This is a genomic window from Spongiactinospora sp. 9N601 (genome assembly GCF_044326295.1).
GTDB lineage: Bacteria > Actinomycetota > Actinomycetes > Streptosporangiales > Streptosporangiaceae > Spongiactinospora > Spongiactinospora gelatinilytica.
Map to the genome: position 1 here is coordinate 112950 of NZ_JBIRBB010000004.1, position 56962 is coordinate 169911.

A 56962-nucleotide genomic window follows, 5' to 3' on the forward strand; every position below is an offset into this window, starting at 1 on the left:
CAAGCTCTACTTCCCGACGACCGCCTCCAGCGACACCTTCCTGAAGACCGTCGGCCCCGAGCTCGCGAACAAGATCACCTACTCGACTCCGTTCCTCCCCGAATGGTCGGACGCGGCACGAGGCTTCAGCAAGAAATGGGAGGACCGCTTCGGCTACCCGCCGAACGCGGACTGCGCATCCTTCTACACCATGGCCGTCACCATGTTGAGCACCTTGCGCAGCAACCCGGGGGCAGGACAATCCGCGGAGGCGTTCAACGCCGCCTACCGGAAGGCCAAGATCCCCGACCTGCCGATGGGCGACTTCGCCTTCGACGAGAAGGGCGACCCGGTCAACCCGCTCGTCCTCACCGGGACCTGGGAGAACGGAAAGCGCAAGCTCGTCGACGTCCTGCTTCCCGAAGACGCCGAATGACCGTGGTCTCGTTGCGGCGGCATGACATCCGGGCAGGTCGATGATGGCGATCTTCGGACAGACGATCATCAGTGCGGTCGCGGCGGGTGCGATCTACGCCCTCATCGCGGTGGGCTTCTCACTGATCTACCAGACGACGAAACTGGTCAACTTCGCGCACGGCAGCATCGCGATCCTGGCCCCGTACGTGTCCTACAGCCTCCTGAAGCTCGGCCTGGCCATGCCCGTCGCGGTGCTCGGCGGCGTGCTCGCCGCGGCGGCGTTCGCCTTTGTGATGGACCGGGTGGTCCTCGCGCCGCTCCGTACCCGCCACATCAGTGTGCCGATCTTGGCCACGGTCGCCGTCGCGATCGTGATCGAGGCCGTGATCAGCCTCGTCTGGGGAAGTCAGCCGCTCTACCTCGAAAGCCTCGCCTCCGACGAGCCCTGGCGGATCTCCGGTCTGTCGATCACACCGAACCAGGTCGTCATCGTCGGGATCACCGGGGCGGTCGTGCTGCCGTTGCTGTGGATCATCGCCACGACCAAGGTGGGAAGGGCGATGCGCGGCTGCGCACAGGACCCCGAGGTGGTCACCCTGTTCGGGGTCAGCCCGGCTCGGATGTACCTGTTGTCGTTCGTGCTCGGCGGAGTCCTGGCCGGTCTGGCCGGCGTGCTGATCGCACCGGTCACCGGGCTCAAGCCCACAGGCGGTCTGGAACTCAGCACCATCGGGTTCAGCGCCGCCGTTCTCGGCGGCCTCGGCAGTCTGCCCGGCGCGCTCGTCGGCGGCTTCCTGATCGCGCTGCTCATCAACATGACCCAGGTCTATCTCAGCGCCGGGTACGGTCTCGGCGTCGCCTACCTCGTCATGGCCCTCGTGCTGCTGGTTCGAGTACGAGGACTGTTCGGCGATGACATCGAGGCGGTGCGGCAGGTATGAGCTCGATTACTCGATCGGCCGCCTACCGCGGCTGGCGGCGGCGGGCCCAGGGGCTACAGCCGGTGCGCGGCCCGCTGGGCTTCACGGTGACGGCGGCCGTCTTCATGGTCGCGTTGAGCGGCGCGCCCGACACCACCCTGATGACCATCTCGCTCGCCTGTGTGTACGCGATCGCGGCACTCGGCCTCACCGTGGTGTTCGGACTCGCCGGCATGCTGTCGCTGGCGCAGGCCGCGATCATGGCCGTGGGCGGTTACACCGTCGCGCTGATCGCCCTGGACACGATCGGTCTCCTGCCCGCGCTGCTGCTGGCCGTTGTGGCAGGCGCGGCCGTCTCAGGGCTCAGCGGTGTCGTAGGTGCGCGGACCAAGTCACACTACTTCGCGCTGGCGACACTCGCCCTGGCCGAGGGCGTGCGGCTGGTGCTCGTCAACGAGAGTTCGGTCACCGGTGGTTCCAACGGCCACCCCGTCGCCCTGGTCTCGCTGTTCGGCCTGCAGTTGGCCGACCCGCGATACTTCCTCCTGCTGGCGGTTCCGCTGGTCGCCGGGTGCGCGTACCTGGTGCACTGCCTGCGGAAATCCAGATTCGGCCTGTCACTCAAGGCGGCGGCGGCAGACGAGTACATGGCCAAGGCCGCGGGCGTCGCCATCGACAGGAGCCGGACTCTGGCCACGATCGTCTCCGGGGGCCTCGCCGGTCTCGCCGGTGCGCTGCTGGCCATTCTGAACGGGTATGTGGGCCCGCAGGATTTCGGTCTCGGCGCGGCGGTCCTGCTGCTGTTGATCGTGGTGTTCGGCGGGGCGTCGTCGAGCATGGGAACAGTGGTCGCGGCGGTGGTGCTCACCTATGCCTCGCGCGGCATGCTCGATCTCGCCGAGGCGAGCGGCCTGGTGTACGGACTGGCCACGTTGCTGTTGCTGTTGCTGCTGCCCGGTGGCGTGGCGGGTGTCGGGAAAGCCGTGGCCGGCAGGCTGGGCGGCCGAATTCGCCGCGCTCGTACCAGGCAGGAGGAGGCATAGTGCTGGAAATCACGCGACTCAATGTTCGTTTCGGCGGTGCCCACGTGCTCCGAGACGTCTCCGTCGCGGTCACCCGCGGCCAGATCCACGGGCTGATCGGGCCGAACGGATCCGGCAAGACCACACTGCTGAACGCGATCAGCGGATTCGTCGACTGCACGGGAACGATCACACTGGACGGCCGGCGGTTGAACGGGCTGGCGGCCCACCGGAGGGTGGGCAAAGGACTCGGACGCACCTTCCAAAATCCAAAGGCCCCCGACGACATGACCGTCGCCGATCTGCTCAGGCTGGGCGAGCACCAGATCAGGACCCTACAGTGGCACACGGTGGCGTTCCGGCCGTGGAAGGCCGCGCACCAGCGGCACATGTTCGCCCAGCGCTGTGAACAGGCACTGACCTCGCTCGGCCTCAGCCCCGATCTGCTGGAGCGAGAACTCGGTACGATCGCGAGCGGCGACCTGAAGATGATCGACATCGCCCGGGCGCTGATGGTGCGCCCTCGCCTGCTCGTCCTGGATGAGCCGACATCTGGTATGAACGACCACGAGATCGAGGTCCTGCGCACCCGGCTGGAGTGGCTGCGCGAATCCGGGCTGACGGTGCTGATCGTCGAGCACAACGTGCGGGTCGTAACGGACATCTGTGACCGCATAACCGTGCTCAGCGGCGGTGGAATCCTCGCAGAAGGGCCGCCGCGGGAAGTCTTCCAGCGGCCTGATGTCATCGACGCGTACCTCGGCGAGGACGAGGGGAAATCAGCGGAGTCACCTCCTGCGTCGCTTGAGAAGACCAGATAGGAAGATCACATCCTGCCCCTGAACCTTTTCGACCGGTCGTTCGGCCCAGGTCAGAGGGCGCTCCGGCGGCCTCGGACCGGATTCGGTGCCCCGGCGGCGCGCCTGGTCGATCGCATCAGGATCGGCCGGACTCCGCGAGCAGGTGGACGACACCGGCCGGGTTCTTGATCCAGTGGGTTCTGGAATCGAGGTTCTCCAGGGGCTCGACCTCGTCGCACGGGTGGATACCGATGTCGGCCAGCTTGCTCGCTGCCGCGTCCAGGTCGTCCGTGTGGAGCTGTAGCCACAGGTCGGGCCGGCTGTAGTTGTCGACACAGTCCAGCCACAGCGTGTTGGGTCCGAACCGGACCGAATGGGTTCTGGAGACGGTCGGAGCGTAGGAGACGTCGTCTTCTTTGACGTCGAAGCCCAGGGTGTCGCGGTAGAAGGCCACGGTGGCCTCGTACTGTGCCTTGGGGATCTTCATGGCGATGTTCAGGCCGGCCGTGAATTCAGGCTTGCTCATGGTGGGTGACTCCTCGGTTCGTGTCGGTGGCGTCCAGTACGTCTTCCAGCGCGGCCAGCCGGTCGTCCCACCTGTTGGCGAGTCTGGCCAGCCACACCTGGGCGGTGCGAATGGCGGCTGGTTCCAACCGGTAGGGATGGCGGCGGCCCGCCGGTTCGCCGGAACTGATCAGGCCCGCTTCGGCGAGCTGGCCCAGGTGCTTGGCGACCGCCTGGCGGCTGATCGGCAGCCGTCGCGCGAGATCGGTGACGGTCGCGGGTCCGGCGCGGGCGAGTTCCTCCAGCAGCGCCCGCCGCGTTGGATCGGTGAGCGCCGCGAACACCGCCACGGCCTGCTCGTCCACGTCAGGCGGTCGCATCGAGGTAGTTCTCCAGGTCAACGAGTTCCATGTCCCACCCCTGACTGTTGGCCTTGTGGGCAGACCGGGCCACGTCGCCGGCGGCCTGGTCGAACCCGCTCTCCACCAGGCGCAGCCGAGTGCCGTCCGGCACCGGTTCCAGGGTGAAGTCCACAAGCGTCCGGGGTGCGTCATCCTCCGGCAGGCCCTCGATCGCCCACCTGAACGCGAACCGGTGCGGTGGGTCGACCACCACGATGGTGGCGGCGGATTCCTGGTCGAGGTCGTCCCAACGGAAGAACGCGCGCCCACCCGGCCGCAGATCGATCTCCGCCACCGAGCCGAACCACCGCGAGAGCCCTTCGGCCGTGGTCAGCGCCGCCCACACCCGCTCGATGGGGTGCCGCAGCAGCACCACGCGTTCGATCGCGTCCGAAACCATGCTCGCACTCTCCTTCGCAACCTTCAGGTTGCCTTCAATGGGAACCTACAGGTTGCCATCGCCGCCCCGCAAGCCTGGAGGATGCCCTGCCGGCAGGTCTCGAACGCCTTTGCCGACTTGGTCGTCCCAGCGCGGACTGTTCAGCAGTGACGCGAATGTGTCAGACCGAGGTGCCGACGCCGTGTTGGAGGAGTCCATGCCAGGTGTTTCCGCGATATCGGGCTCTCAGCCGGCACCGCCATGTTGATCGTGATCGGTACCGGGGGCCTGGCCCGGTCGATCTGTTACTCCCTGGCCGGAAGCCGTGTCCCGACCCAGGTCTCGGTGGTGGGCCGGGACATCGGCAAGGCGGCGGAGATCTGCTATGTCGCCGGCGCGAGGGCCTTCGCCGCCATCACGGTCGATCTCGATCTCCTCCCCGCAGGCGCGGCGCTGATCTGGCTCGCCCTCGCCCTGGTCGCCCGCGAGCAGGGTCCAGCTCTTCCCGCGCACCCCGAGGCCGGGGCACGCGCGGCGTGATCAGCCGGGCCCCGCGGGAACAGCGCTGCCCGGGGCGGAGTACCGGCCTTCGTGCGGCGGCCGGTGATCGCTCACATGATGTCGCGTCGCAGTGGAGCCGCCACGGCGATGGCGACCGCGATCAGGGCGTAACAGACCAGTACGGCGGCGCCTGCCGGCGCGGGCAGCAGTACGGACGCGGAGGTCCCGGTCTGGTCGCCGATGGCGTCCGCCAGGTACGTGAAGCCGGTCAGCGCGGCGGTGGCCCCGCCCGGGAGGTAGGGGTAGAGCAGCTTGACCCCCGGGACGAGCATCAGCACGGTCTCGATCACGTAGAAGTAGGCACCGACGGCGACGAGGGCGGCGACCTGGTTGCGCAGGAGTGCGCCCACGGCGACGCCCAGCAGCAGGTAGACGGCCATGGCCAGGGCGATGCGGGCCAGCAGGGCCGCGATCGTGGCGGCCGGAAGGCCGAGCGTGCTGCCCTTGAGCATGGCCACGCCGGCCAGCGCGCCGCCGGCCACGGTCGCGGCCATCGCGCCGTAGCAGAGCCCCGCGCCGGTGTAGATCGCCAGCTTGGCCACCAGCCAGGTCCAGCGTCTGGGAGCGAACAGCGTCGTGGTGGTGATGGTCCGGTGCCGGTACTCGGCGGAGACGGCGATGGTGCCGAGCAGGGCGGGGGCGAAGACGGTGACGCCGAGCAGGCCCAGCAGCATGTGGACGCCCTGGGCGGTGTCCAGCCCGGGCAGCGGAGGGGTGAAGTTCTCCGGACCGGCGAGTGCGAGCAGGCCGGCGACGGCCCCGCTGCCCAGCGCGGCCGGCAGGCCCCACAGCCAGAGCCTGGTACTGGTCAGGCGCGTCCACTCCGCGGCCAGCAGCGCGCTCATCGGGAACCTCCGGTGAGGTGCAGGAATGCCTGTTCGAGGGTGGGACGTTCGGGGGTGATCTCGTGCAGCGCGATGCCGTGGGAGGCGGCTGCGGCGGCGACCTCGGCGGTGCTCAGACCGTGGATCCGCAGGAGGCCGGGCTGGGGATGTTCCACCCGGACCCCGCCCGCCGTCAGCCCGGCCGCGAACAGGCCGGCCTGCGGGGAGCGGACCAGCACGGTGGCCGGGCCGTACAGGCCGGTGATGGGCCCGGTGGTGACCAGCCGCCCGTCGCGGATCACCACCACGTGGTCGGCCATGTGCTCGATCTCGCCGAGCGCATGGCTGGAGATGAGGACGGTACGCCCGTCGGCGGCCAGTTCGCGGACGAAGTGCCGCAGCCAGGCGATGCCTTCGGGGTCCAGGCCGTTGCTCGGTTCGTCCAGCAGCAGCACCTGGGGGTCGCCGAGCAGCGCGGTGGCCAGGCTGAGGCGTTGCCGCATGCCGGTGGACAGGGTACGCGTGGGGCGGCCGGCGAAGGCCGACACCCCGGTCAGGTCGGCGACCTCCTCGGCGCGGGCCCTGCCGTACCGGCCCATCCGGGCGTAGACTCGCAGGTGGTCGAGGGCGGTGTGGGCGGGGTGGAAGCCCGCACCGTCCAGTACGGCGCCGACGGTGGCCGACGGGCGGGGCAGGTCCGCGTAGCGCCGCCCGCCGAACGTGGCGGTGCCGGAGGTCGGCGTGACCAGGCCCAGCGTCATTCGCATGGTGGTGGTCTTGCCTGCGCCGTTCGGCCCCAGGAATCCCGTCACACTGCCCGCTCCGGCCTCGAAGCTCAGGTCGGTGACGGCGCTGATCGGCCCGAACGCCTTGCTCAGACCGCGCACCTCGACGTTCATGCCGGCACCGCGAGCAGCCGCCCGGCGTCCGGAACGCTGAGAATCAGCTCGTCGTGGCCTGCCACCGGCCTCTTCAGGATGATCTGCACGCCGCCGACGTCCCGCCGGGCGGCGACCAGGCGCTTGACGCCGTTCAGGGAGGTCCAGGTGCCGACCTTGATGACGCCGGAGACGAGCAGGCCGTGGTACGTGCCGGTGGCGGCTCGCAGCGGCCGGTCGAGCGGGCGTACCTCGGCGATCTCCGTCAGCGGCACGCTCACCGCGCCGGTCCTGGTGAACAACCGCGCCCATGGGGCGAAGCGGACGGTCAGGGTGTTCTGGTGGATCTCTGCCTGCAACATGATCTGCCCTCCAAGCACTATCTGTTCTATTAGTTGTATATCAGATAGAGTGACGGTGTGCAGTTGACCCTTGACCTCGACAGCGAGGTCCCGATCTACCAGCAGATCCGGGACCGGATCGTGGAGGCGATCGCCAGGGGGCAGGCGCGCGAAGGCGACCCGCTACCCTCCACGCGGCAGCTCGCCGCGGATTTCGGCATCAACTTCCATACCGTGAGCAAGGCTTATGACCTGCTGCGACAGCAGGGCATCATCCGAATCAACCGCAAGAGCGGCGCGGTCGTACGGCGTGATGCCACCACAGGCCCGCCCGAGGCACCCTTCGTCGATGACTGGGAGGAACGCATGCGTGTGCTGCTGGCGGAAGCCACCGTCCATGGCATGGACCGGCAGGATGTGCTGCGCCGGTGCGAGGCGCTACTGAGCGGTTTCGAGGAGGGGGCGTGATCCTGCTCCTTTGCGCCGGACTGATACTGATCGCGCTGGTCACGTCCCTGATGCTGGCGCTTCCGGGGCTGGCCAGGCCCACCCTGCCGTTCGGGGTGCGCGTGAACGTCCAGCGGGCGGGCGATCCCGCCATCGTCGCGGCGCGCCGGTTCTACGCCCGTCTGACCGTTCTGGTGGCCGGGATCGCCGCGGTGGTCTCGATCCTGGCGTTGCTGGTCACAGGGTCCGCCGTGGTGATCGCCATCTCCGCGACGGCGGTGATGGTCGTGGACCTGCTGTTGTTCTGCCGCGCTCACCGCATGGTCCGCGCCGCCAAGCTCGCCGGCGGGTGGGCGGCCGAACGCCGCCAGGCCGTCACCGTGGACACCACCTTCCGCACCGACCCGGTTCGCGTGCCCTGGTCGTGGGGCCTTCCCGCGCTGGCCGTACTTCTGCTCACCGCCGGCATCGGCTGGGCGCGTTACGGGGGACTGCCGGCCACGCTGCCGCCGTTCCTCGGGTACGGCACGGCCTCCTCCCAGCGTGAGCCGACGACCGTGCTGGTCGCCTTCCAGCCGGTGATCTACCAGATCGCCATCGTCCTGATCGTCCTCGCCACGGTCGTGGCCACGCTGCGCGCCCGTCCCGACCTCGACGCCGCCAGGCCCCGGGGCTCGGCCCGCCGCTACCGCGTCTACCTGCGCGGCGTCGCGGTGATGTCGCTGCTGTCGGCGGCCTGCCTGAACCTCGGCCTGTTCTTCGCGGCACTGCGACTGTGGGAGATCGTCACCCCCGCGATCGTCTGGGACGTGGCCGTTTTCGCCCCGCTCGTCGTACTGCTGGGCGGCTGGCTGACGTGGACGATCAAGGTGGGCCAGGCCGGTCACCGGCTGCCCGCTCTGCCCGGCGAGGAACAGGAGGACTCCGGCGTCGCCCAGCGCGATGACGACCGCCACTGGTTCCTGGCCGGCGCCGTCTACATCAACCGCCGCGACCCGGCCCTCCTCGTCCACGCCCGCCTCGGCTCCTCCTCGTGGACCCTCAACCTCGGCCACCCGCTCGCCTGGCTCCTGCTCGGCGTCCTCGCCATGACCCTGATCGTGCTCGCGGGGCTGGCCTTGGCCGGGGTCGTCGATCTGCCGGAGAAGCACGGCCTCTTTTGACCATGTCCCGCGAGAAATAGCCGCAAATAGCCGCAAATAGCCGCCAAAGAGTGTCGGCGGTGCCCGCTAAGATCGCGTTCCGTGAATTCGGGTAATTTATGGCGGTTTGTTAGGGCTGGAGTAGTCGGCCTGGTTCTTGCCGCGGCGGTCGTGGGCCTGGTGCTCGGAGACGACTGGCTCTGGGTGGCCGTCGAATGGTCGCCGCCGGCCTATACGGACTTCTACGCGCCCGACGGGCTCGACACCATGACGACCGTGGCGCTGCTCGTGGCCGCTCTGGTGAAGGTCGCGTTCCTGTGGCTGATCCTGCGTGCCCCCGCGTCCGGACCGCTGGACCGCCGGGCGAAGGCGCTGCGCCGGCTGCTGTACGTGGCGGTGGCGTACTTGCTCGTGCTGTGGTTCCCGATCGCGCTGCTGCCGGGCGCGGTCCGCGCGGCATTCGAGCTCGTGTTGTGGGCCGCGATCTACGTCCTCTACCTGCCCGTCATCCGCTGGCGGTCCCGCATGCTGCGCACGACGGCCGCAGCGATCTTCACTGTCGACGTGGCCGTGATGGCCAACGAACTGCTCGACGAACTCGACCTCCTGGAGCTTGAGTGGGACGGCCTGGTCGAATTGGGCTTGGGGCTGAGCGGAGCCGCGGCGACGATCATCACGGTCGTCGGGCAGTGGCGCGACGGCCGGTGGAGCCGGGGCACGCTGATCGCCGGGTGGTCGTCGGTGGGCGTCCACATGCTGGTACTCCCGCTCAACATTTTCTTCGGCACGATCCCCAGCGGCAGCCTGGTGATATCGGTCGTGATGGACGCGGTGGGGCTCGTCAGCATCGTGTGGATGGCGGCGACCGCCCGTGAGATGTCCGGTGCGGACCGCCTGGCGGATCTTACGCCCGCGCGGCAGCGGGTGATCCGCGTCGGGGTGGCGGCCGTGATCGTACTGCCGATCATCGCGCTGATCCAGCCGGAGCAGACCCCGCGCCTCAGCTACACCGGCTGGGCGATGAACTGCTATGACCGGCCCAACTTCGGCGACCTGAAGCCTGCCGAACGCGAAGCCGCGTTCCTGTGCACGGCCCGGAGCATGGAGGGCGGAGGCTCGCCCATGTTCCCGGACAGCCTGTCGGACCAGGAGGTCCTCGCGTACGGGCGGGCGCTGTGCCGGGCGAAGGACCGCGAGGAGCAGGAGGCGATTCTGACGCGGGCCGGAAGCGCGCGGGCCGCCTGGGCCGTGGACTCGTCGGACCTCGTCTACGTGTGCCCGGAGATCATCGGCGCGACCCGGCCCGATCTGCTGTGGTCGACCGAAGAGGCGAAGGAGGCGACCGCCGCCTACTTCGCCGAGAAGAACGCGAAGTGCCGCGACCCGTGGCCCCGGACGAAGGGTGTCGTCCAGGCCACGGCCATGTACCACCTGTTCCCCGACGGCGATCCCGGCTATTCGGTCTACGACCCCGACGACGAGGCGCCGGAGCAGGAGCAGGAGTACGACGGAAGTACCCTCACCGGGGAATCCCGCAGCTCGGTGCTCGTCGGGCACATCGGGGACATCATTGATCTGTGCCTCACCGTGAAGGCTTTCCGTACCGCGCCGCCGCGGCGGACGGCCGGGTGGGATGAGGTCAACGAGGTGCCGATCGTCAGCCGCAGCGGCCGGCTCACCGTGCCGGAGCTGGGCGAGGGCGGCGACGTGGGCGCGGGTGCCCCGATGCCGGACCTGGCGATCGCGGGAAAGGGCCGCTACCGGCTCCGTGTCTATGTACGGGGCGGCGACGCGGAGGAGGAGCACCTGGTCGTCGTGTTCCCGGGTGCGTCGAAGAAGCGGCTCAAGCTGAAGCCGTGAGCGGTGCCGGGGCGGCGCAGGAAAAGGGCGTAGGTGTTCACCCGAATTCAGTGTGCCTTGACGGGGCGATGGTCGTGGTGTTCCCCTCTTAAGTAAGTAGTCCGGGGGGAGGTGACCGAAATGACCATCGAGTGTGTGCACGAGGAGGGCCTCGTTCAGGAGTGGCACGGTAACGTCATCTGATGGCGTGGCCAGGCGTTTGGTCCGTGGCGGGAGGAAGTGCGTGCTCCCGCCACGGAGCGATACGGGCGTCACGGAAAGGAGGAATCAGTGCAGCGGCCCAGAGTCAAGGAATTTCTCCGTATCTACCATATTGCGGGCGAGCCGCATCTCTATATCGGGATCGGTCCGGAAAAGTTCAGGATCGTGCATCCCACCGAGGAAATGGTGTCCTTCGTGATGGCCCTGGACGGGTCGGCCACCTTACCGGAGTTGCGCGAGCGGTTCCCCGAGACGGATTCCTGGCTGGAGGTCCTCGCATCGCAGGGTGTCCTGGACGACGCCGCCGACGTCCCCCCGCTGGATGCCGAAGATCTGCGGCGGTGGAGCCGGCAGATCAACCACCTGCGGCTGTACGACCGCGACGGCTGGGACGGCTACGAGGGCATGAAACGCCTGCGTGACGCCCGGATCGTGATCATCGGGACGGGGGCGGGCGGCACCACGCTGCTGCGGTTGCTGAACGCGGCGGGGATCGGCACGCTGGAGGCGGTGGACTTCGACACCTTCGCCGAGGAGAATCTGCCGACCCACCCGACCTTCGACGAGCAGGACATCGGGATGCCGAAGCTGGACGCGCTGAAACGGCATCTGGAGCTACAGAATTCGCGGTCGCGGTTCATCGCCCACCACACCCGGATCGAGTCCGCCGACGATATCGTCGAACTCGTGCAGGGCGCCGACTTCTTCTTCAACGCCTATGACCGGCCGCGCAACCACGCGATCCGCTGGTCGAACGAGGCGAGCCTGCGCACGGGCGTGCCGTTCGGGCAGATCGGCATCACCAACAAAGGGGCAAGGGTCGGGCCGACGATGATTCCCGGCCGGACTCCATGCATGGAATGCGTGGGAATTCGCGACTTGGACGTGTTGCGGCCGGAGAAGTCCGGCAGCCTCACCGGGACCTTGGTCGCGATGGTCGCGGGAATCGCCGTGAACGAGGTCATCGGCCTGGTCTCCGGTGCAAAAGAGACATCTCGCACGGCCGGGCAGAGCCTTTACGTCAATGCCGACACCCTCACCTTCGAATTCACCCCCTTTGAATTCCGGAAGGACTGCCCCTGCCGGACGTGAGCGCGACGCGAGAAGACGACCTGAGCGGGGGAGCGCGCGTCTGGGCCCTCGCCCGCTCCTGGGTGCCGACCGCCTTCGGCTCCTCGCTGCTGGCGTGGGAGATCCCGGTGGTGGCGGCGGTCGTGACGAGAATGTCGCAGGGACCTTCCGCGCTGGCCGCCCTGGGGGCCGGGTTGTCGGTGCTGTTCGTCGTCAACTCCCCGGCGCTGGCCTTGGCCCCGCTGGTCGTCGTCGCCCGGGCCGCGCACGGTACGTCCGCGCTGCTGCGGCACGCGCTGGTGACCGGGGTCGCGGGCGGCGCGGTGATGCTGGGGCTGGCGGCGCTGCCGGCCGTTCCCGCGTTGATCGGCCTTCCGGCGGGGCTGCACGGCATGTTCCAGGTGTGCCTGCTGTCCTTCGCCACGGCGCCACCGGCCGTGGCGCTCCGCCGCTACCTGCACGGACGCCTGATCGAGCGGGACCGCACCCAGCCGATCGCGGTCGCCACCGGGGTACGCATCGCCGTGACGATCGCCGCCGCCCTGGGACTGTGGCGGGCCGGGCTCACCGCGGCGGCGGTCGGCGGAGTCGCGTTGTCGGCGGGCGCGTGGGCGGAGGCGGCGTACCTGAGCACGGCGGTCCGGCGCCTGGCGGTCACCGAGGACGTCCAGAAGGGAGCAGGGCGGCTGCTGGGTCAGCATGCGCGGCTGACCTCCAACATCCTGCTCAACATGAGCCCCGCTCTGATCACGACGGTGGTGCTCGCCCGATCCGGCGCGGCCGAAGCCTCCCTGATCGTGTGGCCGGCCCTCTACGGGCTGCTGTCCCTGGGCACGATCCCGCTGTCGGATTTCGAGACGGTCGGCGCGGCCCTGCTGCGGCGCACCGGTGACGTCGCCGTGCTGCGCCGCTTCACCGTCCTGCTGGCCGGGACCCTGCTCGCGGCCGGCCTGCTGGTCGCCTGCACACCGCTGGCGCACATGTACCTCACCGGCTTCAGCAACGTGCCCCCCGGTCCCGCGTACCTGGGGGAGTCGTGGGTGGCGGTCCTCGTGGCGGTGCCGGCCCTGTGGGCGGTACGCGGACAGGCCCGCGCCTTGATCATCGCCGCCGACCGCACCTCGGTGCTGCTCCGCGCGGCGGTCGCGCACGTGGGCGGGATGCTGGCTCTCGGCCTGCTGCTGCCGCTGACCCGGCTCCCCGGGGTCGCCTGCGCGTCGATCGCGCTGCTCGGCGCGCTCGCCGCCGAGATCCTCGTACTGCGGACGTCCCGGCGCAGGCCACCGCCGTGACGGTCAGCCCGCGAGGGGCGGCCGGAAGGTGCGGCGGTAGGTCGCGGGCGAGACGCCGATCGCCGCGTTCAAGTGCTGCCGCAGCGAGGCGGCGGTCCCGAATCCCACCTCGGACGCGATCCGGTCCACCGGCAGGTCGGTGGATTCGAGCAGCCGCCGGGCGCGTTCGACCCGCTGCTGGATGAGCCACCGCCCCGGGCTCAGCCCGGTTTCGGCGCGGAAACGGCGGGCGAAGGTACGGCCGCTCATCTGCGCCTCCGCCGCGAGTTCGGCGAGCGTGACGGGGAGGTGCAGCCGCATGAGCGCCCATTCGCGGGCCCTGGCCGGGCCGCCGGAGGAAGGGGCCGGGACCGGCCGGTCGATGTACTGGGCCTGGCCGCCGTCGCGCCACGGCGGGACCACGCACTTGCGGGCCACCTGGTTGGCGACCTCGCTGCCGTGGTCCTTCCGCACCAGGTGCAGGCATAGGTCGACCCCGGACGCGGCCCCCGCCGAGGTCAGGATGTCGCCGTCGTCCACGAAGAGCACGTCCGGATCGACCTTGACCCGGGGGAAGAGCCGCCGCAGCCGATCGGTCTGACGCCAGTGCGTGGTCACCGGCCGCCCGTCCAGCCATCCGGCGGCGGCGAGGACGAAGGCGCCGGTGCAGATCGACACGATGCGGGTCCCCGGGGCGATCCGTGCGAGCGCCTGCGCCGTCGCGGGGGCGAGCCCGCCGTCCGGCGTGATCGGCGTGACCGGCGTGGCCGGTCCCGAGATCGCGAACGGCGGGATGATCACCGTGTCGGCGCCGGCCAGCGCCTCAGGCCCGTGCCGCACGTGGACGGCGAAGTCGGCGGTGGTCGCCACGGGGCCGCCGTCGGCGCTGCACGTGATGACCTCGTACCGATCATCGGCGGCCCCGAATATGCGGGTCGGGATGCCCAGTTCGAACGGATAGACCCTGCCGAGCGCGAGGACGACGACGCGATGCACGGCACGATCCTAGCGGAGGGCCACGATCGTGCCACCAGAGCGGGAGCACGTCGCCGAGCATCCGCCGGTACCCGGCCAAGAGTCAGTCCAGACCGCGCATTCGCCGCCCGACCAGTTCGGCGAACTCGACGGCGGGCGGATCGAGGTCGGCCCACGAGCGCGCGGCCCAGCCCGCGGTCGGGGCGGGCAGGTCCGGGATCGGCACCAGCCGGAGCGCCGGATGGATCGAGGGCGCGAAGTGCGGGACCGTCGCCACGACGGCCCGGTTCACCCCCAGCTCGGCCAGCAGCAGCGCGGTGTCCCAGTCCGAGACCGCCTGGGACGGCAGCGCGCCCTCGCCGAGCACCGCGGTGAGCCGCCCCCGGGAACTCGACGACGTCGGCAGCACGATGTCCGGGACGTCGGCGAGTTCGGCCGCGCACAGGCTCGCCCGCGAGGCCAGCGGATCGTGCTGGTTGACCGCCAGCGCCCAGCGCAGCTCGATCAGCGGGCGCAGCTCGACGTCGGGGATCGGGCCGCTGATCGAGATCAGCGCGATGTCGGCGCGGTTCGCGGCCAGGTCGGTCAGGCAGGCCCGGCTGGTCGGCTGGGTGCGCAGGGCGAGCTGCACGCCCGGGTGCCGGCGGCGCAGCTCCACGATCGCCTCGGGCATGAAGTGCCGGACGGTCGCGGCCCCCGAGCTGACCCGTACCTCTCCCGCGCCGCCCGCCGCCAGCGCGCGCAACTGCTGCGCCGCCGCGTCGATCCGCCCCACTCCCGCGAGCGCCGCGTCACGCAGCAACCGCCCGGCCGAGGTGGGCAGCACGCCGCGCGGACGCCGTTCGAGCAGGCTCAGCCCGAACTCCCGCTCCAGCCGCCGCACGTGCTGGCTCACCGCCGACTGGCTGCACGACATGGCCCGTGCCACCGCGGTGAAGCTGCCCCGCTCGCACACCTCGATGAACACCCGCAGGTCATCCAACGTCATAGCCAGAAGCTAACACTTATGGGTCTGCGATAAAACCCGAGAATTGACTTATCCCAAACAACAGATGACGATTCTGTACCACGCCGCGAACCTCTCCTCCGCGGCCGGTTCTCCCCCCGCCGCTCAGGACGCGGCCGGAGCGACCGCCCCTGGGCTATGGCGACGGAAGGAGACCGCCATGTCCGAAAACCCCACCCGCACCGACGAACCTCCACAACACTTCCATCGCGTGATGACCTGGCGAGACGCGTTCTCGCTGGCGATCACGCTGCCCGCCAGCGCATTCGCCGTGGTCGGCTACTGGACCGGCGCGCTCGGCGCGTGGGCGGCCGTCGCGCTGCTCGCCGTGTCCGGACTTCTGGCGATCTGTCAGAACTTCGTGTACGCCGAGATGGCCGCGATGTTCCCCGACAAACCCGGAGGCATCGCGCTGTACGCCTCGGCCGCGTGGCGTGGACGCGCCCGCCCGCTCGGCGCGCTCGCCTCGGCGGGCTACTGGATCGGCTGGTCGTTCGGCCTGGCCGGAAACGCCCTGGTGATCGGTGGGCTGGCCGCCGCGCAGTGGTTCCCCGGAGCCGGGGCGCTGCGGGTCGGCCCGCTGCACCTGGGCGGCGCGCACGCCGTCGCGGTGGCCGCGCTGGTGCTGGTGTGGCTGCTCAACACGGTCGGCATCCGGCCCGCGGTCCGGCTCAGCACGCTGGTCAACACGCTGGTGCTGGTACTCCTCGTGGTGGCCGCCGCGACCGCGCTGTTCACCGGAAACCTGCGCCTGGACCGGCTGACGTGGGGCCTCGGCGGCGACGGCCGGTCCGCGTTCGTGGTCGCGTGCGTGTGGCTGTTCCTCATGGGCTGGACCGTGTACGGCACCGAGATCGCCGCCACCTTCACCCCGGAGTACCGCAACCCGCGCACGGACGCTCCCCGGGCGCTCGTCTCCTCGGGCATCGCCGCGCTGGCCGTGTTCGTGCTGATGCCGGTGCTCGCCGCGGGCACGACCGGCGAGGAGGCGATCACCGCCGAACCGCTCGGCTTCACCGTCCTGATGTTCCAGAACCTGTTCGGCGGCGCGGGCTGGCTCGCCGTGGTCGTGCTGTGCCTGGCGATGCTCAACCTCATGTCGGTGGCCACCGCCGACAGCGGGCGCGCCCTGCACGGCATGGCCGTCGAGGGGCTGACCGTGCGCGGCCTCGGGGTGCTCAACTCCGCGGGCATGCCCGCCCGCGCCATGACCGCCGGGCTGCTGGTCAACATCGGCCTGGTCGTGTTCATCGGCAACCTGCTCGGCGTCGTGTTCGCCTCGAACATCGGATACATGATCGCCGTCGTGATCGCGCTCAGCGGCTACGTACTGCTGCGGCGCGCGGACACGACCCCCGACCGGGCGTTCCGGCTGCCACGGCACTGGCTGCCGATCGCCGCCGTCCTCGCCGCGATCAACCTGTTGCTGCTGGTGGTCGCCGTGCTCAACCCGGAACTGACCGGCTACGGCGGCTGGCGGGACGAACTGATCGGGTTCGGCGTGCTGGCCCTGGCCATGACCCTCTACGCCGCTCGCCGCCTCGGCGATCGGACCCCGACCCACCACAACCCGAGGTGATCAGCATGTGGCAACCGTCCGTCGCACCCGGCGCGGTCGATCGGATCGCCTGCGTGGGCGCCGGTGTCATCGGCGGCGGCTGGGTGGCCCACTTCCTGGCCCGCGGCCACCGGGTTACCGCGTGGGACCCCGCGCCCGACGCCGGAGAACGGCTGCGCCGGATCGTCGGCGCCGCGTGGCCCGCGCTGGAGTCGCTGGGCCTCGCCGACGGCGCCACACCGGACCGGCTCACCGTCGCGGCCACGCTCGAAGAGGCCGTCGCGGACGCCGAGTTCGTGCAGGAGAGCGCGCCGGAGAACCTGGCGCTGAAGTCCGATCTGCTCGCCCGCATCGACGCCGCCGCGCCCATCGGCGTGGTGGTCGGCTCCTCGACGTCCGGCTACCGGATGACCGACATGCAGGCCGCCGCCGCGCATCCGGAACGGCTCGTCGTCGGCCACCCGTTCAACCCGCCCTACCTGGTGCCGCTGGTCGAGGTCGTCGGCGGGGAGCGCACTGAGCGAGCGGCGGTCGAGTGGGCCGCGGAGTTCTACACGCTGACCGGCAAGACGGTGGTCGTGATGGACCGCGAGGTGACCGGGTTCATCGCCAACCGCCTCCAGGAGGCGCTGTGGCGGGAGGCGCTGCACATGATCGCGGACGGGGCGGCCACCGTCGCCCAGATCGAGACCGCCGTGACCGCCGGGCCCGGACTGCGCTGGCCGTTTCACGGCCCGTCCACCACCTTCCACCTGGCGGGCGGCGAGGGCGGCATCGCGCACGCGCTCGACCACTTCGGCGTGGACGGCCCGTGGACCCGGCTGGACAGCCCGCCGCTCACCGACGAGCTGCGCGAGGCGCTGGTCACGGGCGCGGCCGAGGTCACCGGCGGCCGGTCCGCCGCCGAACTGATCGCCGAGCGGGACCGCCGCCTGATCGCGGTCCTGCGGGCCCTGCGGGAGGCCGGGGCATGACGGCCGTACCTACTCTGCACCGGTCCGTGCGGGACGAGTGGATCGACGCCAACGGCCACCTCAGCGAGGCGTACTACGTGCTGGTGTTCGGCGAGGCCACCGAGCACGCGCTGGCGCACCTCGGGATGACGCCGGCCTACCGCACCGAGACCGGCTGCATGGTGTTCACTGTCGAGGCCCACCTGCGCTATCTCGACCAGGTGCTCCCGGGCGAGCGGCTTGAGGTGCGCACGCAGGTGATCGGGGTGGACGCCAAACGGCTGCTGCTGTGGCACGAGATGGCCGCCGGGGGCGGGCTGCGGGCCACGGCGGAGGTGCTGGGCGTCCACGTCCACATCCCGGGCGGAAGATCGCGGCCCTTCCCCGGCGACGTGCGCGCCGCCGCCGAGACGCTGCTCCGGCCACCGCCGCCGGACGCGGGCCGGACGGGCCGCCGATGAGACTGCTCACCGCGACCGACGTGTACGCCCTGCTCGACCCGGACGCGGCCATCGCGACCCAGCGGGCCGCGTTCACGGCGCTGGCCACGGGCGACGCCTGGCAACCCGACAAGATCGGCGGCGGTCCTGACGGCGTGGACTCCACCGTGTTCTGCTACGCCGCCCGCCTGGACGCGGCGACCGGGCCGGTGTCGAAGTTCGGCAGCGTCAACCCCGGCAACGCCGCGCGGGGCCTGCCCTCGATCCACGCCGTGCTGGTGGCGCTGCACCCCGAGACCGGCGCGCCCGTCGCGGTACTGGACGGCGGAGCCGTCACCACCGTGCGGACGTCGGCGGCGAGCGCGGTGGCGGTCGCCGCGCTGGCCCGGCCGGGCGCGGCCCGGCTCGCGGTGCTGGGCGCGGGCACCCAGGGGCGGGCCCACGTCCGCGCGATCTCCCGGGTGCTCCCCCTCAAGGACGTGACCATCTGGTCCCCGATCCCCGGGGAACGCGAGTCGGCCGCCCGCGAGCTGGCCGTCCGCGCCGTCGCCAGCGTGCCCGATGCGGTGGCCGACGCCGACGTCGTGGTCTGCGCGACGCTCGCCACCGAGCCGATCCTCGCGCCGGACCTGCTGCGCCCGGGGACCACGGTGGTGAGCATCGGCTCGTTCGAGGAGCACCGCCGCGAGATCGGCACTGACCTGCTGGCGGCGAGCGCCGCGGTCGTCGTCGATCACGTACCGACCGCCCGTGCCCACGCCGGGCCCGTGGTCGCCGCCCGGCTGCCGATGGAACTGCTGGCGCTCGGCGACGTACTGACCGGGCGCGCGACCGCCCGCCGCGACCCGGACGACCTGGTGACCTACCTGAGCGTCGGCCTCGGCGTGCAGGACGCCGCCGCCGCGTGGCACGTCGTCGAACGCGCCGAGGCGCTGGACGCCGGCCAGGAGATCGCCTGGTGATCGGGGCGCGCCGACCACCACGAAACCGGAGAAGAACACGATGGACGAACTGCACCACCTTTCGGCGACGGAAGCCCTGCGCGCCTTCCGCGCCCGCCGGTTGTCGCCGGTCGAGCTGACCGAGGCGGTGATCGCCCGAGCCGAACGCACCGAACCGGTCGTCAACGCGCTGTGCCACCGCTTCTTCGACGAGGCGCTGCGGCAGGCCAAGGCGGCCGAACGCCGCTACGCGGGCCGGGGCGAACCGCCGCGCCCGCTGGAGGGGCTGCCCACCGTCGTCAAGGAGGACGAACCGGTCACGGGACAGCCCTGGACCCAGGGGTCGCTGCGTTACCGCGACGCCGTCGCCGGGCACACGTCGGTGTTCGTGCGGCGTGTCCTGGACGCGGGCGCGATCGTGCACGCCCGCAGCACGGCGTCGGAGTTCGCCTCCGCCGCGTTCACGCACTCGGCGCTGTGGGGCGTCACCCGCAACTCGTGGAACCCGGAGTTCTCCCCGGGCGGTTCGTCGGGCGGCTCGGCCGCGGCGCTCGCCGCCGGTTCGACGGTACTGGCGACCGGGTCGGACACCGCGGGTTCGATCCGCGTGCCCGCCTCGTTCAGCGGCGTGGCCGGGTTCAAGCCGCCGCACGGCCGGGTGCCGGTGGACCCGCCCTACCACCTGGACACCTACGTCCACTCCGGGGTGCTGGCCCGGACCGTCGCCGACGTGGCGCTCATGCAGAACGTCGTGGCCGGGCCGCACCCGGCGGACATCGGCTCGCTGCGGCCCCGGCACGTCCTGCCCGACCCCGCCGGCCTGGGTCGCGACCTGCGCGGGATGCGGATCGCCCTGTCGGAGGACCTGGGTGACTGGGCGGTCGATCCGGAGGTCCGCCGCAACACGCGGGAGTACGGCGAGCGGCTGCGGGCGGCCGGGGCCCACGTCGAGGAGGCCGGGATCAGCGTGCCGCGGGCGCGGGTGATGCGCGCGGCGGCGATCCACTTCCACCACGGGTTCGGCGCGGTCATCGCGGCCGAGGGCCGCACCCCGTACGCCCAGGCGTTCGCGCGGTGGGCGGCCGAGGAGGCCGCCGGGGCGGGCGTGCTCGACGGATTCGCCATCGAGACCGAGCTGTACCGGCCGGTCGGCGAGCTGTTCGAGCGGTTCGACGCGCTGGTCTGCCCGACGGCGGCCACCCGGGGGCTGGTCGCGGGCGAGGACTACGTCGGTCACGGCCCCGAGGTGGACGGCGAACGGCTCGGGCACTACCTGGAGTCGCTGCTCGCGCTGCCGTTCAACATCATGAGCCGCTGCCCGGTGCTGGCCGTGCCGTCCGGCGTCGCCCGCAACGGGGTGCCCACGGGGGTGCAGATCGTCGGGCGTCCGTTCGACGACGACACGCCGTTCCGGATCGGGGCGGCGGCCGAGGTGCGGCAGCACTGGCCGGAGGCCGGAGCGTGAGCGCGATGGATGCCGACGTGGCGGTGGTCGGCGCGTACTACCCGTACTACCTGGCCTGGGTGGTCGAGCGGCTGGGGTGCCGGGCGGGGGTTGTGGCGTGAGCGGGCGGGATGCCGATGTGGCGATCATCGGCGCGGGCGTGGTCGGCGCCTTCGCCGCGTACTACCTGGCCAGGGCGGGCGAGCGGGTCATCGTGCTCGATCCGGAACCGGGCGGGGGGGCGTCCGCGGGGAACGCCGGTCTGCTGGTCCCCAGTTACAGCCGTCCGATGGCGCATCCGCGGATGCTGGCCGAGGGGGTGCGGGCGCTGCTGGGCGGCAGCCACGACATCACCCTGCGCCGGCCGCTGCGGCCCGCCACGCTGGCCTGGCTCGCCCGGTTCGCGCTCGCGGCGCGGCCCGGCCGCGCCTGGCGCGCGGCCCCGCGGCTGGCCGCGATGTCCGCCCGCAGCCTGCGGCTTTACACCGAGTTCGCGGACGCAGAACGCCTGGACATCGGCGTGAGCGATGCGGTGGGCTGCGACCGGCGTGCCGCCGAGCGGCTGGACATCGGGCTGAGCGATGCGGTGGGCCGCGACCGGCGTGCCGCCGAGCGGCTGGACATCGGCGTGAGCGATGCGGTGGGCCGCGACCGGCGTGCCGCCGAGCGACTGGACCTCGGCCTGCGTGACGCGGTGGGCTGCGACCGACGTACCGCCGAGCGGCTGGACATCGGCCTGCGTGATGCCGGGTTGCTCACGGTGAGCCGCGACCGCCGCATGCTCGACGCCCAGCGGCGTACCGCCGAACGGCTGGGCCGCCTCGGTGTCGCCTCGGAGGTCCTGGACCCGGCCGCCGTCGCGGACGCCGAACCGGGCCTCGGCCCGGTGGCCGGCGCGGTCCGGTTCCCCGGCGACGCGCTCGTGGACCCGCTGGACACCACCCTGGCCGCGCTGACCGCCGCCGAGCGGCACGGCGCGGTCCTGGTACGGACGGCCGCGCTGCGGCTGCGGCAGGTGAAAGGCCGGGTCACCGGCGTGGACACCGAAGCCGGTCCGGTCACCGCCGCCACGGTGGTCCTCGCCGCGGGTACGGCGAGCGTCCGCCTGGCCCGGTCGGCGGGCGTCCGGCTGCCGGTGGAACCCGGCCACGGCTGGAGCCTCACCCTGCCGGTCGCCGGGCCGCTGCTGAGCCACGCCGTACTGGACCTGGACGCGCACGTCGTACTCGCCCAGCGCGCGGACCGGCTGCGGCTGACCGGGGGCATGGAACTCGGCGGGCCGCCCGCGCCGCCCACGCCTGAGCGGTTCGCGGCGCTGCGCCGTACCGCGGCGGTGCTGCTGCCCGGGGCCGACCTCGACGAACCGGGGGACCGGTGGCACGGGGCCCGCCCGATGACCCCGGACGGCCTGCCCATCATCCGCAGGGCCCGCCCCGGCCTCGTCATCGCCACCGGGCACGGACAACTCGGCATGACCCTCGCCCCCGCGACGGGCGAGCTGATCGCCGTCGATCTCACCGTAGGGAGCCGAGTATGAGTCCGCCACTGCACGGCGTTCGCGTCCTGGACTTCGGCCAGTACGTCGCCGGCCCCGCCGTCGGGCTGCTGCTCGCCGACCTGGGTGCCGAAGTGATCCGCATCGACCCGCCAGGCGGCCCGCGGTGGGGCTCGCCCGCTGCCGCCGCGCTCAACTCAGGCAAGAAGAGCATCGTGCTGGACCTGACCGACCCCGCCGATGCGGCGACCGCCCGCCGGCTGGTGGCCACCGCCGACGTGGTGGTGGAGAACTTCCGGCCCGGCGTGATGGCCCGGTTCGGGCTCGGGCCCAAGGGCACGCTCGCGCTCAACCCGCGCGTGATCCACCTGTCCATGCCCGGCTTCTCCGCCACCGACCCCCGCGCCGACCTGCCCGCCTGGGAGGGCATCGTGCTGGCCGCCACCGGCGGCTTCACCGACATGGGGCTGAACCGGATCTTGATGGGCGTCGATCCGTCCTACACGCCGCTGCCGCTGGCCTCGGCGTACGCGGCGGCGCTGGGCGCGCTCTCGGTCGGAGTCGGGCTGGTCGCCCGGCGGCGTACCGGCCGCGGCGACGCGTTCGAGGTGCCGCTGGCGGAGGCCGTGCTGGAAGGACTGGCGTTCAACTCGCTGGCCGTCTCCGACCTCCCGCCGCGCTATCTGTCGCTGCGCGAGCACGAGATCGCCCGGCGGCGGGCCGCCGATGAGCCGATGGACCTCACCTACGACGAACTTCAGGAACTCCTCGACCCGTTCTACCGCAGCTACCCCTGCCAGGACGGCCGGCTGTTCTACCACTGCTGCCCCGCCCACCGCACCCACGCGATCCGGTCGCTGAAGGTGCTCGGCCTCTGGGACGCCGTCCGCGCGGAGGGCATCCCGACGTTCGATCCCTATCTGTCCACCGACCACTGGCCCGAGGGCGCGGACTGCACGCTGCTGGCGTACCCGCTGTCGGCGTACTGGACGCAACGGCTGTCGAAGCTGATCGCGGCGGCCTTCCTGCGGCATCCGGCGGAGGAGTGGGAACGGCGCTTCGACGCGGCGGGCATCCCCGGGGCCGCGCACCGCAGCACCCTGGAGTGGCTGCGTTCCGAGCACCCGCGCGCGGCCGGGCTGGTCGCCACCGTCGACGATCCGGTCCACGGCGAACTGACCGTCCCCGGGCCCGTGGTGTGGACCGATGAAACCCCGCCCGGCCGCAGACCCGCCCCCGCGCTGGACGCCGACCGGGCCGCGATCCTCGCGGACCTGCCCGCGGAGCCGTCGCCGGTCGCGCCTCCGGCGACGCCCGGCGGGCTCCCGCTGGACGGCGTCCGCATCCTGGACCTCACCAACGTCATCGCCGGGCCGATGATCGGCGCGACCCTCGCGCGGTTCGGGGCCGAGGTCATCAAGATCGATCCGCCGACGCCGGGCTTCGACCCGTACCACGCCGTGGTCATCGGCACGCACGCCCAGCGCGGCAAGCGCAGCGTGCTGGCCGACCTGCGCACCTCCGCCGGCCGGGACGTCCTCGACCGGCTGCTGCCCACCGTGGACGTCGTCACCTTCAACGGCAGCGAACGCCAGCTCGGCGCGCTCGGCCTGGACCCTGCGCGGCTGCGGTCCATCCGGCCGGAGATCGTGCTGGCGCGGGTGGACGCCTACGGCGGGCCGGGGGAGGGGCCGCGCAGCCACGCGGCGGGTTACGACGACAACGTGCAGGCGTGTACCGGGATCATGACCAGGTTCGGCGGCGGCCCGGACACCCCGGAGGAGCACGCGCACCTCGGGACGATCGACGCCCTGGCCGGGTTCTGCGGGGCCTTCGCCGTCGTCGCCGCGCTGGCCGGGCGCGGCGCACCAGCCCCGGTGATGCGGACCTCCCTCGCCGCCGCCGGGCAGTTGCTCCAGATCCCGTTCCTCTTCGACGGCGCGGGCCGCGATGACCTGCCGGAACCGTCCGGCAGGGAGGTGCTGGGCGAGCATCCGGGGTACCGCTGCTACCAGGCCGCGGACGGCTGGTTCTTCCTCGCGGGCCCTGCCGGCACGCTGGAGACGCGGTTCCAGGAGCGTTCGATCGAGGAGTGGGCCGACCTGCTCGGCCCGCGCGGAGTCGCGGTACACCGGATCGAGCACATCGCCGACCTGCGCGCCCGCGGGCTGGTACGGGAGAGCGCCGGGCCCGTCCCACTGCGCGACTCGGCGGTGTTCGTCCGCCACGACCGGCACCCCAGCGGCCGGGAGGTGGACCTCATCGCCCTGCAGGCCGTCCGGCCCCGGTACGCGGCGGTGCGGATGCCGTCCGACGCCCCGCGCTACGGCGCGCACACCCGCGAGGTGCTGGCCGAACTCGGCTTCACGCCCGCCGAGATCGAGGCGATGGCCGCCGATGGCTCGATCGCCGACGGCTGGACCCCCGACCACGGCTACCTGCCCACCTGAACCACCCTTTACCAGGAAAGGAGCGCCCGATGCGCGCGCCGTACGACCCCATCGCCATCACCGCCGCCGTCACCGGAGGCGACGTACTCCCCAGCCAGAGCCCCGCCGTCCCGTGCGGGCCGGAAGCGATCACCGAGGCGGCCGTGGCCGCCGCGCGGGCCGGAGCCACCGCCGTCCACCTGCACGCCCGGGAGCCGGACGGCCGCCCGACGGGCTCGGCCGCGATGTTCAAGGAGATCGTCACCGGCGTGCGCGAGCAGTGCGACGTCGTGATCAACGTCACCACGGGCGGGTCCGTGGACATGACGCCCGACCAGCGCCTTGAGGGCGTCGTGGCGGTCGTGCCGGACATCGCGACGCTCAACCTCGGCACGATGAACTTCGAGGGCTTCCCGACGCGTTCCCGCTGGCCAGAGGTGCGTCACGACTGGGAACGCAGGGTCTTGGAGCACTCGGGTACGGTGGTCTTCACCAACACGCTCGCCATGATGCGCCGGTTCGTCACGACGTTCCGCGAGCTGGGGGTGACCCCGGAGTTGGAGGTGTACGACCTGAGTCACCTGTCGATGGCCCGCTTCCTGATCGATGAAGGCACGCTCGCCGCGCCGGTGCGCGTGCAGTTCGTCCTCGGCGTGCTCGGCGGTGCCGGGAGCAGCCCGCACGACCTGTTCGCGCTGCGCGAGGCGGCCGGCCGCATCCTCGGGCCCGACCTGGCCGCGGTCAGCGTCGCCGGTGTCGGCTATCCCGCCGAACTCCGGCTCGCCGCGATCGCCGCCGCCTCGGGCATGGACGTCCGGGTGGGCATCGAGGACAACCTACGCATCCGGCGTCGCCGCCAGGCCGCCGACTCGGCCGAGCTGGTCGCGGCGGCGGTGACGATCGCCGACCGGTTGGAGCGCCCGATCGCCACCCCGGCGCGGCTTCGCGCCGAACTCGCGGCGGCAAGCCGGTCATGAGCACCCTGCGGATCGCCTGCCTGCAAAGCGCGGACCACGGCCGGGACGTCGAGGCCAACCTGGCCGAACTCGGCTCGGCCGCGGCCACCGCGGCGGAGGCGGGCGCGGAGCTGCTGATCACCCCGGAGATGTTCGTGACCGGGTACGACGTCGGCGACGTCAGTGACCTCGCCGCCCTGCCGCTGACCGAGCGGGTCGCCGCCATCGCGGCGGCCCACGGGATCGCCGTGGTCGCGGGCCTGCCCGCCGTCCTGCCGGGCGGCGGCGTCGGCAACCTGGCGGTCGTCGTCGACGAGGCGGGCGAACTGCTGGCGGGCCATGTCAAGGCGCATCTGTACGGCGAGATCGACCGCCGGTTCCGCGCCGGAGACGCGCCCATGACCGTGTTCGAGCACCGCGGCGTGCGGTGCGCCGTCATGATCTGCTTCGACGCGGAGTTCCCCGAGTCCGTACGGCTCGCGGCGCTCGCGGGCGCGCACGCCGTGCTCGTGCCGACCGGCAACATGCACCCCTACGGGGCCATCAACGAGCACATGATGTGGACCCGGGCCTGGGAGAACCAGGTCCACCTCGCGTACGTCAACCGCTGCGGCACGGAGGGCACCACCGCGTACGTCGGCCGCACCCGCGTCATCGCCCCCGACGGCACCGAACTCGCCGCCGCAGGCACCGGCCCCGCCCTCGTGTACGCCACCCTCGACCCCGCCGCCGTCACTCACGCCCGCGCCGATTTCGCCTACCTCCCCACCCGCCGCCCGGAGCTGTACGGCCCGCTGGGAGATTCCTGACCACAGGGCTACAGGGTCGCGACCGTCTCGCGGGCCCGGTGGGGATCGACGCCCACGCCGATCAGCACCGCGACGGCCGCGCCCGGCCCGGCGTCCTGCCACAGGCCGGAGTTGACGCATTGCAGCAGCTCAAGCAGTAGTCCGCGGACTCCGGCGGCGAGGACTTCGGCCGGCAGGTGGTCGCCGAAGGCGCGTTCGGCCTGGGCGCGGCGCAGGATATTGACGGCGTTGCGCAGGGCGGGCTCGGTCAGGTCCTCGAACCAGCCGTCGCCCAAGCTCTTGTGGCCCAGCGCCAGCAGCGTCCGGTAACGATCGCCGACCCGCCACAGCTCCATGGTGTGCCGGGCCAGCGCCTGCGCCGGGGAGTCGCCCGGCACGGTGGCCGCCGCGATGGCCGCGCGCATGGCGCCGGCGGCCTCGTCCGCGATGGCCGCGAGCAGCGCGGGGCGGCCGGGGAAGTGCGCGTACAGCGTGCGGCGGACCACTCCCGCGGCGCGGGCGATCTCGTCGATCGTCGCGTCGGGGTTGGCGCTCAGCTCGCGCCGCGCCACGGCCAGGATCCGGGCCCGGTTCGCGCGGGCATGGCTGCGCATCGGCGGCACGGCGGTACCCGGTCCGGAAGGTCCGGCCGGGCCGCCCTCCGGCTCTCCGGCGGCGTCCCTGGTCACGGGTGCACCCTATCCGTTCTCACAAAGTTGCACATTGCTGTGCAACTAACTAATCTCCCTGTCCGTGTCGTCCTTTTTGTACCGGCTCGGTGGTAAGGCCGCCCGCGCCCGCTCGTTGGTGCTGGGCGCATGGGTGCTCGCGCTCGCCCTGGCCGGTGGCGCGATGGGCCTGCTGCAACAGGGCACCGACGACGCCTTCACGATCCCCGGCTCGGAGTCCCAGGACGCCCTGGACCACCTGAGCCATGTCTTCCCCGAGGTCAGCGGCACGTCCGCGCGCCTGGTGATCGTGCTGCCGGAGGGCTCCCGCGCCGACACCCCCACCGTCAGGCGTGCCGTGGACGAGGCCGTTCGCGACCTCGAACGGGTGGCTCAGGTCGCCGTCGTGACCAGCCCGTTCGGCAAGGACGTCAAGAACGCCGTCTCCCCGGACGGCCGGGCGGCCATGATCGCGCTGCCCCTGGACGTCCCCCAGGCCGAGACCACCCCCGAGACCAGGCAGCGCCTTCAGGAGATCGGTGCCGAGCTGGCCAAGGACGCCGACGCGAAGGTGTACGTCGGCGGCGACGCGTTCTCCAACCCCGTCCCCGGCCTCACCCCCACCGAGGGCATCGGCCTGGTCATCGCCTTCCTGACGCTCTTCCTCGTGTTCCGCTCGCTGATGGCGGCGGTGATGCCGCTGGCCACGGCGGTGTTCGGGGTCGGGGTCGCGGTGGCGTTGATCTTCATGGCCACGGTGTTCACGCCGATCTCCTCCACCGCGCCGATGCTCGCGGTGATGCTCGGGCTGGCCGTGGGCATCGACTACGCGCTGTTCATCCTGTCCCGCCACCGCGACCAGCTCCGCGAGGGCCTTGCTGTGGAGGAGTCGATCGCCCGCGCCACCGCCACCGCCGGATCGGCGGTCGTCTTCGCCGGGCTCACCGTGGTGATCGCGCTGCTCGGGCTGGCCGTGGCGGGCATCCCGTTCCTCACCACGATGGGGGTGGCGGCGGCGTTCGCGGTGTGCGTCGGGGTGGCCGTGGCCGTCACCGCCACGCCCGCGCTGCTGGCCCTCACCGGCGAGCGGCTGCGCCCCAAGCCGGGCCGCCGCCGTCCGGGCCGCAAGGCGCGGGTGCCGCTGAGCCGCCGCTGGGTACGGCTGGCGACCAGGCGTCCGCTGCTCACCGTCGCCGTGGTCGTGGCCGCGCTCGGCCTCTGCGCGATCCCCGCCGCCGACCTGCGCCTCGCGCTGCCCAACAGCGGCACCGAGGAGCACGGCACCCCGGCCCGCGACACCTTCGACATCATCGCAGAGCACTTCGGCCCCGGCTACAACGCGCCGCTGATCGTCTCGGTGGACGTGCTGAACAGCACCGACCCCGTCGGCGTCACCAAGGACATCGCCGCCGAGATCGAGCGGCTGGACGGCGTGGCCGCGGTCCCTGTCGCCACCCCCAACCGCAAGGGCGACACCGCCATCATCCAGGTCGTACCGGACTCCGCGGGCGACTCGCCCGGGACCGAGGCGCTGGTGCAGCGGCTACGCGACCAGGCCCCGCGCTTCCAGCGGGACCACGGCGTGACCACCGCCGTGACCGGCTTCACCGCCGTCGGCATCGACGTGTCGGACCGGCTCGCCGGGGCGCTGGTGCCGTTCGGGCTGGTGGTCGTGGGGCTGTCGCTGGTACTGCTGGCCATGGTGTTCCGCTCGATCGCGGTGCCGATCAAGGCGGCGCTGGGCTACCTGCTGTCGGTGGGGGCGGCGTTCGGGGCCACGTCGTTCGTGTTCCAGCAGGGGCACCTGGCGCAGGCGTTCGGCGTGCAGCACACCGGGAGCGTGATCAGCTTCCTGCCGATCATCCTGATGGGCGTGCTGTTCGGGCTGGCCATGGACTACGAGGTGTTCCTGCTGTCGCGGATGCGGGAGGACTACGTCCACCACGGCGACCCGCACCGGGCGATCGAGTCGGGGTTCGTGTCGGCGGCGGCGGTGGTGGTGGCCGCGGCGGTCATCATGTTCGCGGTGTTCGCGGCGTTCGTGCCCGAGGGTAGCGCCACCATCAAGCCGATCGCGTTCAGCCTGGCCGTGGGCGTGTTCGTGGACGCCTTCGTGGTGCGCATGACGCTGGTGCCCGCCGTGCTGGCGCTGCTCGGGCACCGCGCGTGGTGGCTGCCGGGACGGCTGGCGCGCAGGCTGCCCGTCTTCGACGCCGAAGGTGAGGGGCTGACGCACGAACTGCGGCTGGCCGGCTGGCCGGGCGCTCCGGAGGTGGTCAGCGCCGAGGGGCTGACCGTACGCGACGACCGTGGCAGGCCCGTCTTCTCCGGTGTCACGGTTCATCTGCCCGCAGGGCACGCGTTGCTGGTCCACGGGCCGGGGGCCTCCGCCCTGCTGCACACGCTCGCCGGGCGGGTGGCCAAGGTCGAGGGCGACCTCAAGGTCGGCGGGCACCTCGTTCCGCAGCACGCCAGGGCCGCCCGCCGGGTGGCCGCGCTGATCCCGTGCCGCACCTCCCACGATCCCGCCGCCGAGGCGACGGCCGCGCTGGCGGACGGCGCGCGGCTGCTCGTGCTGGAAGACCTCGACGCCGTCGTACACCCGCGGCGGCGCGCCGCGCTCGCACGCCTGCTCGCCGGGCTCGGCCCGGCCGCCGCCGTCGCCTCCTGCCACGACCCGGCCCTCCTCCGGGACCTGCTCCCCCCGGGCACCACCGACCTGTCCCTCGACCGCACCTCCGCCGGAGTCCGCTGATGCCCGCCTCGCTCCTCCGCGCCCTCCAGGGCGCGTTCCCCGGTACGTCCCGGCCGCGGACGTGGCTGGGTCTGGTACTCGTGCCCGTCCTCGTCGCCGGGCTGCTCACCTGGGCGTTCTGGTCCCCGCTGACCAGTCACGGGGTCGCCGCCGCGGCCGTGGTCAACCTGGACGAACCGGTCAAGGTCGGCGACCAGCTCGTCCCGCTGGGCCGCCAGCTCGCCGACAACCTCGTCAACGGCGACGACAAGCGGTACCAGTGGACCCTCACCGACGAGGAGGACGCCCGCGAGGGACTGCGGGACGGAACGTACGCGGCGGTCGTCACCGTGCCGCGCGCCTTCTCCGCCCGCGCCACCTCCTACGCGACCGCCGAACCGCTGGACGCCACGCAGGCCACGCTCCAGGTCGAGACCTCGCCCAGCGCGGGCCTGGCCGACCCCCGCGCCGGCCGGGACGTGGCCGACGCCGCCGTCAAGGCGCTCAACACGCAGGTCGTCGAGACCTACCTGGACAACGTGTACGTCGGCTTCGCCACCCTGCACGAGCAGATGGGCGAGGCCGCCGACGGCGCGGACCGGCTCGCGGACGGTACCGGCGACCTGGCCACCGGCACCCGCGAGCTGGCCACCGGGGCGCGCGGCCTGGCCACCGGCCTCGGCGACCTGCGCACCGGCAGCGCCCAACTGGCCCAGGGCACCGGCCAGGCCGCCACCGGCACGGCCCGGCTGGCCACCGCCGCCGGGCAGCTCGCCACCGGGACAAAGCAGCTCGCCACCGGGACCGGACGGCTGGCCGACGGTGCCACCAAGCTCTCCAGCGGGCTCACCAAGGCCGCCCGCGACACCCGTAAGCTCCCCGCCGCGACCCGCAGGCTCGCCGACGGCGCTCGCCAGGTCGCCGACGGCAACCGTCAGCTCTACGACACCGCCGCTCCCATCGCCGACCGGATCATCGACGCCATCGACGACCTCCCCTCCGCCGACTCCGTCAGCGCCGAACTGAACCGCCTCGCCGAACAGTGCAGGACGTCGCCGAGCGAGGAGACCGCAGGGGACGACTTCTGCGCCGGACTCTCCCGGGCGGCCGGCCGCCTGGCCGCCATCGCGGGCGACATCGACGGCATGAAGGCGCGCGCCAGAAGCGGCGCGGCCGAGATCAAGCAGTCCCTCGGGAAGCTGGCCGGCGGCGCGGAGCAGGTCGCGGACGGCACCGCGCAGCTCGCCGCCCAGTCCAAGGCCCTCGTCGGCGGCATCGCCACGGCGGCGACCGGCGCCAAGCGGCTCGGCGACGGCATCAAGGACGCGGGCACCGGGGCCCGCAAGCTCTCGACCGGCGCGAGCGCGCTCTCCCAGGGGGCCACGACCCTGGCGTCCGGCGCGTCCCGCCTCGACGCCGGAGCGCGGCGGCTCGCCACCGGGACGGCGCGGGCGGCGCAGGGTGCCACCGGCCTGGCCACCGGCGCGACCCGGCTGTACGGCGGCGCGACCCAGGCCGAGGACGGGGCCACCGCGCTCGCCAAGGGCCTGACCGACGGCCTGGACCAGGTGCCCGACTACACCGAGACCGAGCGCCGGCACCTGTCCGAGGTCGCCGCCACGCCGGTCGCGGCCCCGGCCGCCGCCGACGACCTGGGCGGGCCGGTCGCGGCGGCGTTCTTCCTGGTGTTCGCGCTCTGGGCGGGCGCGCTGGCGACGTACCTGGTGATCCGGGCGGTCCCGCCGTTCGCGCTGACCTCGCGGCTGCCCACCCGCCGGCTCGCGGCGCAGGCCGTCGCCCCGGGGGCGACGGTCGCCCTGGTCACCGGCGCGCTGCTGGCGCTGGGCCTGGGCCCCTTCCTCGGCCTCGGCCCCGGCGCCGCGCTGGCGCTCCTCGGCGTCACCCTGCTGGCCGCGCTCACCTTCACGCTGCTCAGCCAGGGATTGGTGGCGCTGTTCGGCCGTACCGGCCACCTGCCGGCACTGGCCGTCCTCGTGCTCACCCTCGCCACCGGCACCCTGTCGTCGATCCCCGCTCCTCTGGCCGCCCTGGAACCGCTGCTGCCCACCCACGGCGCGGTGACCGCGCTGCGAGCGGTCGTCACAGGCGCGGACACCGGCCTCGCCGCCGGGGTGGCGCACCTGGTGTTGTGGCTGCTGGCGGGCCTGGCGGCGACGATCTTCGCCACCGAACGCCGCCGCACCCTCAGCCCCCGCCGCCTGCGGCTGGACTCTCACGACCTGGAACCCATCGCCTGAGCCGCCTGGGGTGGGAGGTGGGACTCCACTTCGAGGCGGTCGTCAGCGCGCGCCACCAGGGGTGTCGTCTCCCTGGAGACGAGGAACTCCGGCCGCGTCGGGTTCGCCGGGGCGTTGTCGATCGCGTTGTAGGTGATCAACAGCAGCGCCCGCCGGTCGGGGGAGGTGTTGCCGGAGGACGAGTGCACGATGCTCGGGTGGAACGCGTGGACCGCGCCCGCCCTGGCGGTGAACGTCACGCGTCCGAGCCTTCGCGCCAGTTCCTCGGCCCGCTGCTCGCTCACGGTGTAGGCGAGATCGGCCGACACGTGGCGTTGCCAGTCGGAACGGGCGGCGGCCTGCGCCGGAAGGTCGAGAAGTCCAAGGCGGTGTGAACCAGGGATCGCGACGAGCGGACCGTTGCCCTCGTGGACATCGTCCAAGGGAATGGCCACGTTGACCGCGTCGGGCCGGGGCATGCCGTCCTCCTCTCCCCAGAAGGCGTAGTCCTGGTGCCAGGGCCACTCTGCTCCTTCATGGGCCTGTTTGAGGTTGACCTTGAACTGGTACACGTAGACCTGCCCGCCGACCAGTTCCTCGGCCAGGGCCACCAGCCGGGGGTGCCGTACGAGCGCGGCGCACACATCGTCGAACACGTGACAGCCGTGGAGCCCGCGGACGACGTCGGAGTTCTTTTCGAGGACGACCTCCGGCCGGCGCTCACGGCTGATCGCGTTGACCCGTTCCCTGAGCAGACCCACCGCCTTGTCCGTGAAACGGCACGGGAGTTCACACCAGCCATACTGGTCGTAGGCGGCCTTGTGGCCCGGGATCGCAGCTTCCCTGAAATCAGGCATACGTCATCTCCTGCATCCTGGATATTGAACGGTCAGTGACCGGTCGTCGCACTCTCGGAATATGTGATCGGACCCGCTCGGCGGGCCCCGTCCCGGCAGGTTCGGGATTTCATATCAATGCCGAACAGCGTGTCATCTGTCGCATTCCAGCGCAATGGGCAGCCCGCTCAGCCGGCATCAGATCTCACAGAGAGTAGCCGAAATAATCAGACATGCTGGACATACTCCCTCAATCTGGTAACGAAGCGTCACATAACCCATGGTTAACCGCTGACGACTAAGCTCCGTGAATTAGGGGGCCGAAGTACGGAGGGATGCGATGTCCAATCCGTTCGATGACGACCAGGGAACCTTTCTGGTGCTATGGAACAACGAGGGGCAATATTCGTTGTGGCCCCATTTTGCCGACGTGCCGGCAGGGTGGGACACGGTGCACGGCCCCGCTTCCAGGCAGCAATGTCTCGATTACGTGGAAACGCAGTGGACCGACATGCGGCCGCGCAGCCTCGTGAGAGCAATGGACAGCTGAATCCGGCCGGTACCGAAGACGGTGCCGAGAAGGAAACACAGGACATGCTCGAAACGCAAGCGGCCCCTGTGGAGCCACAATGACCGTCACCCCGCAGACCCCACCGGTCCAGCCGTCCGCCTCCGTCGAAGACGACGACCTGCGACTGCTACTGATGATCAGGCATTTCGAACTGAAGCTGCTCGAACTGTTCGATCAGGGCGGCATCCATGGCACCACGCACACCTGCCTCGGCCAGGAGTACATTCCGGTCGCGCTGCACCCCATGCTGCACGATCGCGACTTCGTCTTCAGCAACCATCGCGGCCATGGTCACTACCTGGCCAGATACCAGGACCTTGAAGGGCTGCTCGCCGAGATCATGGGCAGGCAGGGGGCGGTCTGCCACGGAGTCGGCGGTAGCCAGCACATCCTGCGAGAGCGTTACCTGTCGACGGGGGTCCAGGGGCAGAGCCTTCCCGTGGCCGTCGGCATGGCCATGCGGCTGGCCGCCCGCGAACCCGGACGGCTGGCCTGCGTGTACATCGGCGACGGCACCTGGGGCGAGGGCGCGGTCTATGAGGCCCTCAACATGGCGGCGCTGTGGCGGCTGCCGCTTCTGGTCGTCGTGGAGAACAACGGCGTCGCGCAGTCCACCCCGACCGAACACCAGCTCGCCGGGACGGTCGCCGACCGGGCCGGGGCCTTCGGGATCGACCATCACCGGACGGACGCGATCGACCTCGCCGAGATCAGGGCGGCGCTGGCACCGCGGATAGAGCGGGTCAGGCGGGGGGACGGTCCGCTGGTCGCGGAGTTCGCCACCCACCGGGTCGGGCCGCACAGCAAGGGCGATGACACGCGTCCGCCCGAGGCGCTGCGGCAGGCTCTGGCCCATGACTGGTACGCGCTTCTGGCGGCCGGCGGCGACGCGCGCTTCGCCGCCTTCGACGCGGCGGCGCGGGAGCGAATCGACGAGCTCGCGGCCGACATCGCGACGCGCCCGCTCAGCCAGTGGAACGGCTCATGACCCCCACCCGCCGGCCGGAGGACCACAGCGCCGCCCTGCCGAACCGGCTCATGCCGCCCACCGGCTGGATTGAGCGGGCGTCATGAGGGTCGCGGAAAACCTCAACAGAGCCCTCGCCGGGCTGCTGGAGTCCGATCCGGCCGCGTGGATCCTCGGGGAGGACATCGCCGATCCCTACGGCGGTGCCTTCAAAATCACGCGCGGCCTCTCCACCCGCTTCCCCGGGCGGGTGGTGACGACCCCGCTCAGCGAGGGCGCGATCGTCGGAGCGGCGGCGGGGCTGGCGCTGGGTGGTGAGACGGCTGTCGCCGAGATCATGTTCGGTGACTTCGCCACACTGGCCTTCGACCAGCTCGTCAACTTCGCCGCCAAGTCTGTGTCGATGTACGGGCAGCGGGTGCCGTTGCGCCTGATCGTACGCTGCCCGGTCGGCGGCGGACGCGGCTACGGGCCCACGCACAGCCAGAGCCTGCAAAAGCACCTCATCGGAGTGCCCGGTCTGGACCTGTACGAGATGTCACCCTTCCATGACGCGGGCGAACTGCTGGCCGGAATCCTGAGCCGGGAGAAGCCGGCGGTCCTGTTCGAGGACAAGATCCTCTACACCCGGAACATGGTCGCCGGTCCCGCCGTGGACGACCTGCACGTCCACGACCGGATCGAAGGGGACATCGTCCGGGTGTACGCCGAGGATCCCGAGGCGTACGACTGCGTGCTGATCGCCGCCGGCGGGGTGGTGGAGCGGACATTGGCCGCCATGCGGGCGTTGCTGCTCGACGAGGAGATCTCCTGCCTGCTGCTGGTACCGTCGCGGCTCTACCCGTTCGACGTGACCACGTTGCTGCCGATCTTGACTCGGGCCGGGCTCGTGTGTGTCATAGAAGAGGGCACGGCGGGCGGTACGTGGGGCGCCGAGATCGCCTACCAGGTGCAGCGGCGGATGTGGGGGGTGTTGCCCCGGCCGGTCCTGTCGGTGCATTCCAGCGACAGTGTGATCCCGGCGGCCGTGCATCTGGAGGATCGAGTGCTGGTCCAGGCAGACACCATCCGGCGGGCCATATCGGAGGCGTTGCATGGCTGAGATCCGCGTACCCAAGCTCAACAGCAACGACAGCGCCTACGTGCTGGTCGAGTGGCTCGCCGAGGCCGGCCGGCCGGTCGCGGCCGGTGAGCCGGTGGCCACGGTGGAGACCTCCAAGGCGCTGGAGGAACTGGCCGCCGAGGCCGATGGGGTGCTGGAGCAGCAGATTCCAGCGGGGCGCGACATCGCGCCCGGCACACTGATCGGCCGAATCGTGGAACCGGGCGCGGAGCCGCCGGTCAGGCCGGGTGCCGAGGGCGCGGTCGTCCGTGTGCGGGAGATGGAGCCAGAGGCGCCGGCCCAGGTGATCACCGCTCCGGCCCGCGAGCTCATCGAGCGGCTCGGGCTCGCGCCCGAGCTGGTACGCACGCTCGACGTCAAGATCGTCCGCAGGGTGGACGTCGAACGCCTGGCAGCGGACGCGGGCAGGTCGCCGGCCGAGCCGCCGAACCACTCGGACGTACCACTGAACGGGCCGCGGGCGGGCACGGGCGGGCAACCGGCGAGGCAGCGGCCGAACGCGGGCACCCGGCCCGCTGAGCACCGGACGGACGCCGACCGGCTGTCGCCGGGACAGCGGGCGGTGGCGCGGGCCGTGACCCTGTCACATCGCGAGATTCCCGCCGCCTACACCCTCATCAGTGTGGACGCGGGCGCCGCGCTGGCACTGGCCGCCGAGCTGACCCGGCGGATGCGACGCTTCGTCGGGCTGCCCGAGCTGCTGGTACGCGCGATCGGCCGGCAGTTCGCGGCCATGCCGCACCTGTTCGCGACGCCGGTCGAGGGCCTGTCCCTGCGTCGCGCAGACCACGCTCACGTCGGCGTGACCATCGACGTCGGCCGTGGGCTCTTCACCCCGGTCGTCACCGAGGCGTCCCGCCGCACGCTGGAGGAGATCGTCGAAGAACTTTCGGCGTTCCGCAGGACCGCGGTGACCGGAGCCTTCCGCGAGAGCGAGCTCGCCGGCGGCAACATCGTCGTCGCGCTGCATCACGATCGTGACATCGTGGCCGCCATCCCGATCGTGTACCCAGGCCAGTTGGTCGCGCTTTCCATCGCCGGCCGGCGCAAGGAGCTCACCCTGGGCGACGGTGGGCGGCTGACGGAGCGGACCATGGTCAATCTGGGCGCCGCCTACGACCACCGGTTCGTCAACGGGCAGGACGCCACGAGATTCCTCCGGGCGTTGAAGGACGATCTGGAGGACCCCATCCGGCTCACCGGTCACCCGTCGGATATCTCTACATAAATCATTTCGCGTTGCGAAAGAGATCAACGACAATGTATTTTCGGCAGTGTTCGGCACAATGCCATCGGCCAATTCCGGGACACGTCCGCGAGATGCGCCCCGGTAACCACCTGCATATCCTGCAAAATGAACGGAAAGGAATCTTGACGAACCCAAAGATGATGTATAGCCTGACGGCGACCGCGGGAAAGCCGTCCACGCCTGACTACATGACCACAAAAGCTTAGGACATGTATGTATGACGGAAAATCAGGACTGCCCCATCAGGATCCGGAGTCTCGGAACCTTTGAGCTGAGCATGTATGGTTCCCTGGTTCGGCGGTGGCAGGCTGGGAAGGCGCGTAACCTGCTACAGCTCCTGCTCCTGCAAAGGGGAAAGCCACTTTCCAGAGAAGCCCTCTATCAGTCACTGTGGCCGGAGGCGGAATGGAGTAGTAGTTCCAGTTCATTAAAGGTCGCGGCACACGTCCTACGCCGAATACTCGCCTTGCCCGCCCACTCGAAGCCGGGAGCGCACTCCTCCTTACGGCTCATCACGCACGAGAACGGATATTCGCTGGAGGCTCACAGCGTATGGGTCGACTTCGAGGTGTTCGACGAGCTCATCCGGAGTGCCCGCGCCGCCGAGCAGGGTGGCGGCGCCGAACTCACACTACGATTACTCCGCCAGGCGGTGGATTTGTACGAAGGACAGTTCCTCCCCGACGTGAGCTTCGACTGGGCGCAGGTGCAGCGGGAGTGGCTCCGCAGCGGCATGCTCTACGCGATGGAACGCCTCGCCGAGGCGGAACTGAGGGCAGGCGACCATCTCTCCGTCATCGACAGATGCTGTCGAATGCTGGAGATCGAACCGTTCCGTGAAGAAACCTACCGAATGCTCATGCGCTCACACGCCGAGCTAGGCCAGCTCGCCCAGGCCAGAAGATGGTACCGGCTCTGTGCCTCCCGGCTCTGCAAGGAGCTGCAGATCAAACCCAGCATCGCCACCCAGCGTCTCTACCACGGTGTGATGCGTGGCGAACTGATGTAGCGTCGTCATGAGGTCGCCGTCGCGACCTGCACCACCATGGCGGCCAGTTCCTCCGCAAGCGCCTCCACGGAGCCCGTGGCCCAGCGCTCCGGGGTGTAGAGCAGCTCGGGCGTCCGGCTCAGCCGGGTGGGGATGCTCAGAGCCAGGTCATAGCGTAACCGCATTGCCTCTCGCGGGAGCTGTTCCAGGCGCACGCCCGCGACCTCGCACGGTTCGATCACCGTGTTGAACTCCTGTAGGCCGATGCTGGTCAATGGGTCACCGGTGCCGGAGACCAGGCCCAGCGTCCTGGCGATCAGAGAGTAGGGCACGTCCGTGTCGCGCAGCGCCGCGAGAAGCGCGCGGCGACCGGCGGCGACGGCCTCGGCAGGAGAGTCGTCCGCTGTGATGGGAACACTGATCGGGATCAGGCTCATCAAGCACCCCAGCAGTCCCGCCGTCGCGGGGTCGGCCCGATTGGCGAACGGGGCGGCCATGACGATCTCACGATCTCCGGTCACCCGCGCAAGGAGCAACCCGAACAGACCGGTCAAGGCCATGTTGGCGGTCGCTCCGAGCCGGTGACAGATCCCGGCCAGCGCAGGCCAGACGTCAGGCGGGCAGGGCAACTCCAGCCTGGCCGCGACCGGCTCAGGGCCGGATGGGCCCAGACCGGGCAGCTCCGGGCGGTAGGGAGCGTTGCCCAACCGGGCGGTGATTCGCCGCATGGCCTCGTCGGTACACGCCTGGCGCTCCTGCCGTACCCTGGCCGCGATCCAGCGGGCATAGGGGTCGCCGGGCTGCCGCGGAGGCGCCGGACGCCCTGTGAGAGCGGCCTCATACTGGACCAGTAGATCGCCCAGCAGCACCTCCAGCGAGCGGCCGTCGGTGATCAGATGGTGCATGATCACCAGCAGCACGTGTTCGTCCGAGGTGGTGCGGATCAGGCGAACCCGCCACAGTGGTCCCTCGGCCAGGTCGAACGGTTCCGTGGCCTCCATGGCGACCAGCCTGCCCAGGACGATCTCCCTGGCCTGGGGTGCGGCGGCGGCCAGGTCGCGCTCGGACCAGTCGAGCCGCCTCACGTCGAAGGTCTGGCGCGGTTCGCCGCCCACGTCGAGCACCCGGCACCGCAGCGCCTCGTGGGAGTCCTGGAGGACGGTGAAGGCCGACCGCAGCGCCGACACGTCAAGGGCGCCCATGACGCGCAGGCCACCGGTCACGTGGTAGCCGCTGCGTCCGGGATCGACTTGTTCGGCGAGCCAGATGGCCTGCTGGTCGGCCGTCAGCGGCAGCGGGTCGCGGCCGGCCTGCCCGCGCATCGCCGCGATCAGACGTGACCTCGCCTCGCGCATGTCCATGGCGGGAACGCTAAGCCGCTGTAGTTACGGCTCAGTTATGCATAACCTGCGCATAACTGCGGCTGCCTACGCTGGCGTGGTGCCGAATTCGTTTTCTCGATTCCTGAGTCCAGAGGAGCTGGACCGCGTCCGCGAATTGTATCTCGATTCCCTCGCCGCGCTCGAAGCGGAAGAGGAATCCCCCCAGGTTCCCGATGGCGGCACGGCCGGGCAGCGCCGCTCCGAGCAGGACTAGCACGCCAGGCCCGCGCTCTGGAAGGACTGAGCTTGTCGTCACCAGGTGGGAGTGGAGCCGGGGCCGAGCCCGGCCCGTCCGAGGACCGCGACCTCGCCGAGGCCGTTGCCGAGTACTTCCGCCTGGAGCTGGAGCTGGCCAGGTGCGACGTACACGACTCGTTCTTCGCGATGGGCGGCACCAGCCTGGCCGCCCTGCGCATCCTTGCCGCGCTGCGCGAGCGGTACGGCGTCCGGCTCGGCCTCGCCGATGTCTTCGACCACCCGACGCCCGCACTGCTGGCGGGCCGCCTGGCCGCCCATGGCGGCACGCGGGACGGCGACCTGCGCGAGCCCCACGGGCAAGGGCGGGCCACCCGCGACTCATCCGAGAGGTTTCCCCTGGCACACAACCAGGAGGGCTTCTTCGAGATCTCCAAGGCCGCAGGGGACGCGCCCTTTTTCAACATCGTCGGGAGTCTCAGGTTCTCCGGCCAGGTCGATCCGGGCGCGATCACGGCGGCGGTCGCCGAGGTCGCCCGCAGGCAGGGCGCTCTGCGGATGTGTTTCGGTGAGGATGGCGGGCGGCCGGTCCAGTGGACGACCGACGCGGCGCCGGCCGTTCGGGAGGTGGACCTGCGCCCGGACGGCCCGGCCCGGCTGCGTCGGCTGCTCACCCGCGAGCAGCGGACCGGGTTCCGGCTCGCGGAAGGGCCCCCGGTGCGGTTCATCCTGGCCCGTACCGGCGACCGTGACTGGTCCCTCGTCTGGACCGCACACCATCTGATCTTCGATGGCGTGTCGAACGGCATCCTGGCCGAGGAACTGGCGCACGCCTACCAGGTCCGCCTCGGCGGGCAAAGCCCGCGGGCCGAACTCACCGCCCGGTACACGGATTTCGCCCTTTGGCAGCGCGACACGCTCACCGGTGACCGGCTGGCCGATCACCTGCGTGCGCTGGAGGAGACGCTGAGCCGGCCTTCCATGCCGATCGCCCCGGTGCCGGAGCGCGGCTACATGACCCGGCTGAGCACTTTCCGGATCGACAGAAACGCCACCGGCGGGCTGCGGCAGGTGGCGGCCCGGCTGGATGTCTCGATGTTCGTGCTCCTGGTGGCGGCGGCCCTGGGCTTCGTCGCCGGTAGGGGCGGCGGGCACGGCGGCGGGCACGTTCCGCGCATCGGGGTGCAGGCGGCCAATCGGAGCTGGCCGGGCAGTGAGGCGCTCATCGGCTGCTTTTCCAACAGCCTCCTGGTGGACGGCCCGGCGAAGCCGGGGGATGATCCCCGGCATCTGGCCGACGCGGCCAAGGCCGCCCTCACCCGTGCGCTCCGGCACGAGGAGATGCCGCTGGAGCTCGCGATGCGGCTGCTCACCCGGCGCGGTGCGGACCTGACGGGCAGATTGCCGGAGTTCGGTCTCGCCCTGCAACCTGGTCCCAGGACGCGAATTCACCTTTCCGGCGGGATTTTGGAGCCGGTCCCTGTGATCATAGAGGGCGACTATGTGGATCCCACGGAGTTTCCCCTCGTCGTCGAGCTGTTCACCCGTGACGGCGGGTTCAGCGGGGTGAGCCACCACATGGTCGCCGCCTGGCCCGGTGATACCCACGCCCAGGCGATGGCAGAGCTGGGGGCGGCCATCGGTCGCCTTGCAGGGACCGACACGGAGGGTGATTCGCCGGCATGTCAAGCGCGCAGTCACACGATCAGATGAGCCCGCCCACGAGCCGATTAAGCCCGCGCCGAGCGCCCGTCCTCGTTCTCGGGCATGCCGCCGCCACGGCGCGCCCGGGAGCGGCGGCACTGCTGGCCCTGATGGTGCTCATCGCGTCCGCAATACCCGCCGGGCTGGCCATCGGGTCGGGCGCCCTGGTGGGCCTGATCGCCGACCCCGGACGTGCTTCCGACGCAGTGGTGGTGTCCGCCGCGCCGATCGTGGTGATCATCGGCTCGCTCTTCCTGCTGCAGCAGGTGCTGCCGGCGCCGGCCTCCGCCGGGGCCGAGGATCTCGGCAGGCGGATGGGCAGGATCGTCGCCGACCGGATGCTGACGGCGCTCGGCCGGCCCACGGCGGCCGAGCACCTCGACCATCCGCGCACCGCGCGCCTGGTCACCGACATCAACAGCGGCCTGGGCGGCTCGGGCATCCGGGACGCGCTGGTAGGCATGGTGAACATCGGAATCCTGCGCGGCGGCGCGATCAGCGGAGCTTTGATCATCATCACCTACCGGTGGTGGGTCGCGCTCGCGTTGTTCCTCGCCTACGGCTACGCGGTTCTGATCATGTCCCGTGGCTTCCAGCGGATGCTGCATTCCTCGGAGGGCGTTCCCGACCGGGTCCGTCGCGCGCTCTACCTCAAGGATCTGGTGCCCGGCGCCGCCAAGGAGGTGCGGATATTCGGCCTGGCCGACTGGCTGCTCGGCGGCTACCGCGGGGAGTGGCGCCAGGCGATCGAGGGGCTGCGCGACGAGCGGCGGGGCGCGTGGCGGGTCGGCCTCACCGGCGGGGCGGCCGTCCTGGCGGCCCAGGTGCTGATGTTCGGCATGCTCGCCGCCGACCTGTGGAACGGCGAGGTGTCCGTCGGCCAGGCGACCACGCTGGCGATCGGCGCCACCGCCCTGCACGGCCTCAACACCGTCACCCCCGACCTGGTCTCCATCGCCATGGCGGGTGCCGTGCTGAACCAGGTGGACCGGCTGGAACGGTGGACGGCGGGCTTCGCGGGCGGCCAGGGCGGCAGGCCCGTCCGTTTCGCGAGGACGATCGTGTTCGAGGAGGTCGGCTTCCGCTACCCGGACTCCGACGCCTGGGTCCTGCGAGGTCTGAACCTGACCTTGCCGGCGGGCACCTCCACCGCGATCGTCGGCATCAACGGCACCGGCAAGACCACGCTGGTGAAGCTGATGTGCGGGCTCTACACCCCCACTGAAGGCCGCATCCTCATCGACGGCGTGGACCTCGCCGAGGCCGACCTCGTCCTTTGGCAGCGGCAGTGCGCGGCGCTGTTCCAGGACTGGGTGCGCTGGGGGCTGACGATCCGGGAGAACGTCCTGCTCGGCGCTCCCGCACAGCCGGATGACCAGGAGGAGTTACAGCGAACGGCCGACCTCTGCGGCCTCACCGAGGTGGTCGAGGCCCTGCCCGACGGCTGGTCGACGGTGCTCAGCCGGGAGTTCGGCGGTGTGGATCTGTCCGGCGGGCAATGGCAGCGCGTCGGCCTGTGCCGGGCCCTGTGGGCGCTGCGCGCGGGCGCCGGCCTGCTCGTGCTCGACGAGCCCACCGCCGCGCTGGACGTACGCGGCGAGAGCGAGCTGTACAACCTGCTGCTCCAGGCGGCCCAGGGCAAGTCCATCGTGTTGATCTCGCACCGTTTCTCCACGGTCCGCTACGCCGACCAGATCGTGGTGCTGGAGGACGGGCGCGTACTCGAAAGCGGCGACCATCAGTCGCTGCTCGCCGCGCAGGGACGCTACGCCGAGATGTTCCACGTTCAGGCGGACCGGTTCGGCGAGGTGGAGGCGACCTCATGAAGGGCCGGATCCGCATGAGCACTCTGGCGTACGCGCTCAGGCTCTCACTCGCCGCCGACCACAGGGCGACACTGATCACCCTGTTCGCATTCGGTACCTACCCGGCCGTGCCCATCACCGTCGCCTACCTCATCACCGTGGTCATCGACGCGGCGATCGCGGGCGATCAGGCGCTGCTGACCGGCGCGGCCCTGACGATCGGGGTCATCGCCGGGCTGGCCACCGGGGTCGTGTCGATCTCGCTGGAACAGTCCACGCGCATGATCGAGGCCACCTCGGCAGAGGTGGACCAGCGCATGATGAGCCTGCTGGGGCGCATCCCGCAGATCAGCGATCTGGACGATCCGGAGGTTCTCGATCAGCTAGAGATGCTGCGCCAGGAGCGCGTCATGCTCTCCGAGGGCACGGACGCCTTCTCCCTGCTGCTCGGGGCGTCGATCCGGGCCTGTGTGACCGTGGTGTTCCTGGCGATGATCAATCCGCTGATGTTGTTCACGCTCATACTGTCCGTGCCGCCTCTGCTGGCATCACGGCGAGGCGAACGGCTGCGCGCGGCGGCCATGGAGCGGTCGGCGCAGGACGCGCGGCTGGGCCGGCACCTGTACGAGACGGGCACTTCCCGGACGGCGGGCAAGGAACTGCGGCTGTTCGGCGTCGAGCCGTATCTGCGGGAGCGGTACGCGAGCGTGCAGCGTCAGGCGGACGGCGAGGTCATCAGGGCCGGCTACCGGAACCTGGCCGGCACCATCCTCGCCGGCCTGCTGTTCGCCGCCGGATACGTCGCGTCCCTGTTGCTCGTGCTCGCCGACTTCGCCGCCGGGCGCGCCTCGGTGGGCGAGGTGGTGCTGACGTTCAGCCTGGTGACCTTGATCAATATTCAGCTCGGCCAGATCATCAGACTGCTGTCCTTCCAGCAGCGCACGCTGACCGCCATCGGCCGGCTGCGCCGGCTGGAAGAGCGCGTCGCCGGCACGGCGGGGACCGTGGGGGGCGACCGGCCCGTGCCGGGACATCTGGCCGAGGGCATCCGCCTGAGGAACGTCGGCTTTCGCTATCCCGGCGCGCACCGCCCGGCCCTTCAGGGCGTCGATCTGCATCTGCCCGCCGGATGCGTGGTCGCGGTCGTCGGCGAGAACGGGTCGGGCAAGTCGACGCTCATCAAGCTGCTGGCCGGGCTGTACGAGCCCACCGAGGGCGAGATCTTGGTGGACGGGACGCCGCTGGCCGAGCTGGAGCGCACGGCGTGGCACGGCGGCACGAGCGCCTGCTTCCAGGACTTCGCCAAGCTGGAGTTCACCATCCGCGACAGCGTGGGGGCAGGCGACCTCGCCGCTCGGGCCGACCCGCGCGCGATCGCTGTCGCAGTGGAGCAGGGCGGGGCCACCGCGGTCGTCCAGGATCTGCCGCGAGGGCTCGACACCCCGCTGGGGAGCTCACTCGACGGCGGGGTCGAACTCTCGGGCGGTCAGTGGCAACGGGTGGCGCTCGCCCGCTCCAGGATGCGCCAATCCCCCGTCCTGCTGCTGCTGGACGAGCCGACGGCCGCCATCGACCCGCTGGCCGAGGACGAGATCCTCAGCCGTTACGTGACGGCCGCCAAGGGGACCGCCGATCGCACCAACGGGGTGACGGTGTTCGCCTCGCACCGGCTGTCCACGGTCCGCACGGCCGACCTGATCGTGGTGGTCGATTCCGGATCGATCGCCCAGGTGGGCAAGCATGATCGGCTAATGGCCGAGCGTGACGGAATCTATCGGGACATCTACACCAGACAGCTTCGCGCCTACAGGAGATAGGGAGCGTGCCGATGGGACGTGACGAGCTGGCCGCAGAACTGCTGCCGATCTGGCGAAGTGTGCTGGGTGATGCCGCGGAAATCCAGGAGGACACCGATTTCTTCCGGCTGGGCGGGCACTCCATGCACGGGGCCAGGCTGATGGCCCGCGTGAGCAAGCGATTCGGGGTGGAGCTGCCGATCCAGCTCATCTTCGAGGAGCCCGTGTTCGGCAGGTTCGTCACTCTCGTCCATGACGCGCTCGGGCGACCGGCCGAGGCGCCGGTGCCTGTCGGCCACACGAGCGCGCCGCTGAGCGCGCAGCAGCGCGAACTCCTGAGGCTGGAAGAACTGCTGGGGCCGTCACCGGTCAGCAACATGGTCCTCGTGGCCGAGCTGGGCGTCCCGGTCCGTACGCCCTCGCTCCGCTCGGCCCTGTCCGCGCTGCCTGTCCGGCATCCCGTGCTGCGGGCGGCCTTCGACATGGACGCCGGAAGGCAGGTGCTGCGCCCGGCGACGGAGGTCCCGCTGGAGGAGCTGGACATCGACGTTCCTCCCATGGAGCCCTCCCGGCAGGCGTCCGCCGTCCGCCGGGCCGTCCGCCGGGCGTATCTCCGCCCGTTCGACCCGGCGGCCGGCGGCATGCTGCGCGCCCAGCTCATCCGGGTGCCGGGCCGGGGGCCGCTGCTGGCCCTGCACCTGCATCACCTGGTCGCCGACGGCGTCTCGCAGGAGGTCCTTCTGGAGGATCTCGCGGCCGAGTACGCCGCGCTGACCGGGCCGCCGATTCCGGGTACGCCCGCAGCGGCCCCGGCGCCGCCATCGGCCGGTTACCTGGACTACGCGGTGTGGCAGCATGAGCGCCGGTCCGCCGTACTCGCCTCGTCGGCCGCCCACTGGCGGGAGGTGGTGCGCGCGCTGGTCACCGATCCCACCCGGACGCTGCTCACCCGGCCCGCGCCGGCCACGCGGTTCACGCGCGGCTCCGCCGTCGTGCCCGCGGACACCGTGGCCGCCGTGCGGCGGTGGGCGAGCCACGACGGCGGCACCGATTTCATGGTGGTGGCGGCGGCCGTCGCGGGCGCGCTGCACGCCATGTCCGGGCAGACCTGGACAGGACTGGGGACGTTACTGGACAACCGATCGCGGACCGAGTTCGACCGGACGGTCGGGCCCATGGCCAACAGCGGCCTGCTCGCCGTGCAGGCGGGTCCAGACGCCACTCCCGGGCAGTTGCTCGCCCGTGTCCGGGCCGAACTCCTGCGCGCCTGGCAGTGGTCGGAGCTGCCGTTGGAGCTCATGCTGGAACGACCCGCCCAGGACGCCGGGCTCTCTCCCGGTGAGCTGGTGGACATGGTGGTGACGGTGGAGCGCCCGTTCCGATCCGAGGGCGGGGCCCTGCCGATGACGGTGGTCCCCGACGAGGGTGAGCCGATGATGCCGGCCGTCCCGGCGACCCGGCGCGACCTGACCGCCACCGTCCAGGCGGGCGGCGAGCTGGCGCTGACCCTGGAGTACGCCGACGACGCGGCGGAGAAGGACCACGCCGCCGCGTTCCTGGCGGCGCTCACCCACGTCTTCGGCCGCTTCGCCGACCATCCGGGCGAGCCGGTGGGCCGGGAGTTCACGCTCGTGGAGGGCAGGCCGTGACGCCGGACCGCATCGCGCTCGACGGCGCCGACGGACCGGTGCGGATCACCTTCGACGATCTCGGCCGGCCCGCGATCGAAGCGGTGAGCAGGCCGGATGCGGCGCTCGGCATGGGCTGGTGCGTGGCTGGGCACCGCCGCGCCCAGATGGAGGCGTTGTGGCGGCGCGGTCACGGGACCGCGGCGGCCGTCGCCGGCCCCGCCATGCTGGCCGGTGACATCCGCCAGCGCCGGCTGGGCCTGGCCGAAGTGGCCCGCCGCTGCCTGGGCCTGCTGCCCGGCTGGCAGCGACAGTGGCTCGATGCCTTCACCGAGGGCGTCAACCTCGCCTCCGGCCCGGTGGACACGCCATGGCGGCCTGTCGCCTCGATCGCCGTGGCGCAACTGCTGTACCAGTCGCTCGTCTCCGACGGCAGCGACGTCCGCATGGTGGAGGTGATGCGGCGCACCCTGCCCGCCCCCGTGGTGGACCTGCTGCTCAGCCACGACGACCCCTTCGCGTGCGGGCTCGACGGCACCACCACCCCGCCGGCGGGCGACGGCACGCCTCTGCCGATCGATGCTCTCCGCCGGCTCATGGCGATGCCGCCGCCCGACGACGAGTTCCGCCTGGTGGTCTCGGAGCAACGCCCGGCCGGCAGCAACGCCTGGGCGGTGTCCCTCGGGGACTCGGCCGTGCTGGCCAACGACATGCACATGGAGCTGACCCGTCCGTCCCTGTGGTACGCGCTGTCGCTGTCCCTGCCGGATCTCACCGTCACCGGTGTCACCGTGCCCGGCCTGCCCATGCTGGTCGCGGGCACCAACGGCAAGGTCGCCTGGGGGTTCACCCGGCTACCCGCCGATGTCGTGGATCTGCGCGAGGTCCCGCCGGACGCGCCGTACCGCACCCGTGTGGAGACGATTTCCGTCAAGGGCGCTCCCGACGAGCGTGTCGAGGTGCGCGAGACCCGTTGGGGACCGGTGATGGGCGAGCTGAACGAACGACCCGTCGCCTTCGACTCTCTGCTGCTCGATCCGGCCGCGCTCGACTTCGGGCTGGGCCTGCTCTACGAGGCCACCGACGTCGCACAGGCCGTGTCAACGGTGACCGCGGCCGGGACGCCGCCGCTCAACGCCATCCTGGCCGACTCCCAGGGGAACGTGGCCTGGGCCCCGGCCGGGCGTTTCCCTGCCCGGACCGCACGCGGCCCACGTGGGTTCTCGCCCGCCACCCATGACGGCCGTCTCGCCCCGCTGCCCCCCGAACGGTTGCCGCGCCTGCTCAACCCGCCCTCCGGCCACGTCGTGAGCTGCAACAACGGCAACGCCCAGAGCCGGGAGGCCGGCCTTGGCTGGAACTTCTTCCCGGGGGAGCGCGCCCGGCGGGTGGCCGCGTCGTTGGCCGGCTCTCCGGCGCTCGACGAGCGGACCGAGACACGGCGGCAGCTCGACCTCGACGCGGTGACGTTCGAGTTCTACCGCGATCTGGCCTTGCGGCAGCTCCCGGCGAAGGGCCCGCTGCGGCTCGCCGCGCTGCGCGAGGAGGTGCTCGCCTGGCGGGGCACCGCACACCAGGACGAGTACGGCCTGGCTCTGCTGGTGGCCTTCCGCGACCTGCTCCGCGAACGGCTCATCGCCGCCGTCACCCGTCCCTGCCAGCGGTACGACCCCGAGTTCGCCTACTGCTACCACAACCCTGAGGCGCCACTGCGCCGACTGGTCGCGGCGCTGGACGACGGACTCGTGCCCGCGCCGTGGACGAACCCGAGGTCATTCGTGGTGAGCCAGATCCTGATGGCGCGCGAACTGCTGACGCTGCGGATCGGCTCGACCCGCCCGGTGCGCTGGGGGCAGGTCAACCGGCTGGCTCTGCGGGACCTGGTCACGGGCGAGGCCGGTATGCCGTGGGCGCGGGAGCTGTCCGGGTGCGCGGAGAGCGTTTGCGTGGCGCAGGAGGACTTCGGCGCGTCCATGCGGATGACCGTTCACCTCACCTATCCGGTGAGCGGCTTGCTGGGCGTACCGGGGAGCCCCGCCGCCGATCCCGCCGCCGACGCGGAGTGCCTGGCCTCGTGGGCGGCCGGCGACGCCCCCACGCTGCCCTGGCCGCCCGCTCAGACGCCGCCAAGTTCGGCGTGGAGCTCTCGCAGCAGCTCCGGGTAGTGCCGGTCGAGGAACACGTGCCCGCCCGGCAGTTCCCGTAGCGACACCCCGCCGCGGCACAACGCCTTCCACCCGGACATGGCGTCGCGATCGACGGAGCGGTCCGCCGCGCCGTACAGCACCGTGGCGGGTGTGCCGATCACACCGCCCGCATAGCGGTAGGCGCGCATCAGCTCCAGGTCGTTGCGGAGGATGCCGACGGTCAGCTCCAGCAGCGCGGGCAGCTCGAACAGCTCGTCCGGACCGCCCATGGCCCGCAGGAACCCGACCGGGTCCGCGACGGGCTCGACGCCGCACTGTGGAGGGTTGGAGCCGGCGGCGATCAGCCGCAGTGGCCTTCTCGCCCCGAGGGCTTCCAGACGCGCGGTGACCTCGAAGGCGAGGATCGCCCCCATGCAGTGCCCGAGCAGGACGTACGGCAGCCCATCCGCGGCCACCGCGGCGGCCACCGCGTGGGTGAGCTCCGACAGCAGCGGCTCCGGCGTGAGTACCGGCGGCTCGGCGAGCCGGGGCATATGGCCGGGGAGGTCCACGGTCACGCATTCGATCTGGGGGCCCGCCGCCTGGTGCAACGCCTCGAAGGAGGCCGCGCCGCCGCCGGCCGGCGGGAAGCAGAGGACCCGCAGCACGGCGCACTCCCCGCAGCCGGGCTGGGGGCGCAGCCACGCGTCGGGCGTGGCCGGAAGCTGGGGAGGGTGATCGGGCACTGGCGCTCCTTGGGGGAATCCGGCCGTGACGAGCGGCCCGCCGTCCACGGTCCGGCCCGGGTGGGCCCGCATAACCGGTGGCTAACCCGGGAGTCGAATACTCGGCGAGAGGTCCCCGGCGGCGTGAGTACGGGACCGCGGGGAGAGGAGGGACCTGATGAGGCTGAGAATCCTCGGTCCGTTGGTCGTCAGCGACGCCATGGGGCGGCCGTGCGGCCCACAGGGGCCCAAGCTCCGGACGCTGCTCGCGACCCTGCTCACCGAGCACGGCCGGGTTGTGCTGACGGATCGCCTGCTCCGGGAGCACTGGGGCGGCAGGCCACGGCACACCGCGCGGAACGCCCTCCAGGTCGCCATCTCCGAGCTGCGTAGACGTCTGCGGGACAACGGCCTGGCACCGGCGGTCGCGGCCATCGTGACCCACCCCTCGGGCTACCTGATGGAGATCGACTCGCGCGAGTTCGATCTGCCGCGGTTCGAGACGGACCTGGTGTGCGCCCGGACCGCGGGGGAGCGTGGCGAACTGGACGAGGCGGCCGGCTTGGTCGCGCGGGCGCTGTCCCTCTGGCGCGGGCCTGCGCTGGCGGACGTTCGCGGGGGCCCGATGCTGGCGGCCGAGGCGTGCCGGCTGAATGAGCTGCGGACGGCCGCGCAGGAGCTCCGCTTCGCCGTCGAACTGCGGCGGGGCCGGTCCGCTCACCTCATCGGCGAGCTGTACGCCCTGGCGGCCGAGCATCCACTGCGCGAACGGGTACACGAGTCCCTGATGATCGCCCTGCACGACCAGGGCAGACCCGCAGAGGCGTTGCAGGTCTACAGCAGGATTCGGCTGGCGTTGCAGACCCAGCTCGGGCTGGAGCCGGGGCCGGGCCTGCGCCGCATCCAGCGGATCGTGCTCACGCGGGGGCCGCGGGTACGTTCCGCGCCGTCCGGTCATTCGCCCGCCTTGACGGGCCGCTCCAAGGTGTCATAAAGCTCGTTCACGCAGGCCGCGGCGAGCGCGTGCAGACTCGACACGACGAGCCCTTCCGGGCAGCCGGCATCTCGCAGGGCCATCGGCAGGTCCGTGCAGGCCACCAGCACGGGCAGGCGCTCCCGCCGCCACAGCGCGGCGACCGCCTCCCGCAGGAGCGGCCGGCACTCTCCTGCCCGGCCGGCCTTGACCAGGCCGATGCACTCTTGAACGCGGCTCTGTACTTCGGCGCCGGGAATCAGGAGGCGGTAACCCGCCCGCTCCGCACACCGCTGGTAGATGCCGTCGGCGATCATTCCGGTCGTGCCGACGAGCCAGGCTCCGCGAGGGCTCGTCCGGGCGGCCTCGCACAGGGTCGCCTGCACGATATGGACGAGCGGCACCGGGAGTTCGTCGCGGAACCGGTCGACGAAGACGTGTGCGGTGCCGCATGGGATCGCCAGCAGGTCCGCGCCCCAGTTGACCAGCTCGTCTATGCACTTCCTCAGGGCCGGTAGCGGGCTTTCGCCGCGGCCGAGCAAGGCGGCGCCGCGGTCCGGGACACGCGGTTCGGAGAGCATCACGACGCGCGGGTGCTGCTGGTCGGTCGCGGCCGGTGCCAGTTCCGCCACCAGCCGGAGAAACTCCGCCGCGGCGGCGGGCCCCATCCCGCCGAGCACTCCCAGCGTCCTCACCGGCCGGGCCCCCCGCCGAGCTCTCCGGCGAGCCGGGTCAGCCACGCCGTCATGCGTTCCGGAACATCGTGGAGGTTCACCTGGTCGCCGCGTGCCGGCGTGTGGTGGACCTCCAGCCGCAGCCGTCCGCCGCGTACGGCCGCGCCGATCTCGACCCGGCCGGGACGCGGCTTCGAAGGTGCGGCCATGCCTAGGCCGGTGAGCCCGTCCTGATCACCGAAGTGGCGCAGCAGGATCGCCGCGCGGCCGGAAGCCGGGTGGGCCTCCCGCATCCGTCTGCCGACCGGTTCCAGCGTGCCGGCGCGGGCCGGGGTGTCCGCTGCGCCGAGGGTCACCGTGCTCGACGCGGCGAGCTGGCCCACGGTACCCGGCTCCCACGATGCCTCCCGCCGCGTGTGGTCCACGACGTCGATGGACACCACCGGCCCGCCCGCGCGTCCGGCGAGGGCCGCGCCCGCGGCGGCGACGATCGGGGTCACGGCGGGCAGGTCGTACATGGCGAGCGCGGTCATGAGCGTGGCGGTGTCGTCGCCGGACAGCAGGGCCGCACCGGTGACCACCGCCTCGCCTTCGCCGGGCGGTACGACGGATTCCGGATCGTCCATCCCGGCCAGGGCCCGGGCCTGGGCGAGGAATGAGGGAGCGGGTGGGAGCGGACCCTGCTCGCCGTCGGCCAGGGCGGGCACTTCCTGGATCAGCGTCCGCAGGCTGTCGGCGTCGGCGGCCATCTCGTGTACGGCGATCAGCAGCTCCGCCGTGCCGCCGCCGTGCTCGACGAGGACGAACCGTGCGACGTTCTCACCCGGATCAAGGCTCGCGAGCAACCGGGCCGTCGCCGAGCGGAGCAACGGCTCCCCTGTCGCGGCTCTGTGCCCCGACAGGTCCAGCCGGAGTACGGGTACCCCGGCCTGGACTCCTCCGTCGCGCAGCCGCGGGTGCCCGGCGGCGTCCCGGTCCAGCCGCAGCCGCAGCGCGTCGTGGCGCAACACCAGCCGCAGAACCGCCTTCTTGGCCAGGCCGACGTCGGCCCCCCCGGGCAGCGGGACGAGGACGGCGCTCCCGGCACCGCGTGCCGGGGCCCCGCCGCCGAGCAGTGTCCGTTGCGCGGCGGTCAGGGGGGCCGGGGCACCGGGCCCCGGGGGCGGCTCCTCCATGCCCGGGCCGGGCTCGGGTACCAGGGCGAACCGCCCGCTCGCCGGGTGAGGGAGCAGGTCGCGCTGGACGACACCCGCCCGGCGGGGAATCCGGTCCAGCGGCACCCAAGTGTCCGGCAGCATGTCGTCCGGCAGGCCGCGGGCCGCGAACTCCCGCAGGTCGCCGTGCCGGGGCGCCCCACGCGGCACGTAGTACACGATCAACCGCCGCCCCAGGCCGCGGACCTCGGCGGGGTCGGAATAGCCGAGCCTGGCCAGCATGCGCCGCACCCGCGCGACATCGACGGGGGCGCGCAGCTCCCGGTCGGCCGCCGTCACATCGAGGTGGCCCAGCCGGACCTCCCAGCGTGTCGGGGACTCGTAGTTGTGGTAACCGCGTTCCAAGGTGTGGACATAGACCCCGACGTCGTTGATCATGCAGTTCGTGCTGCAGAACCCGGTGTCCGACGGCCGGGACCACGACGTGGCCCGCCGCTGCAGGAACTCCTCGATCTCCTTCTTGGTGACGTCGGAGTATCGGTAGAAGTCCACCACCTCGACCGTTCGCAGCGCCTCTGTGTCCAGGTCGTCACCGCGCTGGTGGTAGATCCGGCGCCCCATGGTGAGCCGGCGGTCGATCTCCTCCGGGTCGAAGATGCCGTTGCGGTGGAACCAGGCCAGCCGCTCGTCGATGATCTGGCCCCGGGACAGGCCCGTGACGATGGTGGGGATGCCGCGTTCCCAGGCCAGCCGGGTGCTCGATTCGAGCAGCGAGCGGAAGCAGCCGTTGCACACGCTCTGGTGCTCGCGCAGGCTCTGGAGGAAGATCTGGTTCTGTCCCGCACGGCCCGCCGTCACGTGCTCGATGCCCAGCGCGCCGGTGACGGCCTCGACGTTGCGCATCGCGGTCTTGGAGATGAAGCCGTTGTCGAAGGTGAAGGTCATCACCCGCAGACCGAGATCGACGAGCCGGTGCAGGACATAAGTGCTGTCCTTGCCCCCGCTGAAGAGCAGGAGGCAGTCGTGGTCGGCGCGCGCTCCGGCCGAGCGCTGCCGCACCAGGTCCACGAACCCGCCGATGTCCCCGAAGTAGGCGAGCACGTCGTCCTTACGCCGCTGGTAGAAGCGGCAGTACGCGCATACGCCGGAGGCGTCGAGGGCCGTGCCCGGATATGTCGCCGCCATGCCGCAGGCCAGGCACGCGTCGGGGTCCTCGCCGGCCCCGGTGGCGCCCTGACACACGACGGTGCAGTCCACGACCGACTTGTGCGCCAGGACCGCGGCCTCCACCGCCCGCTCGATGCCCCGTACGCCGCCCTGCTCGACCGGCGCTGTCACGCCGGCCCCCGATCCGCCGCGACGCCGTCCGCCCGTGTGATGCCGAGGCTTTCCAGCGCGTCGTCCAGTGGTGCCGCACCGCCCGCGAGCGCGTCTTCCAGCATGACGGCCAGCGATTCGATCGTCGGCGCGGCCAGGAAGTCCCGCAGCGGCACCTCCACGCCGAAGTCCTCCCGCACCCGTTCGAGCATCCTCATCACCTGAAGGGAGTGACCGCCGGAGTGGAAGAACCGCCGCCGCACGTCGATCTCCTGCGGCGGCAGCATCCCCGCCCACAGCCGGGCCAGGGCCTGCTCGGTCGGGGTGCGTGGCGGCGTTCCGCCCGGCGCGGTCGTGGGGGCGGGATCGGGCAGCCGACGACGGTCGATCTTGCCGCTGATCGTGCGGGGCAGTTCGGCCACCGGGACGAACACGGCCGGGACCAGGGCCTCCGGCAGGTGCGCGTGCACGTGGTCGCGTAGTTCCCGCTCGTCCAGGGCGTCGGAGGTCTCGATGAAGGCGCTCAAGTAGGGCAGGCCGTCCGGGCCGTCGAAGAGCGCCACGGCGGCCTCGCGGACCGAGGGATGCATGCGCAGCACGCTCTCGACCCCGGTCGGCTCCACCCGCACCCCGGCTATCTTCACCTGGTGGTCGAGGCGGCCGATGTACTCAAGCTCCCCGTCCGGCAGCATTCTGCCGAGATCACCGGTTTTGTAGACGATGTCGGCGGGATCGGAGCCCAGCGGATTGGGGACGAACGCCGCACGCGTCTCCTCCGGGCGGTCATGGTAGCCGAGCGACCGGTACGGCGTGCGCAGGTGGATCTCCCCGACGGTCCCGGGCGGGCAGGACCGCCCTCGATCATCGAGGATGAGCACCTCGGCCCCCGGCATGGGCCGGCCCACGGGGATCGAGGGCCGCTCCGTGTCGTCCGGGGAGACCATGTGGTAGAGCTTGGTCATCGTGGTCTCCGACGGGCCGTAGAGGTTGACCAGGCCGATCCGCTCGCCGTACCGGCCGAACCAGCGTGCGGCGTCGGCCGGTGGCAGCACCTCGCCGGCGCAGGCCACGACCCGCAGCGCGGCGAGTCCGGCGTCGGCCCGGCAGGCCGCCTCGGTGAGGCCGCGGAACACCGAGGGGATGCAGTGCAGCAGGTTCACCTGCCGCCCATCGAGCCAGTCGAGCAGCAGCCCCGGGTTCGTGACGGCTCCAGCGGGGGGCACGCAAACGGTGCCGCCCACGGTCAGCGGGACGAAGAAGTCTCGCAACATCGCGTCGAACGCGGGAGAGGTGAGCTGGCTGACCCGCCATTCCCCGGTGACGCCGAACGTGTCGATCTCCCACCCGACGTAGTGGCCGATGGCGCACAGCCTGCCGAGCACGCCCTTGGGGCGGCCGGTGGAGCCGGAGGTGTAGAACACGTAGCAGGGGTCGTCGGGCGAGGCCCGGCGCTCGGGGAGCGGCGGGGCGTGCGCCGGTTCGGCCGCGTCCACGGTCACGACGCCGCCGGTCAGTCCGGTGAGCCGGGCCGGAACGCCGGACCCGACGACGGTGTGCCGGGCGTTCACGTCGTCCAGGATGCCGCTGATCTGCCGCTGCGGTGTTCCGGGGTCGATGGGGACGAACACACCGCCGATCCTCAGCACGCCGAGGACGCCGGCGATCACTTCCGCGCGGTCCTCGGCCAGGATCGGGACGAAGTCGCCGGCGCGGGCACCGGCCTCGGTCAGGTCGGCTGCGACGCGGTCGGACAGCGCCGCCAGCCCGGCGTAGGTCAGTGTCGTTCGCGGGCCTTCCACCGCGATCCGCCGTGGGAACCGGCCGGCCGCGCGGCGGACGAGCGTGTCCACTGCTTCGAATGCCATCCTGCGTATCTCCCTGGACAAGTGGTGTGTCGGTTCATGTGTGGTTGGGCAGGCCGAACGTGTCCAGCAGCACCCCGAAGCTGAGCGCCACCAACAGCACGTCGTCCTCCAGGTGGGGGTGGAGGTCGTGTTCGCGCCGCAGGCTCCGGGCGCGCAGGTGCTCGATGACCTCGGGCGCGAAGTAGCCCTGGCGGCGGACGCGAGCGGGCGACAGCATGTCGTTCACCCATTCGGCGCCCTCCCTGAGCAGGGTGGGGCTTGCGGGAGCGCGGAATCCGAACTTCTGCCGTTGACTGATATCTGCCGGGACGAGCCCGTCGGCCACCCGCTTGAGCAGGTACTTCTCGGTCAGCCCCGGCGCGGCCAGGTGCTGCGGGACACTGGTGGCGAACTCGACGACGTCCAGATCGAGGAACGGGTATCGCACCTCGACACCGTTGGCCATCCCCATGCGGTCGCCGTGGTCGCCCAGCAGATGATCGGTCAGCCGGAGCTTGACATCGAGATAGGAGCGCTGGTGCAGGGGATGCCGGCCGCGCAGCATGTCCGGATCGACGGGCGGGAATCCGGTGCAGTCGAAGTCGGGGAAGGTCTCGGCCACGCCAGGCGCGTACAGCTCTCGTCTGGTCCGGCTCCACTGGTGGTAGTCGCGTTCGTAGTAGAGGTGCGGATCTCCCCACAGCCGCTGCCGCGCCTGTCGCTCCAGTACGGCGTCCGGGCCGTGCTCACGACCCGCCCCGGCCAGCCCCGCCTGGTCGAACCGGTAGCCGGGGTAGCCGCCGAACAGCTCGTCGGCGCCCTCGCCCGCCAGCACGACCTTCACACCCGCCGCCCGTGCCGCCTCCGAGAGGGCCAGTGAGCAGGTGTTGTAGGTCTCCTTCACCGGGGCCTCGGCGTGCCAGACCATCCGGGTGAACCGGGCGGACAGGTCGGCGGGGCCGGTGATGATCTCGTGGTGGTCGGTGGCGATCTTCTCCGCGACGAGTCGCTGGTAGCGCGACTCGTCCAGATGCCGCTCGGGAAAGGCGATGGAGAACGAGTGCCGCCCGGTGCCGGGCTCCGCCTGCGCGGCCAGCGCGGCGATCAGCGAGGAGTCCAGCCCGCCGCTCAGGTAGAGGCCGACCGGTACGTCGGCGCGCAGCCGCCGGACGACGGACGTGGTCAGCAGCTCGCGCAACTCCTCGGTGCGGCGCTCGACGTCCTCGTCCGGCGACTGCTGCCCCAGCAACGGGTAGTCGAGGTCCCAGTAGCGGGCGTCGCGTGTCTGACCGTCCTCGACCAGCAGGTAGTGCCCGGCCTCCAGGCTGCGTACGCCCGCGAACATCGTCCGGGGACCGGCCAGGCCAGGGAAGGTGAGGATCTGGTCGAGTCCGGTGAGGTCCACTGCGCGGGGTACGCCTCGATGCGCGAGGACCGCCTTGATCTCCGAGCCGAAGACGAGCTGGTCCGGCGTGCGGGTGTAGAACAGCGGCAGCACGCCAAGGTGGTCCCTGGCCAGGAGCAGCCGGCGCCGCGTGCGGTCGTAGAGGGCAAAGGCGAACTGCCCGCGCAGGTCATGGAGCAGGCCGGGGCCCTTCTCCTCGTACAGGTGGACGATGACCTCGACGTCGCCGTCGGTGGTGAACACATGACCGCGGCTTCGCAGTGCCGAGCGCAGCTCCCGGTAGTTGAAGATTTCGCCGTTGCAGACCAGCACGACGGAACCGTCCTCGTTGCGGAGCGGCTGCATGCCGCCCGTCAGGTCGACGATGCTCAGCCGCCGAAACCCCAGCCCGATTCCTGCGGCCAGGAAACGGCCGGCGGCGTCCGGCCCACGATGGGCCAGCGTGGCCGCCATCGCGTCGAGGATCGCCTCGTCGGCCGGATGCCCTGCCGCGGGCCCGCCGGCCTCGGGCCCTTCGCGCATGTCCACGAACCCGGCGAGACCACACACCGTTCGGCGCCCCCTCAGGGATCTGTCCTCGGTCGGCTCATCCTAGGTCGGGACCGGCGCTCTTCCCCGGCCTGCGGCGGCCGGACGGGGGCGATGCCTCAGCGGCTGCTCAGCGCCCCCTCAGCGGGGTCGCGGCAGCGGGATGCCCGGACCATCGGCACGTAACCGGCCCCGAACCAGGCGATTCGATACTCGGTCCAGTGTCCTGGCGGCAGGCGCGGGTCAGAGTGAGGAGCATCGAGATGGACCAGGCCGGACCAGGGTGGGACGTGGGCGTCGGCGTGGCGCGCATCATGGCTCAGGAACTGG

General features: G+C 71.5%; 50 protein-coding genes and 1 pseudogene (2 of these 51 only partly in view). 35 read left to right on the plus strand and 16 right to left on the minus strand.

Going from position 1 to position 56962, the window contains the following annotated elements; genetic code table 11:
* The 4 genes in view from ACH34R_RS10425 to ACH34R_RS10440 are tightly spaced (at most 43 nt apart) and all read left to right on the plus strand, a layout consistent with a single transcriptional unit that may run on beyond the window.
* On the plus strand, positions 1-415 hold the 3' end of the coding sequence (locus ACH34R_RS10425; RefSeq protein WP_397561136.1) for a branched-chain amino acid ABC transporter substrate-binding protein. The gene continues 767 nt to the left of window position 1, outside the view; the window shows 415 of its 1182 coding nt (coding positions 768-1182); its start codon lies beyond the left edge, outside the window; its stop codon occupies positions 413-415.
* 43 nt (positions 416-458) lie between these two features.
* On the plus strand, positions 459-1337 hold the full coding sequence (locus ACH34R_RS10430; RefSeq protein WP_397561137.1) for a branched-chain amino acid ABC transporter permease: 879 nt from the start codon (positions 459-461) through the stop codon (positions 1335-1337).
* The gene (locus ACH34R_RS10435; protein WP_397561138.1) at positions 1334-2359 is read left to right on the plus strand and encodes a branched-chain amino acid ABC transporter permease; all 1026 of its coding nucleotides are present in this window, start codon (positions 1334-1336) and stop codon (positions 2357-2359) included. Before ACH34R_RS10430 ends, ACH34R_RS10435 begins: the two co-directional genes overlap by 4 nt.
* Positions 2359-3159 (plus strand): ABC transporter ATP-binding protein, encoded by an 801-nt coding sequence (locus ACH34R_RS10440; RefSeq protein WP_397561139.1) that lies wholly within the window; start codon positions 2359-2361, stop codon positions 3157-3159. The genes ACH34R_RS10435 and ACH34R_RS10440 overlap by 1 nt, the downstream gene beginning before the upstream one ends.
* Positions 3160-3274: 115 nt before the next feature.
* Here ACH34R_RS10440 and ACH34R_RS10445 read toward each other — a convergent pair whose 3' ends face one another.
* Genes ACH34R_RS10445 through ACH34R_RS10455 form a run of 3 tightly spaced genes read right to left on the minus strand, consistent with a single transcriptional unit; the run spans position 3275 to position 4443 of the window.
* Positions 3275-3664, minus strand: coding sequence for a VOC family protein (locus ACH34R_RS10445; protein WP_397561140.1), 390 nt, complete (start codon positions 3662-3664; stop codon positions 3275-3277).
* Positions 3651-4022 (minus strand): ArsR/SmtB family transcription factor, encoded by a 372-nt coding sequence (locus tag ACH34R_RS10450; protein ID WP_397561141.1) that lies wholly within the window; start codon positions 4020-4022, stop codon positions 3651-3653. Before ACH34R_RS10450 ends, ACH34R_RS10445 begins: the two co-directional genes overlap by 14 nt.
* Positions 4009-4443 (minus strand): SRPBCC domain-containing protein, encoded by a 435-nt coding sequence (locus ACH34R_RS10455; RefSeq protein WP_397561142.1) that lies wholly within the window; start codon positions 4441-4443, stop codon positions 4009-4011. Before ACH34R_RS10455 ends, ACH34R_RS10450 begins: the two co-directional genes overlap by 14 nt.
* A 249-nt stretch (positions 4444-4692) precedes the next feature.
* On the opposite strand from ACH34R_RS10455, the gene ACH34R_RS10460 reads away from it, so the two are divergent.
* Positions 4693-4962, plus strand: coding sequence for a hypothetical protein (locus ACH34R_RS10460; RefSeq protein WP_397561143.1), 270 nt, complete (start codon positions 4693-4695; stop codon positions 4960-4962).
* 71 nt (positions 4963-5033) lie between these two features.
* On the opposite strand, the gene ACH34R_RS10465 is transcribed toward ACH34R_RS10460, so the two are convergent.
* The 3 genes from ACH34R_RS10465 to ACH34R_RS10475 are packed head-to-tail and all read right to left on the minus strand — an operon-like array spanning position 5034 to position 7047.
* Positions 5034-5828, minus strand: coding sequence for an ABC transporter permease (locus ACH34R_RS10465; RefSeq protein WP_397561144.1), 795 nt, complete (start codon positions 5826-5828; stop codon positions 5034-5036).
* Positions 5825-6706, minus strand: a complete 882-nt coding sequence (locus tag ACH34R_RS10470) for an ABC transporter ATP-binding protein (RefSeq protein ID WP_397561145.1) — start codon at positions 6704-6706, stop codon at positions 5825-5827. The genes ACH34R_RS10465 and ACH34R_RS10470 overlap by 4 nt, the downstream gene beginning before the upstream one ends.
* Positions 6703-7047: a hypothetical protein gene (locus tag ACH34R_RS10475; RefSeq protein WP_397561146.1), complete on the minus strand. Its 345-nt coding sequence runs from the start codon at positions 7045-7047 to the stop codon at positions 6703-6705. The genes ACH34R_RS10470 and ACH34R_RS10475 overlap by 4 nt, the downstream gene beginning before the upstream one ends.
* 57 nt (positions 7048-7104) lie before the next feature.
* On the opposite strand from ACH34R_RS10475, the gene ACH34R_RS10480 reads away from it, so the two are divergent.
* The 5 genes from ACH34R_RS10480 (at position 7105) to ACH34R_RS10500 (ending at position 13039) form a co-directional block, all read left to right on the plus strand.
* Positions 7105-7494: a GntR family transcriptional regulator gene (locus ACH34R_RS10480; RefSeq protein WP_397561147.1), complete on the plus strand. Its 390-nt coding sequence runs from the start codon at positions 7105-7107 to the stop codon at positions 7492-7494.
* Entirely contained in the window at positions 7491-8636 is a 1146-nt protein-coding gene (locus tag ACH34R_RS10485; protein WP_397561148.1) for a DUF1648 domain-containing protein, read from the plus strand. Before ACH34R_RS10480 ends, ACH34R_RS10485 begins: the two co-directional genes overlap by 4 nt.
* A gap of 150 nt (positions 8637-8786) precedes the next feature.
* Entirely contained in the window at positions 8787-10475 is a 1689-nt protein-coding gene (locus ACH34R_RS10490) for a hypothetical protein (RefSeq protein ID WP_397561149.1), read from the plus strand.
* 270 nt (positions 10476-10745) lie between these two features.
* Complete coding sequence (locus tag ACH34R_RS10495; RefSeq protein ID WP_397561150.1) at positions 10746-11768, plus strand: HesA/MoeB/ThiF family protein; 1023 nt, start codon at positions 10746-10748, stop codon at positions 11766-11768.
* On the plus strand, positions 11765-13039 hold the full coding sequence (locus ACH34R_RS10500) for a hypothetical protein (RefSeq protein ID WP_397561151.1): 1275 nt from the start codon (positions 11765-11767) through the stop codon (positions 13037-13039). Before ACH34R_RS10495 ends, ACH34R_RS10500 begins: the two co-directional genes overlap by 4 nt.
* Positions 13040-13042: 3 nt before the next feature.
* Here ACH34R_RS10500 and ACH34R_RS10505 read toward each other — a convergent pair whose 3' ends face one another.
* Both ACH34R_RS10505 and ACH34R_RS10510 read right to left on the minus strand, forming a co-directional pair.
* Positions 13043-14014: a GlxA family transcriptional regulator gene (locus ACH34R_RS10505; RefSeq protein WP_397561152.1), complete on the minus strand. Its 972-nt coding sequence runs from the start codon at positions 14012-14014 to the stop codon at positions 13043-13045.
* An 82-nt stretch (positions 14015-14096) separates the two neighbouring features.
* Positions 14097-14981 carry a LysR family transcriptional regulator gene (locus ACH34R_RS10510; RefSeq protein ID WP_397561153.1) on the minus strand — a complete coding sequence of 295 codons (885 nt, stop codon included), beginning with the start codon at positions 14979-14981 and terminating at the stop codon, positions 14097-14099.
* Between the two features lie 178 nt (positions 14982-15159).
* Between ACH34R_RS10510 and ACH34R_RS10515 the strand changes: the two genes are divergently transcribed.
* The 9 genes from ACH34R_RS10515 to ACH34R_RS10555 all read left to right on the plus strand — a co-directional run bounded on the left by ACH34R_RS10515 (position 15160) and on the right by ACH34R_RS10555 (position 26024).
* Positions 15160-16578 (plus strand): APC family permease, encoded by a 1419-nt coding sequence (locus ACH34R_RS10515; RefSeq protein ID WP_397561154.1) that lies wholly within the window; start codon positions 15160-15162, stop codon positions 16576-16578.
* 5 nt (positions 16579-16583) lie between these two features.
* Complete coding sequence (locus ACH34R_RS10520; RefSeq protein ID WP_397561155.1) at positions 16584-17531, plus strand: 3-hydroxyacyl-CoA dehydrogenase NAD-binding domain-containing protein; 948 nt, start codon at positions 16584-16586, stop codon at positions 17529-17531.
* On the plus strand, positions 17528-17971 hold the full coding sequence (locus ACH34R_RS10525) for a thioesterase family protein (RefSeq protein ID WP_397561156.1): 444 nt from the start codon (positions 17528-17530) through the stop codon (positions 17969-17971). The genes ACH34R_RS10520 and ACH34R_RS10525 overlap by 4 nt, the downstream gene beginning before the upstream one ends.
* On the plus strand, positions 17968-18912 hold the full coding sequence (locus ACH34R_RS10530) for an ornithine cyclodeaminase family protein (RefSeq protein ID WP_397561157.1): 945 nt from the start codon (positions 17968-17970) through the stop codon (positions 18910-18912). Before ACH34R_RS10525 ends, ACH34R_RS10530 begins: the two co-directional genes overlap by 4 nt.
* Before the next feature lie 40 nt (positions 18913-18952).
* Positions 18953-20356: an amidase gene (locus tag ACH34R_RS10535; RefSeq protein ID WP_397561158.1), complete on the plus strand. Its 1404-nt coding sequence runs from the start codon at positions 18953-18955 to the stop codon at positions 20354-20356.
* Between the two features lie 97 nt (positions 20357-20453).
* On the plus strand, positions 20454-21872 hold the full coding sequence (locus ACH34R_RS10540) for an NAD(P)/FAD-dependent oxidoreductase (protein WP_397561159.1): 1419 nt from the start codon (positions 20454-20456) through the stop codon (positions 21870-21872).
* Positions 21869-24280, plus strand: a complete 2412-nt coding sequence (locus ACH34R_RS10545; protein WP_397561160.1) for a CoA transferase — start codon at positions 21869-21871, stop codon at positions 24278-24280. Before ACH34R_RS10540 ends, ACH34R_RS10545 begins: the two co-directional genes overlap by 4 nt.
* 29 nt (positions 24281-24309) lie before the next feature.
* On the plus strand, positions 24310-25236 hold the full coding sequence (locus tag ACH34R_RS10550; RefSeq protein ID WP_397561161.1) for a 3-keto-5-aminohexanoate cleavage protein: 927 nt from the start codon (positions 24310-24312) through the stop codon (positions 25234-25236).
* Positions 25233-26024, plus strand: a complete 792-nt coding sequence (locus ACH34R_RS10555; protein ID WP_397561162.1) for a nitrilase-related carbon-nitrogen hydrolase — start codon at positions 25233-25235, stop codon at positions 26022-26024. The genes ACH34R_RS10550 and ACH34R_RS10555 overlap by 4 nt, the downstream gene beginning before the upstream one ends.
* Before the next feature lie 8 nt (positions 26025-26032).
* On the opposite strand, the gene ACH34R_RS10560 is transcribed toward ACH34R_RS10555, so the two are convergent.
* A complete protein-coding gene (locus tag ACH34R_RS10560; protein ID WP_397561163.1) occupies positions 26033-26692 on the minus strand; it encodes a TetR/AcrR family transcriptional regulator in 660 nt (219 codons plus the stop codon).
* Positions 26693-26756: 64 nt separating this feature from the next.
* On the opposite strand from ACH34R_RS10560, the gene ACH34R_RS10565 reads away from it, so the two are divergent.
* On the plus strand, positions 26757-29426 hold the full coding sequence (locus tag ACH34R_RS10565; protein ID WP_397561164.1) for an MMPL family transporter: 2670 nt from the start codon (positions 26757-26759) through the stop codon (positions 29424-29426).
* Entirely contained in the window at positions 29426-31663 is a 2238-nt protein-coding gene (locus tag ACH34R_RS10570; protein ID WP_397561165.1) for a YhgE/Pip family protein, read from the plus strand. Before ACH34R_RS10565 ends, ACH34R_RS10570 begins: the two co-directional genes overlap by 1 nt.
* Here the strand turns inward: ACH34R_RS10570 and ACH34R_RS10575 are convergent.
* Entirely contained in the window at positions 31639-32499 is an 861-nt protein-coding gene (locus ACH34R_RS10575; protein WP_397561166.1) for a phytanoyl-CoA dioxygenase family protein, read from the minus strand. The genes ACH34R_RS10570 and ACH34R_RS10575 overlap by 25 nt on opposite strands.
* Before the next feature lie 319 nt (positions 32500-32818).
* Here ACH34R_RS10575 and ACH34R_RS10580 point away from each other — a divergent pair, with 319 nt between their 5' ends.
* The 6 genes and pseudogenes from ACH34R_RS10580 to ACH34R_RS10605 all read left to right on the plus strand — a co-directional run bounded on the left by ACH34R_RS10580 (position 32819) and on the right by ACH34R_RS10605 (position 37397).
* Complete coding sequence (locus ACH34R_RS10580) at positions 32819-33028, plus strand: MbtH family protein (RefSeq protein WP_397561167.1); 210 nt, start codon at positions 32819-32821, stop codon at positions 33026-33028.
* A 79-nt stretch (positions 33029-33107) separates the two neighbouring features.
* Positions 33108-34037 carry a thiamine pyrophosphate-dependent dehydrogenase E1 component subunit alpha gene (locus ACH34R_RS10585; protein WP_397561168.1) on the plus strand — a complete coding sequence of 310 codons (930 nt, stop codon included), beginning with the start codon at positions 33108-33110 and terminating at the stop codon, positions 34035-34037.
* Positions 34038-34119: 82 nt separating this feature from the next.
* Positions 34120-35118, plus strand: a complete 999-nt coding sequence (locus tag ACH34R_RS10590) for an alpha-ketoacid dehydrogenase subunit beta (RefSeq protein WP_397561169.1) — start codon at positions 34120-34122, stop codon at positions 35116-35118.
* Entirely contained in the window at positions 35111-36367 is a 1257-nt protein-coding gene (locus ACH34R_RS10595) for a 2-oxo acid dehydrogenase subunit E2 (RefSeq protein ID WP_397561170.1), read from the plus strand. The genes ACH34R_RS10590 and ACH34R_RS10595 overlap by 8 nt, the downstream gene beginning before the upstream one ends.
* Before the next feature lie 298 nt (positions 36368-36665).
* A pseudogene (locus tag ACH34R_RS10600) lies at positions 36666-36845 on the plus strand (winged helix-turn-helix domain-containing protein); the annotation flags it as partial.
* Positions 36846-36956: 111 nt separating this feature from the next.
* A complete protein-coding gene (locus ACH34R_RS10605) occupies positions 36957-37397 on the plus strand; it encodes a BTAD domain-containing putative transcriptional regulator (RefSeq protein WP_397561510.1) in 441 nt (146 codons plus the stop codon).
* A 5-nt stretch (positions 37398-37402) separates the two neighbouring features.
* On the opposite strand, the gene ACH34R_RS10610 is transcribed toward ACH34R_RS10605, so the two are convergent.
* A complete protein-coding gene (locus ACH34R_RS10610; protein WP_397561171.1) occupies positions 37403-38737 on the minus strand; it encodes a condensation domain-containing protein in 1335 nt (444 codons plus the stop codon).
* Positions 38738-38774: 37 nt separating this feature from the next.
* On the opposite strand from ACH34R_RS10610, the gene ACH34R_RS10615 reads away from it, so the two are divergent.
* The 6 genes from ACH34R_RS10615 to ACH34R_RS10640 are packed head-to-tail and all read left to right on the plus strand — an operon-like array spanning position 38775 to position 48051.
* On the plus strand, positions 38775-38972 hold the full coding sequence (locus tag ACH34R_RS10615; protein WP_397561172.1) for a hypothetical protein: 198 nt from the start codon (positions 38775-38777) through the stop codon (positions 38970-38972).
* Positions 38973-39004: 32 nt separating this feature from the next.
* A complete protein-coding gene (locus tag ACH34R_RS10620; RefSeq protein ID WP_397561173.1) occupies positions 39005-40666 on the plus strand; it encodes a condensation domain-containing protein in 1662 nt (553 codons plus the stop codon).
* The gene (locus ACH34R_RS10625) at positions 40663-42483 is read left to right on the plus strand and encodes an ABC transporter ATP-binding protein (protein WP_397561174.1); all 1821 of its coding nucleotides are present in this window, start codon (positions 40663-40665) and stop codon (positions 42481-42483) included. The genes ACH34R_RS10620 and ACH34R_RS10625 overlap by 4 nt, the downstream gene beginning before the upstream one ends.
* Before the next feature lie 14 nt (positions 42484-42497).
* Positions 42498-44279 (plus strand): ABC transporter ATP-binding protein, encoded by a 1782-nt coding sequence (locus ACH34R_RS10630; protein WP_397561175.1) that lies wholly within the window; start codon positions 42498-42500, stop codon positions 44277-44279.
* Positions 44280-44290: 11 nt separating this feature from the next.
* Positions 44291-45907, plus strand: a complete 1617-nt coding sequence (locus ACH34R_RS10635; protein ID WP_397561176.1) for a condensation domain-containing protein — start codon at positions 44291-44293, stop codon at positions 45905-45907.
* Entirely contained in the window at positions 45904-48051 is a 2148-nt protein-coding gene (locus ACH34R_RS10640) for a penicillin acylase family protein (protein ID WP_397561177.1), read from the plus strand. The genes ACH34R_RS10635 and ACH34R_RS10640 overlap by 4 nt, the downstream gene beginning before the upstream one ends.
* Here the strand turns inward: ACH34R_RS10640 and ACH34R_RS10645 are convergent.
* A complete protein-coding gene (locus tag ACH34R_RS10645) occupies positions 48003-48758 on the minus strand; it encodes a thioesterase II family protein (RefSeq protein WP_397561178.1) in 756 nt (251 codons plus the stop codon). The two genes, ACH34R_RS10640 and ACH34R_RS10645, sit on opposite strands and share 49 nt — an antisense overlap.
* 157 nt (positions 48759-48915) lie before the next feature.
* Here ACH34R_RS10645 and ACH34R_RS10650 point away from each other — a divergent pair, with 157 nt between their 5' ends.
* On the plus strand, positions 48916-49731 hold the full coding sequence (locus tag ACH34R_RS10650) for a BTAD domain-containing putative transcriptional regulator (RefSeq protein ID WP_397561179.1): 816 nt from the start codon (positions 48916-48918) through the stop codon (positions 49729-49731).
* On the opposite strand, the gene ACH34R_RS10655 is transcribed toward ACH34R_RS10650, so the two are convergent.
* The 4 genes from ACH34R_RS10655 to asnB are packed head-to-tail and all read right to left on the minus strand — an operon-like array spanning position 49692 to position 56653.
* On the minus strand, positions 49692-50405 hold the full coding sequence (locus tag ACH34R_RS10655) for an aspartate/glutamate racemase family protein (RefSeq protein ID WP_397561180.1): 714 nt from the start codon (positions 50403-50405) through the stop codon (positions 49692-49694). The genes ACH34R_RS10650 and ACH34R_RS10655 overlap by 40 nt on opposite strands.
* The gene (locus tag ACH34R_RS10660) at positions 50402-52876 is read right to left on the minus strand and encodes a hypothetical protein (RefSeq protein WP_397561181.1); all 2475 of its coding nucleotides are present in this window, start codon (positions 52874-52876) and stop codon (positions 50402-50404) included. Before ACH34R_RS10660 ends, ACH34R_RS10655 begins: the two co-directional genes overlap by 4 nt.
* Positions 52873-54720, minus strand: a complete 1848-nt coding sequence (locus tag ACH34R_RS10665; protein WP_397561182.1) for an amino acid adenylation domain-containing protein — start codon at positions 54718-54720, stop codon at positions 52873-52875. Before ACH34R_RS10665 ends, ACH34R_RS10660 begins: the two co-directional genes overlap by 4 nt.
* Positions 54721-54754: 34 nt before the next feature.
* The gene (asnB, locus tag ACH34R_RS10670) at positions 54755-56653 is read right to left on the minus strand and encodes an asparagine synthase (glutamine-hydrolyzing) (RefSeq protein WP_397561183.1); all 1899 of its coding nucleotides are present in this window, start codon (positions 56651-56653) and stop codon (positions 54755-54757) included.
* Positions 56654-56895: 242 nt separating this feature from the next.
* Between asnB and ACH34R_RS10675 the strand changes: the two genes are divergently transcribed.
* A protein-coding gene (locus ACH34R_RS10675; protein WP_397561184.1) for an amino acid adenylation domain-containing protein crosses the window boundary here: on the plus strand, positions 56896-56962 show its start. The gene runs 4217 nt beyond the window's last position; the window shows 67 of its 4284 coding nt (coding positions 1-67); its start codon is at positions 56896-56898; the stop codon falls past the right edge of the window.

Excerpts from the sequence above, each read along its gene's own strand:
- ACH34R_RS10430 (WP_397561137.1), top strand. The coding sequence starts at position 459 with ATGGCGATCTTCGGACAGACGATCATCAGTGCGGTCGCGGCGGGTGCG.
- ACH34R_RS10435 (WP_397561138.1), top strand. The coding sequence starts at position 1,334 with ATGAGCTCGATTACTCGATCGGCCGCCTACCGCGGCTGGCGGCGGCGG.
- ACH34R_RS10445 (WP_397561140.1), bottom strand. The coding sequence starts at position 3,664 with ATGAGCAAGCCTGAATTCACGGCCGGCCTGAACATCGCCATGAAGATC.
- ACH34R_RS10450 (WP_397561141.1), bottom strand. The coding sequence starts at position 4,022 with ATGCGACCGCCTGACGTGGACGAGCAGGCCGTGGCGGTGTTCGCGGCG.
- ACH34R_RS10455 (WP_397561142.1), bottom strand. The coding sequence starts at position 4,443 with ATGGTTTCGGACGCGATCGAACGCGTGGTGCTGCTGCGGCACCCCATC.
- ACH34R_RS10465 (WP_397561144.1), bottom strand. The coding sequence starts at position 5,828 with ATGAGCGCGCTGCTGGCCGCGGAGTGGACGCGCCTGACCAGTACCAGG.
- ACH34R_RS10470 (WP_397561145.1), bottom strand. The coding sequence starts at position 6,706 with ATGAACGTCGAGGTGCGCGGTCTGAGCAAGGCGTTCGGGCCGATCAGC.
- ACH34R_RS10475 (WP_397561146.1), bottom strand. The coding sequence starts at position 7,047 with ATGTTGCAGGCAGAGATCCACCAGAACACCCTGACCGTCCGCTTCGCC.
- ACH34R_RS10510 (WP_397561153.1), bottom strand. The coding sequence starts at position 14,981 with ATGACGTTGGATGACCTGCGGGTGTTCATCGAGGTGTGCGAGCGGGGC.
- ACH34R_RS10515 (WP_397561154.1), top strand. The coding sequence starts at position 15,160 with ATGTCCGAAAACCCCACCCGCACCGACGAACCTCCACAACACTTCCAT.
- ACH34R_RS10520 (WP_397561155.1), top strand. The coding sequence starts at position 16,584 with ATGTGGCAACCGTCCGTCGCACCCGGCGCGGTCGATCGGATCGCCTGC.
- ACH34R_RS10525 (WP_397561156.1), top strand. The coding sequence starts at position 17,528 with ATGACGGCCGTACCTACTCTGCACCGGTCCGTGCGGGACGAGTGGATC.
- ACH34R_RS10530 (WP_397561157.1), top strand. The coding sequence starts at position 17,968 with ATGAGACTGCTCACCGCGACCGACGTGTACGCCCTGCTCGACCCGGAC.
- ACH34R_RS10535 (WP_397561158.1), top strand. The coding sequence starts at position 18,953 with ATGGACGAACTGCACCACCTTTCGGCGACGGAAGCCCTGCGCGCCTTC.
- ACH34R_RS10545 (WP_397561160.1), top strand. The coding sequence starts at position 21,869 with ATGAGTCCGCCACTGCACGGCGTTCGCGTCCTGGACTTCGGCCAGTAC.
- ACH34R_RS10550 (WP_397561161.1), top strand. The coding sequence starts at position 24,310 with ATGCGCGCGCCGTACGACCCCATCGCCATCACCGCCGCCGTCACCGGA.
- ACH34R_RS10555 (WP_397561162.1), top strand. The coding sequence starts at position 25,233 with ATGAGCACCCTGCGGATCGCCTGCCTGCAAAGCGCGGACCACGGCCGG.
- ACH34R_RS10570 (WP_397561165.1), top strand. The coding sequence starts at position 29,426 with ATGCCCGCCTCGCTCCTCCGCGCCCTCCAGGGCGCGTTCCCCGGTACG.
- ACH34R_RS10575 (WP_397561166.1), bottom strand. The coding sequence starts at position 32,499 with ATGCCTGATTTCAGGGAAGCTGCGATCCCGGGCCACAAGGCCGCCTAC.
- ACH34R_RS10580 (WP_397561167.1), top strand. The coding sequence starts at position 32,819 with ATGTCCAATCCGTTCGATGACGACCAGGGAACCTTTCTGGTGCTATGG.
- ACH34R_RS10585 (WP_397561168.1), top strand. The coding sequence starts at position 33,108 with ATGACCGTCACCCCGCAGACCCCACCGGTCCAGCCGTCCGCCTCCGTC.
- ACH34R_RS10590 (WP_397561169.1), top strand. The coding sequence starts at position 34,120 with ATGAGGGTCGCGGAAAACCTCAACAGAGCCCTCGCCGGGCTGCTGGAG.
- ACH34R_RS10595 (WP_397561170.1), top strand. The coding sequence starts at position 35,111 with ATGGCTGAGATCCGCGTACCCAAGCTCAACAGCAACGACAGCGCCTAC.
- ACH34R_RS10610 (WP_397561171.1), bottom strand. The coding sequence starts at position 38,737 with ATGGACATGCGCGAGGCGAGGTCACGTCTGATCGCGGCGATGCGCGGG.
- ACH34R_RS10615 (WP_397561172.1), top strand. The coding sequence starts at position 38,775 with ATGCATAACCTGCGCATAACTGCGGCTGCCTACGCTGGCGTGGTGCCG.
- ACH34R_RS10625 (WP_397561174.1), top strand. The coding sequence starts at position 40,663 with ATGAGCCCGCCCACGAGCCGATTAAGCCCGCGCCGAGCGCCCGTCCTC.
- ACH34R_RS10630 (WP_397561175.1), top strand. The coding sequence starts at position 42,498 with ATGAGCACTCTGGCGTACGCGCTCAGGCTCTCACTCGCCGCCGACCAC.
- ACH34R_RS10635 (WP_397561176.1), top strand. The coding sequence starts at position 44,291 with ATGGGACGTGACGAGCTGGCCGCAGAACTGCTGCCGATCTGGCGAAGT.
- ACH34R_RS10650 (WP_397561179.1), top strand. The coding sequence starts at position 48,916 with ATGAGGCTGAGAATCCTCGGTCCGTTGGTCGTCAGCGACGCCATGGGG.
- ACH34R_RS10665 (WP_397561182.1), bottom strand. The coding sequence starts at position 54,720 with ATGGCATTCGAAGCAGTGGACACGCTCGTCCGCCGCGCGGCCGGCCGG.